This is a genomic window from Salipiger thiooxidans (assembly GCF_900102075.1).
In the GTDB taxonomy this organism is placed as follows: Bacteria; Pseudomonadota; Alphaproteobacteria; order Rhodobacterales; family Rhodobacteraceae; genus Salipiger; species Salipiger thiooxidans.
The window spans coordinates 1-55,527 of sequence record NZ_FNAV01000003.1; the positions used below are offsets into that span (position 1 = coordinate 1).

51 protein-coding genes and 1 pseudogene (1 of these 52 only partly in view) are annotated in these 55,527 nt (G+C 67.7%); 23 read left to right on the top strand and 29 right to left on the bottom strand.

All coding sequences use genetic code 11. From position 1 onward, the window contains the following. Nucleotides 1-369, top strand: a 369-nt coding sequence (locus tag BLQ77_RS29025; RefSeq protein ID WP_207545815.1) for a hypothetical protein, incomplete at its 5' end; no start/stop codon positions are given. A gap of 242 nt (nt 370-611) precedes the next feature. On the opposite strand, the gene msrQ is transcribed toward BLQ77_RS29025, so the two are convergent. The 3 genes from msrQ to BLQ77_RS04435 all read right to left on the bottom strand — a co-directional run bounded on the left by msrQ (nt 612) and on the right by BLQ77_RS04435 (nt 3,698). Continuing rightward, nucleotides 612-1,229, bottom strand: coding sequence for a protein-methionine-sulfoxide reductase heme-binding subunit MsrQ (gene msrQ / locus BLQ77_RS04425; protein WP_089955872.1), 618 nt, complete (start codon nt 1,227-1,229; stop codon nt 612-614). Continuing rightward, nucleotides 1,229-2,134, bottom strand: a complete 906-nt coding sequence (msrP, locus tag BLQ77_RS04430) for a protein-methionine-sulfoxide reductase catalytic subunit MsrP (protein ID WP_089955875.1) — start codon at nt 2,132-2,134, stop codon at nt 1,229-1,231. Before msrP ends, msrQ begins: the two co-directional genes overlap by 1 nt. Before the next feature lie 70 nt (nt 2,135-2,204). After that, nucleotides 2,205-3,698 (bottom strand): FMN-binding glutamate synthase family protein, encoded by a 1,494-nt coding sequence (locus BLQ77_RS04435; RefSeq protein ID WP_089955878.1) that lies wholly within the window; start codon nt 3,696-3,698, stop codon nt 2,205-2,207. Nucleotides 3,699-3,802: 104 nt separating this feature from the next. Here BLQ77_RS04435 and BLQ77_RS04440 point away from each other — a divergent pair, with 104 nt between their 5' ends. Then, on the top strand, nt 3,803-4,240 hold the full coding sequence (locus tag BLQ77_RS04440; RefSeq protein WP_089955880.1) for a DUF302 domain-containing protein: 438 nt from the start codon (nt 3,803-3,805) through the stop codon (nt 4,238-4,240). A gap of 141 nt (nt 4,241-4,381) precedes the next feature. On the opposite strand, the gene clpB is transcribed toward BLQ77_RS04440, so the two are convergent. Next, nucleotides 4,382-6,997 (bottom strand): ATP-dependent chaperone ClpB, encoded by a 2,616-nt coding sequence (gene clpB, locus BLQ77_RS04445; RefSeq protein WP_089955885.1) that lies wholly within the window; start codon nt 6,995-6,997, stop codon nt 4,382-4,384. Nucleotides 6,998-7,188: 191 nt separating this feature from the next. Between clpB and BLQ77_RS04450 the strand changes: the two genes are divergently transcribed. The 3 genes from BLQ77_RS04450 (at nt 7,189) to trpS (ending at nt 9,472) form a co-directional block, all read left to right on the top strand. Continuing rightward, the gene (locus tag BLQ77_RS04450) at nt 7,189-7,467 is read left to right on the top strand and encodes a hypothetical protein (protein WP_089955889.1); all 279 of its coding nucleotides are present in this window, start codon (nt 7,189-7,191) and stop codon (nt 7,465-7,467) included. A gap of 83 nt (nt 7,468-7,550) precedes the next feature. Next, the gene (gene pyrF / locus BLQ77_RS04455) at nt 7,551-8,270 is read left to right on the top strand and encodes an orotidine-5'-phosphate decarboxylase (RefSeq protein ID WP_089955893.1); all 720 of its coding nucleotides are present in this window, start codon (nt 7,551-7,553) and stop codon (nt 8,268-8,270) included. A gap of 200 nt (nt 8,271-8,470) precedes the next feature. Then, entirely contained in the window at nt 8,471-9,472 is a 1,002-nt protein-coding gene (gene trpS / locus BLQ77_RS04460; RefSeq protein WP_089955896.1) for a tryptophan--tRNA ligase, read from the top strand. A 48-nt stretch (nt 9,473-9,520) separates the two neighbouring features. On the opposite strand, the gene BLQ77_RS04465 is transcribed toward trpS, so the two are convergent. Both BLQ77_RS04465 and BLQ77_RS04470 read right to left on the bottom strand, forming a co-directional pair. Beyond that, nucleotides 9,521-9,787 carry an NfeD family protein gene (locus BLQ77_RS04465; RefSeq protein ID WP_089955900.1) on the bottom strand — a complete coding sequence of 89 codons (267 nt, stop codon included), beginning with the start codon at nt 9,785-9,787 and terminating at the stop codon, nt 9,521-9,523. Next, nucleotides 9,784-10,683, bottom strand: coding sequence for an SPFH domain-containing protein (locus BLQ77_RS04470; RefSeq protein ID WP_089955903.1), 900 nt, complete (start codon nt 10,681-10,683; stop codon nt 9,784-9,786). Before BLQ77_RS04470 ends, BLQ77_RS04465 begins: the two co-directional genes overlap by 4 nt. 119 nt (nt 10,684-10,802) lie before the next feature. Between BLQ77_RS04470 and BLQ77_RS04475 the strand changes: the two genes are divergently transcribed. Further along, complete coding sequence (locus BLQ77_RS04475) at nt 10,803-11,114, top strand: hypothetical protein (protein ID WP_089955905.1); 312 nt, start codon at nt 10,803-10,805, stop codon at nt 11,112-11,114. Between the two features lie 31 nt (nt 11,115-11,145). Here the strand turns inward: BLQ77_RS04475 and BLQ77_RS04480 are convergent, their stop codons facing one another. Next, entirely contained in the window at nt 11,146-11,538 is a 393-nt protein-coding gene (locus BLQ77_RS04480) for an NUDIX domain-containing protein (RefSeq protein WP_089955908.1), read from the bottom strand. A gap of 67 nt (nt 11,539-11,605) precedes the next feature. Here BLQ77_RS04480 and BLQ77_RS04485 point away from each other — a divergent pair, with 67 nt between their 5' ends. Further along, complete coding sequence (locus BLQ77_RS04485; protein ID WP_089955910.1) at nt 11,606-12,865, top strand: DNA polymerase IV; 1,260 nt, start codon at nt 11,606-11,608, stop codon at nt 12,863-12,865. Nucleotides 12,866-12,879: 14 nt separating this feature from the next. Here the strand turns inward: BLQ77_RS04485 and BLQ77_RS04490 are convergent, their stop codons facing one another. The 4 genes and pseudogenes from BLQ77_RS04490 to BLQ77_RS04505 all read right to left on the bottom strand — a co-directional run bounded on the left by BLQ77_RS04490 (nt 12,880) and on the right by BLQ77_RS04505 (nt 17,976). Further along, entirely contained in the window at nt 12,880-13,209 is a 330-nt protein-coding gene (locus BLQ77_RS04490; protein WP_008886704.1) for a DUF3775 domain-containing protein, read from the bottom strand. Between the two features lie 146 nt (nt 13,210-13,355). Then, nucleotides 13,356-14,486 carry a DNA recombination protein RmuC gene (locus BLQ77_RS04495; RefSeq protein WP_089955913.1) on the bottom strand — a complete coding sequence of 377 codons (1,131 nt, stop codon included), beginning with the start codon at nt 14,484-14,486 and terminating at the stop codon, nt 13,356-13,358. Beyond that, nucleotides 14,483-16,365, bottom strand: a pseudogene (mutL, locus tag BLQ77_RS04500) (DNA mismatch repair endonuclease MutL). The gene BLQ77_RS04495 and the pseudogene mutL overlap by 4 nt, the downstream one beginning before the upstream one ends. A gap of 384 nt (nt 16,366-16,749) precedes the next feature. Further along, entirely contained in the window at nt 16,750-17,976 is a 1,227-nt protein-coding gene (locus BLQ77_RS04505; RefSeq protein WP_089955916.1) for a urate hydroxylase PuuD, read from the bottom strand. Between the two features lie 276 nt (nt 17,977-18,252). Here BLQ77_RS04505 and BLQ77_RS04510 point away from each other — a divergent pair, with 276 nt between their 5' ends. Next, nucleotides 18,253-18,627, top strand: a complete 375-nt coding sequence (locus BLQ77_RS04510; RefSeq protein ID WP_089955918.1) for a rhodanese-like domain-containing protein — start codon at nt 18,253-18,255, stop codon at nt 18,625-18,627. A gap of 155 nt (nt 18,628-18,782) precedes the next feature. After that, nucleotides 18,783-19,442: a ZinT family metal-binding protein gene (locus BLQ77_RS04515; RefSeq protein ID WP_089955922.1), complete on the top strand. Its 660-nt coding sequence runs from the start codon at nt 18,783-18,785 to the stop codon at nt 19,440-19,442. Between the two features lie 42 nt (nt 19,443-19,484). Here the strand turns inward: BLQ77_RS04515 and BLQ77_RS04520 are convergent, their stop codons facing one another. Both BLQ77_RS04520 and BLQ77_RS04525 read right to left on the bottom strand, forming a co-directional pair. Next, complete coding sequence (locus BLQ77_RS04520; RefSeq protein WP_089955925.1) at nt 19,485-20,885, bottom strand: aspartate aminotransferase family protein; 1,401 nt, start codon at nt 20,883-20,885, stop codon at nt 19,485-19,487. Between the two features lie 135 nt (nt 20,886-21,020). After that, on the bottom strand, nt 21,021-21,683 hold the full coding sequence (locus BLQ77_RS04525) for a GntR family transcriptional regulator (RefSeq protein ID WP_089955929.1): 663 nt from the start codon (nt 21,681-21,683) through the stop codon (nt 21,021-21,023). Nucleotides 21,684-21,833: 150 nt separating this feature from the next. On the opposite strand from BLQ77_RS04525, the gene BLQ77_RS04530 reads away from it, so the two are divergent. The 5 genes from BLQ77_RS04530 to BLQ77_RS04550 all read left to right on the top strand — a co-directional run bounded on the left by BLQ77_RS04530 (nt 21,834) and on the right by BLQ77_RS04550 (nt 27,506). Beyond that, the gene (locus tag BLQ77_RS04530) at nt 21,834-22,919 is read left to right on the top strand and encodes a polyamine ABC transporter substrate-binding protein (protein WP_040384765.1); all 1,086 of its coding nucleotides are present in this window, start codon (nt 21,834-21,836) and stop codon (nt 22,917-22,919) included. 71 nt (nt 22,920-22,990) lie between these two features. Next, nucleotides 22,991-24,409 (top strand): ABC transporter ATP-binding protein, encoded by a 1,419-nt coding sequence (locus BLQ77_RS04535; RefSeq protein ID WP_089955933.1) that lies wholly within the window; start codon nt 22,991-22,993, stop codon nt 24,407-24,409. A gap of 4 nt (nt 24,410-24,413) precedes the next feature. Continuing rightward, nucleotides 24,414-25,307 carry an ABC transporter permease subunit gene (locus BLQ77_RS04540; RefSeq protein WP_089955936.1) on the top strand — a complete coding sequence of 298 codons (894 nt, stop codon included), beginning with the start codon at nt 24,414-24,416 and terminating at the stop codon, nt 25,305-25,307. 64 nt (nt 25,308-25,371) lie between these two features. Continuing rightward, nucleotides 25,372-26,190: an ABC transporter permease gene (locus BLQ77_RS04545; protein ID WP_008886758.1), complete on the top strand. Its 819-nt coding sequence runs from the start codon at nt 25,372-25,374 to the stop codon at nt 26,188-26,190. Continuing rightward, a complete protein-coding gene (locus BLQ77_RS04550) occupies nt 26,187-27,506 on the top strand; it encodes an NAD(P)/FAD-dependent oxidoreductase (protein ID WP_089955939.1) in 1,320 nt (439 codons plus the stop codon). Before BLQ77_RS04545 ends, BLQ77_RS04550 begins: the two co-directional genes overlap by 4 nt. 17 nt (nt 27,507-27,523) lie before the next feature. Here BLQ77_RS04550 and BLQ77_RS04555 read toward each other — a convergent pair whose 3' ends face one another. The 9 genes from BLQ77_RS04555 to BLQ77_RS04595 form a co-directional block, all read right to left on the bottom strand. After that, on the bottom strand, nt 27,524-29,011 hold the full coding sequence (locus BLQ77_RS04555) for an acyl-CoA dehydrogenase family protein (protein ID WP_089955943.1): 1,488 nt from the start codon (nt 29,009-29,011) through the stop codon (nt 27,524-27,526). A 16-nt stretch (nt 29,012-29,027) separates the two neighbouring features. Then, nucleotides 29,028-29,903 (bottom strand): amidohydrolase family protein, encoded by an 876-nt coding sequence (locus BLQ77_RS04560; RefSeq protein ID WP_089955947.1) that lies wholly within the window; start codon nt 29,901-29,903, stop codon nt 29,028-29,030. Nucleotides 29,904-29,915: 12 nt separating this feature from the next. Continuing rightward, complete coding sequence (locus tag BLQ77_RS04565) at nt 29,916-31,790, bottom strand: feruloyl-CoA synthase (RefSeq protein ID WP_089955950.1); 1,875 nt, start codon at nt 31,788-31,790, stop codon at nt 29,916-29,918. Between the two features lie 21 nt (nt 31,791-31,811). Beyond that, nucleotides 31,812-32,582 (bottom strand): crotonase/enoyl-CoA hydratase family protein, encoded by a 771-nt coding sequence (locus BLQ77_RS04570; protein WP_089955954.1) that lies wholly within the window; start codon nt 32,580-32,582, stop codon nt 31,812-31,814. An 8-nt stretch (nt 32,583-32,590) separates the two neighbouring features. Then, a complete protein-coding gene (locus BLQ77_RS04575; protein ID WP_089955958.1) occupies nt 32,591-33,355 on the bottom strand; it encodes an SDR family NAD(P)-dependent oxidoreductase in 765 nt (254 codons plus the stop codon). Nucleotides 33,356-33,370: 15 nt separating this feature from the next. Further along, nucleotides 33,371-34,651, bottom strand: a complete 1,281-nt coding sequence (locus tag BLQ77_RS04580; protein WP_089955962.1) for a TRAP transporter large permease — start codon at nt 34,649-34,651, stop codon at nt 33,371-33,373. Next, a complete protein-coding gene (locus BLQ77_RS04585) occupies nt 34,651-35,190 on the bottom strand; it encodes a TRAP transporter small permease (protein ID WP_089955965.1) in 540 nt (179 codons plus the stop codon). The genes BLQ77_RS04580 and BLQ77_RS04585 overlap by 1 nt, the downstream gene beginning before the upstream one ends. Nucleotides 35,191-35,259: 69 nt before the next feature. Beyond that, nucleotides 35,260-36,363: a C4-dicarboxylate TRAP transporter substrate-binding protein gene (locus BLQ77_RS04590; protein ID WP_089955969.1), complete on the bottom strand. Its 1,104-nt coding sequence runs from the start codon at nt 36,361-36,363 to the stop codon at nt 35,260-35,262. Between the two features lie 61 nt (nt 36,364-36,424). Continuing rightward, nucleotides 36,425-36,898: a MarR family winged helix-turn-helix transcriptional regulator gene (locus tag BLQ77_RS04595; RefSeq protein WP_089955972.1), complete on the bottom strand. Its 474-nt coding sequence runs from the start codon at nt 36,896-36,898 to the stop codon at nt 36,425-36,427. A 443-nt stretch (nt 36,899-37,341) separates the two neighbouring features. Here BLQ77_RS04595 and BLQ77_RS04600 point away from each other — a divergent pair, with 443 nt between their 5' ends. Genes BLQ77_RS04600 through BLQ77_RS04615 form a run of 4 tightly spaced genes read left to right on the top strand, consistent with a single transcriptional unit; the run spans nt 37,342 to nt 42,311 of the window. After that, nucleotides 37,342-37,734, top strand: a complete 393-nt coding sequence (locus BLQ77_RS04600; protein ID WP_110476878.1) for a thiosulfate oxidation carrier protein SoxY — start codon at nt 37,342-37,344, stop codon at nt 37,732-37,734. Between the two features lie 51 nt (nt 37,735-37,785). Then, entirely contained in the window at nt 37,786-39,084 is a 1,299-nt protein-coding gene (locus tag BLQ77_RS04605; protein ID WP_089955979.1) for a hypothetical protein, read from the top strand. A 25-nt stretch (nt 39,085-39,109) separates the two neighbouring features. After that, nucleotides 39,110-41,194, top strand: a complete 2,085-nt coding sequence (locus BLQ77_RS04610; RefSeq protein ID WP_089955982.1) for a LodA/GoxA family CTQ-dependent oxidase — start codon at nt 39,110-39,112, stop codon at nt 41,192-41,194. A 7-nt stretch (nt 41,195-41,201) separates the two neighbouring features. Further along, complete coding sequence (locus BLQ77_RS04615; protein ID WP_089955986.1) at nt 41,202-42,311, top strand: FAD-dependent monooxygenase; 1,110 nt, start codon at nt 41,202-41,204, stop codon at nt 42,309-42,311. 11 nt (nt 42,312-42,322) lie between these two features. On the opposite strand, the gene BLQ77_RS04620 is transcribed toward BLQ77_RS04615, so the two are convergent. The 3 genes from BLQ77_RS04620 to BLQ77_RS04630 are packed head-to-tail and all read right to left on the bottom strand — an operon-like array spanning nt 42,323 to nt 45,160. Then, nucleotides 42,323-43,606: a TRAP transporter large permease gene (locus BLQ77_RS04620; RefSeq protein ID WP_089955989.1), complete on the bottom strand. Its 1,284-nt coding sequence runs from the start codon at nt 43,604-43,606 to the stop codon at nt 42,323-42,325. Continuing rightward, nucleotides 43,603-44,100 (bottom strand): TRAP transporter small permease, encoded by a 498-nt coding sequence (locus BLQ77_RS04625; RefSeq protein ID WP_008887189.1) that lies wholly within the window; start codon nt 44,098-44,100, stop codon nt 43,603-43,605. Before BLQ77_RS04625 ends, BLQ77_RS04620 begins: the two co-directional genes overlap by 4 nt. Before the next feature lie 49 nt (nt 44,101-44,149). After that, entirely contained in the window at nt 44,150-45,160 is a 1,011-nt protein-coding gene (locus BLQ77_RS04630; protein ID WP_008887095.1) for a TRAP transporter substrate-binding protein, read from the bottom strand. Nucleotides 45,161-45,436: 276 nt separating this feature from the next. Between BLQ77_RS04630 and BLQ77_RS04635 the strand changes: the two genes are divergently transcribed. Together BLQ77_RS04635 and BLQ77_RS04640 are read left to right on the top strand one after the other, a co-directional pair. After that, nucleotides 45,437-45,799 (top strand): YbaN family protein, encoded by a 363-nt coding sequence (locus BLQ77_RS04635; RefSeq protein WP_089955994.1) that lies wholly within the window; start codon nt 45,437-45,439, stop codon nt 45,797-45,799. A 142-nt stretch (nt 45,800-45,941) separates the two neighbouring features. Further along, nucleotides 45,942-46,493: an HdeD family acid-resistance protein gene (locus BLQ77_RS04640; RefSeq protein ID WP_008887089.1), complete on the top strand. Its 552-nt coding sequence runs from the start codon at nt 45,942-45,944 to the stop codon at nt 46,491-46,493. A 7-nt stretch (nt 46,494-46,500) separates the two neighbouring features. Here BLQ77_RS04640 and BLQ77_RS04645 read toward each other — a convergent pair whose 3' ends face one another. From BLQ77_RS04645 to BLQ77_RS04655, 3 genes are all read right to left on the bottom strand, one after another. Continuing rightward, nucleotides 46,501-47,772 (bottom strand): O-antigen ligase family protein, encoded by a 1,272-nt coding sequence (locus BLQ77_RS04645; RefSeq protein WP_089955998.1) that lies wholly within the window; start codon nt 47,770-47,772, stop codon nt 46,501-46,503. 143 nt (nt 47,773-47,915) lie between these two features. Beyond that, nucleotides 47,916-49,352 (bottom strand): GumC family protein, encoded by a 1,437-nt coding sequence (locus BLQ77_RS04650; RefSeq protein WP_089955999.1) that lies wholly within the window; start codon nt 49,350-49,352, stop codon nt 47,916-47,918. 111 nt (nt 49,353-49,463) lie between these two features. After that, a complete protein-coding gene (locus tag BLQ77_RS04655) occupies nt 49,464-50,078 on the bottom strand; it encodes a response regulator transcription factor (RefSeq protein WP_089956002.1) in 615 nt (204 codons plus the stop codon). A gap of 264 nt (nt 50,079-50,342) precedes the next feature. Here BLQ77_RS04655 and BLQ77_RS04660 point away from each other — a divergent pair, with 264 nt between their 5' ends. The 3 genes from BLQ77_RS04660 to BLQ77_RS04670 all read left to right on the top strand — a co-directional run bounded on the left by BLQ77_RS04660 (nt 50,343) and on the right by BLQ77_RS04670 (nt 54,988). After that, nucleotides 50,343-51,725: a WecB/TagA/CpsF family glycosyltransferase gene (locus BLQ77_RS04660; protein ID WP_089956006.1), complete on the top strand. Its 1,383-nt coding sequence runs from the start codon at nt 50,343-50,345 to the stop codon at nt 51,723-51,725. A gap of 127 nt (nt 51,726-51,852) precedes the next feature. Beyond that, nucleotides 51,853-52,368 (top strand): putative pterin-binding protein, encoded by a 516-nt coding sequence (locus tag BLQ77_RS04665; RefSeq protein WP_089956009.1) that lies wholly within the window; start codon nt 51,853-51,855, stop codon nt 52,366-52,368. Between the two features lie 103 nt (nt 52,369-52,471). Next, nucleotides 52,472-54,988, top strand: coding sequence for an ATP-binding protein (locus BLQ77_RS04670; RefSeq protein ID WP_089956013.1), 2,517 nt, complete (start codon nt 52,472-52,474; stop codon nt 54,986-54,988). Nucleotides 54,989-55,199: 211 nt separating this feature from the next. Here BLQ77_RS04670 and BLQ77_RS04675 read toward each other — a convergent pair whose 3' ends face one another. Next, nucleotides 55,200-55,527: the 3' portion of a polysaccharide biosynthesis/export family protein gene (locus BLQ77_RS04675; protein WP_089956016.1), read on the bottom strand. 887 nt of this gene lie beyond the right edge of the window; the window shows 328 of its 1,215 coding nt (coding positions 888-1,215); the start codon falls outside the window, past its right edge — the gene reads right to left on this strand; it ends in the stop codon at nt 55,200-55,202.

Sequence of the window (55,527 nt, forward strand, 5' to 3'; positions counted from 1 at the left end):
AAACCGAAAGCCGTACAAACAGTGAAGCTGACACTGGATCATCGGGTTACCCCTACCAGCGCGATATACAGAGACTTGATCCATCGAATGAACCAGAGTCGCCCGCATATCTCTTCAGATATCATCAATGTCAAAGAGCGTGAGAGACAAAAACCAGACCAGTGCGCCCTATCTTCCGGCGCGCCCGCCTTTCCCTGCCTCTCGATGTTCCGTCCGCATCGTCTGCAACCGCGTCTCGTTTCCTCGCCGCCGCCGCTCCGTCCTGCGTCCCGTCAGCGCCTCAGCGCCGCCGGTGAGGGGCTATCTACGGATTACACCCGACACCCGCAAGCCCCCTTTCCCATTATTCGTCATCTTTTTTTCACCTGAGAGAATATTATTGTGATTTCAGCGGGTTAATTCATAAGGAAAACTGTGCATCCCCCTGATGCCGACCCGCTGCATGGCCCGGCGATCCTCGGACCGACCCCGGCTTCCACCACATCTTGCGTTACCCACAGCCTTATACCCAAGAGCGCCCACAGGTGGCCTGAGAATCCCAGAGCGTCAGGCGTTGCGACTCGCGAAGTGACTCGTTTTTCCCGCCCGCCAAGGCAGCCCCGCGCCCCGCGTCAGCCGCGCAGACGGCGGCGGGACATGGTCTCGAGCGCGGGAAGCCTCAGGGCCAGCAGCCCGAGCACCGCGATCAGGTAGGCCAGCGGCTCGATCTGGAAGCCCTTTGCCAGCATCACGAAGTGCAGCGCCCCCAAAAGGACCGCCGCATAGGTGAGCCGGTGCAACTGGCGCCAGCGGAGACCTCCAAGCCGGCGCACCGAGAGATTGTTGGACGTCAGTGCCAGCGGGATCAGCAGCGCGAAACCCGCCATCCCCACGGTGATATACGGGCGCTTCACGATGTCGGCCCAGATCTGCGCAGGGATCTGCACGTCGAGCACCAGCCACACCAGCAGGTGCAGCAATACGTAGAAAAACGCGATCAGCCCCACGGCACGACGGAAGCGCAGCAGATTCACCCCGGCGAAGCGCCGCAGCGGCGTGATGCAAAGCCCCACGACCAGAAGCTGCAGGGCGAATTCACCCAGCGCATGCTCAAGCGCCTTGATCGGCTCGACGCCCAAGCCCCCGGTCAGCCCTTGCCAGAGCCACCAGAGCGCCGGCAGCGGTGACAGTATATATAGGGTCCAGCTGGGGACGCGCCGGGTGGCGGCGTTGATCCGGTCGGCGATCATCAGAAATACGTCGAAAGGTCCATGCCGGCATAGAGCCCGGCCACCTCGTCGCCATAGCCGTTGAACGGCAGCGTGTCCTGCCGCGCGGCGAAGAGCCCTCCGCCGATGCGCCGCTCTGTGGCCTGGCTCCAGCGCGGATGGCTGACCTCGGGGTTCACGTTGGAATAGAAGCCGTACTCGCGGGCGTTGGCCTTGTTCCACGAGGTCGGCGGCTCGCTGTCGGTCAGGGTGATGCGCACCACCGACTTGATCGACTTGAACCCGTATTTCCACGGCACCACCAGCCGCAGCGGCGCGCCGTTCTGCTTGGGGATGTCCTTGCCGTAGATGCCCGTGGCCATGATCGTGAGCGGGTGCATCGCCTCATCGAGCCGCAGCCCTTCGACATAGGGCCAGTCGAGCACACGGTAGGCGGTGCCCGGCATCTCGTCGCGGTTCAGGACGGTCTCGAAACCGACATACTTGGCCGAGGACTGCACCCCGGCGAGCTCCAGCAGGTCGGCAAGCTCGAACCCGGTCCAAGGCACGACCATCGACCAGGCCTCGACACAGCGGAAGCGGTAGAGCCTTTCCTCGAGCGTCATCTTCGACAGGATGTCCTCGAAGGCGTAATCCCCGGGGCGGTCGACAAGACCGTCGATGCGCACGGTCCAGGGCGCGATGGTGAGCCGTTCGGCATAGCGGGCAGGATCGTCCTTGCCGGTGCCGAACTCATAGTAGTTGTTGTAGCTGGTGATCTCTTCCCAGCTGTTGGGTTCGAGATCCCCCTCGGCGGCGCGGGCGCCCCCGGCGATGCCCATGAGCCCGAGCCCCGCGGCCCCGCCCAGCAGCGCGCGGCGGTTCAGCCAGAGCGCCTCATCGGTCACGTCGCGGTCTTTCAGTGTGCCTGTCCAGCGCAGGGCCATGGCGTCCTCCTGTTGCGTCCCCCGCAGCAGAAGGTAGCCGACGCACCGGCGTGCTCAAACAAACAAAGACTCACTTTGCGGTGTCGGGGTTGTAACTTGGCCGGATCTTGTTGAACGGGATCGAACTGCCGTCCGCCTGCACGATGCGCACATGGCGGCGGCGCATCTGTCGGGGCTCGGAGACGCCGACAGAGTGTGCGATGGTCTCGACCTCCTTGATGATGCTCCTGGCGTAGTTGGCGACCTTCACGTACTTGTCCTCGACCACCAGCCCCTTCTGCAGGCGCGGGTCATGGGTGGTGATGCCGGTGGGACAGGTGTTGCGGTTGCACTTGAGCGCCTGGATGCAGCCGAGCGAGAACATGAAACCGCGCGCCGAGGTGACGAAGTCGGCGCCGAGGCAGATCGCCCAGGCCACGTCGGCCGGGTTCACCAGCTTGCCGCTGGCGATGATGCGGATGCGGTCCTTGAGCCCGTAGCGGTCGCGCAGGTCGACGATCCGGGGCAGCGCCTCGCGGATCGGCATGCCGACAAGGTCGATGAGCGGCATGGGGGCCGCGCCGGTGCCGCCCTCGCCGCCGTCGATGGTGATGAAGTCGGGCGCGCTTTCGGGGCCGCGCTCGATGATCAGCTTGAACAGGTTCTCCCACTCGTCGGACGAGCCGATCACCGTCTTGAAGCCCACAGGTTTGCCCGAGACCTCGCGGATGTGGCCGATCATGTCGAGCAGGTCGCCGAAATCGTCGATCTCGCGGTGGCGGTTGGGCGAGATGCCGGCCTGCCCGACCTTGAGGCCCCGGATCGCCGCGACCTCCTCGTTGACCTTCTCGCCGGGCAGGATGCCGCCCTTGCCGGGCTTGGCGCCCTGCGCGAGCTTGAGCTCGAACATCTTCACCTGCGGATCGGTGCCGACCTTCCGGAGCTTCTCGTCCGAGAGCCCGCCGGTCTCGTCACGCAGGCCGAACTTGGCGGTGCCGATCTGGAACACGAGATCGCAGTCGGCCACCTTGTGATAGGGCGAGAGCCCGCCCTCGCCGGTGTTGAGCCAGATCCCGGCCTTGGCGGCGCCGCGGCTCAGGGCCTCGACCGCGGGACGCGAGATCGCACCGTAGCTCATGCCCGAGATGTTGAAGATCGACCTGGCCACGTAGGGCACCCGCGCGTGCGGGCCGATCACCATGGGCTCGGTCGTGGCGAACTGGTCGTCGAGCGGCGGGAACACCGCGTTCACGAAGATCGGCGTGCCGGGGATGTTGAGGTTGCGGGTCGAGCCGAAGGCCACGGTGTTATCCTTGCCCTTGGTGGCGTGGTAGACCCACTCACGCTGCGCCCGGTTGAACGGCATCTCCTCGCGGTCCATGGCGAAGAAGTACTGCCGGAAGAACTCTCCCAGCTTGGTGAAGAGCCCGCGGAAGCGCCCGATCACCGGGTAGTTGCGCCGGATGGCATCGCCGGCCTGCGTCGAATCGACGACATAAAGCGCCGCCGTCAGCATCACGGCCGCGCCGATCACCGCGACAAAGAGCAACGCGAGGACCTGCAAAGCATACATTGCGGCGCCCATGACTTTCCCTCACATATTCATTGATTTGCATGACTGGCGGAATCTTAGTACTTCGGTATCGTGACAATCGTTGCCGGGAACGGCAACCATTGGGGAGGAGAGAGATGAAAAAACTGATTTCGGCGCTGGTCTTGGCCACGTCACCTGTCGCTGCGGAGGAGGCAGTGACCTATGACACGGACCAGAGCTTCGATGACGTGATCTTCGGGCTCGAAAACGCGATCCTCGGGGCCGGGCTGGTCGTCGACCACATCAGCCACACCGGAGAGATGCTCGAGCGCACCCGGCAGGACGTCGGCTCGGACGTGGTGCTGTTCGATCATGCGGATGTCTACAGCTTCTGCTCGGCACAGCTGTCGCGCGAGGTGATGGAGGCGGATCCGATGAACGTGATGTTCTGCCCATACAACGTCTTCGTCATCGTCCGGCACGACACGCCCGACGTGACCACGATCGGCTTCCGGCCGTTCCCAGAGGGCGAGATGCAGACCATCCAGTCGCTGCTCGACGGTATCGTGCGCGACGCCATCGGGCTGGACTGAGCGCGGCCCTCGCCGGGGTCCTTTCGCCCGGGCGCCGCGCACATGAAAAGGCCCGCCGGTGGGGCGGGCCTGTCGGTCTTGTGAGACGTCCTTGCGAGGGCGTCCTGTCGGGCCCCCGCTGGCGGGAGCCCGTGTCAGGCATCAGTGGACGACCGCATCGTCCGGCCGCGGCCGGCTCGAGGCGCCGACCCGCTCGCCGATCAGCAGGCCTTCCGAGCCTGCGGTGACCGGCACCGTGTCGCCGTCCCTGATGTCGCCGGCGAGGATCATCTCGGCCAGCGGATCCTGCAGCGCGCGCTGGATCACCCGCTTGAGCGGACGGGCCCCGAAGACCGGGTCGTAGCCGTCTTCCGCCAGCCACTTCTTGGCGCCCTCGTCGAGCTCCAGCGTGACCTTGCGGTTCGCCAGCCGCTTGAGCAGGCGGGCGAGCTGGATTTCGACGATGCCGTCCATGTCGCCGCGCTTGAGCCGGTCGAAGATGATCGTCTCGTCGAGCCGGTTGAGGAACTCGGGGCGGAAGTGCGCCCGCACCGCGTCCATCACGTCGCGCCGCGCCTGGCTGCTGTCGGCCCCCTCGGGAAGCTGCGACAGCGCCTGCGAGCCAAGGTTGGACGTCAGCACGATCAGCGTCTGCTTGAAGTCCACCGTGCGGCCCTGGCCGTCGGTCAGCACCCCGTCATCGAGCACCTGCAGGAGCACGTTGAACACGTCCGGGTGCGCCTTCTCGACCTCGTCGAACAGCACGACCTGGTAAGGCCGACGCCGCACCGCTTCGGTCAGCACACCGCCCTCGTCGTAGCCCACGTAGCCCGGAGGCGCACCGATGAGACGGGCCACCGAGTGTTTCTCCATGAACTCCGACATGTCGATGCGCACCATCGCGCTGTCGTCGTCGAACAGGAACTCGGCCACGGCCTTGGTCAGCTCGGTCTTGCCGACGCCGGTCGGTCCGAGGAACAGGAACGACCCCAGCGGACGGTTCTCGTCGTTGAGACCCGCACGGGCCCGCCGCACCGCATTGGCGACTGCCTTGACCGCCTGGTTCTGGCCGACGACCCGCTTGTGCAGCCCGTCCTCCATGCGCAGGAGCTTCTCGCGCTCGCCTTCCAGCATCTTGCTGGTCGGGATGCCGGTCCAGCGTTCGACCACCTCGGCGATCTGCTCGGGACGCACGGCCTCTTCGACCATGACGTCACCCTCGGCCGCCTCGGCCTCGGCCAGCTTCTTCTCGATCTCGGGGATCTTGCCGTATTGCAGCTCACCGGCCTTGGCGAAGTTGCCCTCGCGCTTGGCGATCTCGAGCTCGGCGCGCAGCCGGTCCAGCTGCTCCTTCAGATCCCGGGCCGAGGCCAGCTTGTCGCGCTCGGCCTGCCACTGGGCGGTCATCTCGGCGGATTTCTCCTCGAGATCGGCCAGTTCCTTTTCGAGCTTCTCGAGCCGGTCCTTCGACGCCGCGTCGTCCTCGAGCTTCAGCGCCTCGACCTCGATCTGCATCTGCAGGATGTTGCGGTCGAGCTGGTCGAGCTCTTCGGGCTTGCTGTCCACTTCCATCCGCAGCCGCGATGCCGCCTCGTCCATCAGGTCGATGGCCTTGTCCGGCAGGAAACGGTCGGTGATGTAGCGGTGGCTCAGCGTGGCGGCGGCGACAAGCGCAGAGTCCGAGATCCGCACGCCGTGGTGCAGCTCGTATTTCTCCTTGATGCCGCGCAGGATCGAGATGGTGTCCTCGACCGTCGGCTCCTGCACCATCACCGGCTGGAAGCGCCGGGCCAGCGCCGGGTCCTTCTCGACGTGCTTGCGGTACTCGTCGAGCGTGGTGGCGCCGACGCAGTGCAGCTCACCCCGTGCGAGCGCGGGTTTCAGCAGGTTCGACGCGTCCATGGCGCCGTCCGTCTTGCCCGCGCCGACCAGCGTGTGCATCTCGTCGATGAACAGGATGATCTCGCCCGCAGCTGACTCGATCTCCTTGAGGATAGACTTCAGCCGCTCCTCGAACTCGCCACGATATTTCGCACCGGCGATCAGCGCGCCCATGTCGAGCGCCATCAGCCGCTTGTTGCGCAGGCTCTCCGGCACGTCGCCGTCGATGATGCGCAGCGCGAGGCCCTCGGCAATCGCCGTTTTACCGACGCCGGGTTCCCCGATCAGCACCGGGTTGTTCTTGGTGCGGCGGCTCAGCACCTGCATAGAGCGACGGATTTCCTCGTCCCGGCCGATGATCGGGTCGATCCGGCCCTGCTCGGCGGCCTCGGTCAGGTCGCGGGCGTATTTCTTGAGGGCGTCATAACCCTCTTCCGCCGATGCACTGTCCGCGGTGCGGCCCTTGCGCAGGTCGTTGATCGCCTCGTTCAGGCGCTGCGGCGTCAGATTGCCGGCCTCGAGCGCCTCCTTGGCACCGGATTTCTCGATGGCGAGGGCGGTGAGGATGCGCTCGACGGGAACGAAGCTGTCGCCCGCCTTCTTCGCGATCTTCTCGGCCTCGTCGAGCACGCGCGCCGTTGCCGGGTCCAGATAGACCTGGCCTGCGTCGCCGCTCACCCGGGGGATCTTGCTCAGCTTCTGCTCGAGCACCTCGACCACGCGCGGCGGCTGACCGCCCGCACGGGTGATGAGATTGGACGCGAGCCCCTGCTCGTCATCCATCAGGGCCTTCAGCAGATGTTCCGGGACCAATCGCTGGTGGTTGTCCCGCATAGCGATGGTCTGTGCGGCCTGAATGAAACCACGCGACCGCTCCGTGAACTTCTCCAAGTTCATGGTGTCTCTCCTTCCATAAGCGCCCGCTGGGAAAATGTCGCGCCCGCCTGGGCGGCACGCGGCTGTCTCGGGCCTCGGATTACAGATGGTTGCCGTCGTGAAAGGCTTCAAGATCCGTGATGGCAGAATCCGCATCCATCATATCTTTACCCGTATCGCGGATAGTTTCACGGGAAACGGAGGCTGACGCGATGCACGTACGGAGAATCACCCTTGACGGCTTCGACGGGCCGGAACCCGAGCGGATGAAACCGGGAACGGTCTCGCTCGTCGCCGCAAACGGCCGGATCGAGATCGCGCTGCTGGCCCCGCCCCGGGTCTCGCCATGGCGCATCGCCCTGCCCCGGCGCATCCTCTCGCGGGCCATCGACCGGGTGATGCGGATGCCGGAATACCGCACCGGCCAGGAAGAGCTGTCTTTCGACGAAGGCGTGCTGACCGGCCTGCGCATGGGCAATCCGCCAGGCTAGCAGGCGCGCCCGCCCCCGCCGGGCTTGACGGCAGCGCCCCTGCGCCGCATGAGGGGACGATCCCAAGACAGCAGGAGCGCCCGATGACCGACGACCGCCTGATCGTTGCCCTAGACGTGCCGAACGCGCTGGAGGCGCTGAAGCTCACCGACCAGATCGGCGATGCCGTGTCCTTCTACAAGATCGGCCTCGGGATGCTGACCGGCGGCGGTCTGGCGCTCGCCAACGAGCTCAAGCAGGAGCACGGCAAGCGCATCTTCCTCGACATGAAGCTCTTCGACATCGGTCAGACGGTCGAGAACGCGGTACGCGGGCTGGCGCAGTTCGACCTCGACTTCCTCACGGTGCACGGTGACCCGCACGTGGTCCGCGCCGCCAAGGAAGGCGCCGCCGGCAAGGATCTCAAGATCCTCGCGGTGACTATCCTGACCTCGCTCGACCGCGCCGACCTCGATGCCAGCATGATCCAGACGGGCGAGGTGGCGGACCTGGTGGTCGAGCGTGCCGCCCGCGCCTTCGAGGCCGGGGCCGACGGCATCATCGCCTCGCCGAACGAGGCCGCGCGCATCCGCGCCCTGCCCGAAGCCGAGGGCCGGCTCATCGTGACCCCCGGCGTGCGCCCCGCGGGCAGCGCCGACGACGACCAGAAGCGCATTGCGACGCCCGCCAACGCCGTCGCCGCCGGGGCCGACCACATCGTGGTGGGCCGTCCGGTCTGGCGCTCGGAAAGCCCGCGCGACGCGGCGCTCTCGATCCAGCGAGAGCTGGCCTCGCCGCAGGCTCAGCGCCCGAACCGGGGCTGATCGCCGCTTGCGCGCGGGCCCCGTTCGGTCTACCGAACCCGCATGACCCGCGCGACGACCCATATCCGCTTCTGGTGGCAGCCCTCCTGACAGGGCGGCCAGCGCGATCATGCACGACACAGGGCCGCCGCATCCGGGCGGCCTTTTTCATATCCCCTCCCCCGATGCGGCGTCCCGTTCCCCCACAACGGAGACCCAACATGTCCAGACCCGTCATCCTCACCGGCGACCGCACCACCGGCCCGCTGCACATCGGCCATTACGCCGGTTCCCTGAAGAACCGGCTGGCGTTGCAGGACAGCCACCGGCAGTTCCTGCTGCTTGCCGACACCCAGGCGCTGACCGACAACGCCGACGACATCGGCAAGGTGCGCCGCAACGTGCTTGAGGTGGCCTTCGACTATCTCGCGGTGGGCATCGACCCGGCGAAGACCACGATCTGCCTGCAATCGCATCTGCCCGCGCTGGCCGAACTGTCGATGCTCTATCTCAACTTCGTCACCGTCGCCCGGCTCGAGCGCAACCCGACCATCAAGGACGAGATCCGCGCCCGCGGCTTCGGGCGCGACATCCCGGCGGGCTTCCTCTGCTACCCGGCCGCGCAGGCCGCCGACATCACCGCCTTCAAGGCCACCGTCGTGCCGGTGGGCGAGGATCAGGCGCCGCTGATCGAGCAATGCAACGAGATCGTCCGCCGCATCAACGCCAGCGCCGGGCGCGAGGTGCTGCCCGAGGCGCAGGCGCTGATCCCCGAGGCCGGCCGCCTCCCGGGCATCGACGGCAGGGCCAAGATGAGCAAGTCAGGCGGCAACGCCATCGCGCTCTCTGCCGGGCCGGACGAGATTCGCGCCGCCGTGCGCGCCATGTTCACCGACCCCGACCACCTGCGGATCGAGGATCCGGGCCGCATCGAGGGCAACGTGGTCTTCACCTATCTCGACGCCTTCGACCCGGACCGCGAGGAGGTGGCGCGGCTCAAGGACCACTACAGGCGCGGCGGGCTCGGCGATTCCGTGGTGAAACGCCGGCTCGAGGAAATCCTGCAGGAACTTCTCGCCCCGATCCGCACCCGGCGGGCAGACTACGCCGCCGACCCGGGCGAGGTGCTGCGCATCGTCGCCGAGGGCACCGGCGCGGCGCGGGATCTCACCGATGCCACGAAACAGGAGGTGATGGAGGCGCTGGGGCTGTTCCGGCTCTGACCCGCCCCCGGAACGACGGCCTGCCCCGAGGCGACCCGGGCGGGCCGCTCAGTCCTCGTTGATGTCGCGATCCCAGAGCTTGACCTGCCCCTTGCGGACACCGACGAGCTGGCGCAGCACGATCCACGCCACCAGCGACACCATCGCGAAGACCAGCAACAGCCACGGCCAGGCCACGGCGTAGCCCGCCAGCAGCCAGAGCCCGACCGCCGCCGCGCCCACCGCGAAGCCGAGGAAGATGAACCCCGGCGCCAGCATCTCGAGAACCAGAAGCAGCACCGCCGCCGCCATCCAGGCCCACCAGAGGTAGATCATTCGCTGCGCCCCTTCAGCATGCCGAACGCGTTGCGGAACGCGTCGAGCGCATCGGCCGGGACCACGATGGTCTGCTTGCCCTCGCCCTTGCCGAGCGCGGTCAGCGCCTCCACCTGCTTCAGCGCGACCTGATACTGCGCCGCCGACAGGCCGTGATCGGCGATGGCCTTTGCAACCACCTGCGTGGCATAGGCCTCGGCGTCTGCGGCAATGCGGCGGGCCTTGGCAACCTGCTCGGCGGCGTAGAGCTCGGCATCGGCGGCCAGTTCGACCGCGCGCTTCTTGCCCTCGGCCTCGGTGACCTGCGCCCGGCGCGCGCGCTCGGCGTTGAGCTGCTGCAGCATCGCGTCGCGCGTCGCCTGGTCGAGGTTCACGTCGAGGATCTCGGCCCTCGTCACCTCGATACCCCAGTCGTCGACCTGCTCCTCGACATTGCCCTTGATCGTCGCGATCAGCGCCGCGCGGTTGGACTGCACCTCGTCGAGTTCCATCTTGCCGATCTCGGCGCGCACGATGCCGGTGACCGTGGTGGCGATGGCCGCGTCGACATCGCGGATGCGGTAGACGGTCTTCTCGGGTTCGAGGATGCGGTAGAACACCGAGGTCTCGACCTCTACGAGAACGTTATCCGCCGTGATGGCATCCTGGCTGGCGTTGGGCAGCTGGCGTTCGAGGATCGACACCTTGTGGCGGACCCGGTCGAGGAAGGGGACGATGAAGTTGATCCCCGGTCCAAGCACCGCACGCAATCGCCCAAAGCGCTCGACCACATGTTTTTCTGACTGCGGAACGATGCGGACGCCCAGCAGGATCGCCAGGATGATGAAGCCCGCCAGCAACAGGACGACGAGATTTCCGCCCTGTAGGACCCCGCTCAGAATGTCTTCGATACTCATCAAATTCGCCTCATTATTCGGCGGCAGTATGCCGACCGTCACAGGGTCGCGAAAGCGGTTTCCGGAACCCTTGCGCGGTTTTCGGCGTTCTCGAAGCGTAACAGGCAGGAGACTTTCCGATGATACAGAGCCATGCTCAGATCGGCAATCTGACCTACAATGCCGGTGAAGAGTGCTACGAGGCGCTCGTGACCTTCCACACGGATGAAGGCCGGCTGCGGGTTGCCAGCAGCTTTCATAGCCCGCTCGACGCAAGCGAAGAGCGGGTCCGCCGCGGCCTTCTGGCCAACGCGATGAAGACGAGAAATTCCTCCGAGGGGCTGCGCGCCCGGCTCATGCCGCGCGCCGCGCAGGGACCCTTCCGCGAACCGCCCGCGCGCTCGCACCCCTACGATTCCTTCGCGTGGCTGCGCTGGATGCGGGCGGCCTGACACGGCGGCCCGCCAGCGCGGGCCCTGCGTCTCAGTCGCGGCCCTCGAGATAGGCGGTCAGAAGCGCGCGGAAATGCGGAATCGCGTCCTCGCGCGCGGCGTATTCCTCGGGCGGCATGAGCTGCCAGCCATAACCCTCGTCACCGAACCGGATGTCACGTGCGCGGTCGGCGGGCAGATGCGCCGCGAAGAACACCGCGTAGCCGTGCTGGTGCCCCCATTCGAGCAGCTCCTCGCTCAGCTCGAGCCCCACTTCCTCGCGGGTTTCGCGCAGCGCGCAATCCTCGGGGCGCTCGTCGCCCTCGCGGCCGCCGCCCGGAAAGTCGAGATACCCCGGCCACGGAATCCCCTCGGTATGATCCCGCCGGATCACCAGAAGATCGCCGCCCAGAAAGAGCATCACCTTCGCACCTTCGAAGCTCATGACATGGCCCCGGCCACCGTTTCCCACTATATTGGACAGGTAGACATTCGCCCGGGAATTACCACCCATGCCCGCGCTCTGCCGCGACTGCCTGACCGAATTCGACGACGGGACGCGCTGCCCGTCGTGCGGGCGCCCGAGAGTGGTGCGCCATGACGAGCTGTGGACGCTCGGCATCGCGCACATGGATTGCGACGCCTTCTACGCCAGCGTCGAAAAGCGCGAGAACCCCGAGCTTGCCGACAAGCCGGTCATCATCGGAGGCGGCAAGCGCGGCGTGGTCTCGACCGCCTGCTACGTGGCGCGGATCCGCGGCGTGCGCTCGGCCATGCCGATGTTCCAGGCGCTGAAGCTCTGCCCCGACGCGGTGGTGCTGAAGCCGCGCATGTCGCTCTACGCCGAGGTCTCGCGCCAGATCCGCGGCTTCATGGAAGAGCTCACTCCCGCCATCGAGCCGCTGTCGCTGGACGAGGCCTTTCTCGACCTCACCGGCACCGCGCGGCTGCACGGGGCGCCGCCGGCCGTGGTGCTGGCGCGGCTGGTGAGGCGGATGAAGGCCGAGCTTGGCGTCACCGGCTCCATCGGGCTCTCGCACAACAAGTTCCTCGCCAAGATAGCCTCTGACCTCGACAAGCCACACGGCTTCTCGGTGATCGGCAAGGCCGAGACGCAGGACTTCTTGCGGCCACGACCCGTGCGGATGATCTGGGGCGTGGGCCAGGCCGGGCAGGAAGCGCTCGACCGCGCCGGCATCCGCACCTTCGAGGACCTGCTGCGCTGGGACCGCGAGGCGCTGGCGGCGCGCTTCGGCAGCATGGGCGACCGGCTGTGGCACCTTGCCCGTGGCGAGGATCACCGGCGGGTGACCCGCGACGCGCCGGTAAAGTCGATCTCGAACGAGACGACTTTCAGCGAGGACACCGCCGATCCGGACATCCTCGACGGCCACCTCTGGCGCATGTGCGAAAAGGTCGCCGACCGTGCCAAGGCCAAAGGGCTGGCCGGACAGGTCGTGGTGCTGAAGCTCAAGCGGGCAAATTTCCAGCTGATCACCCGGCGCCACGCGCTGGGACATGGCGACGCGACGCAGATGGCGGACCGCATCTACCGCGAGGCCCGGGCGCTCTTCGACCAGGTCGGCGCGCGCGGGCCCTATCGGTTGCTGGGGGCGGGAATCTCGCAACTGGTGCCGGCGGCGCAGGCCGACCGGCTGGGCGACCTGCTCGACCCTCAGGCGGAGCGGCGCGCCGGGGCCGAACGCGCCACGGATGCGATCCGCGCAAGGTTCGGCGACGACGCGATCATGAAGGGCCGCGCCCTGCGCTGACCCGCGGAACGCTCTCAGGCGCCGCGGCGCAGAAGCTGGTCTTCCTCGTCCGAGGGATCGTAGCCAAGCGCTTCGAGCCCGGCCTCGAGGTGGTCGGCCACGTGCGGCGTGCCGATCAGGTAATCGGCGGTCGGGGTCGAGGCCTCGGACATGGCCGTCGCGAAGGCTTCCTGCCATTCGTCGGCTTCAAAGGCGTCGCGGCCGATCCACATGATCGCCACCAGCGCGCCCTGCTCCTCCTCCGTCATGTGCTCGATGACACCGCGCAATTCACCTTCGCCGCGGTCCATCTCGCGCGCCAGCAGGATGACATGGGCGACCTTCCTGACACTGATCTCTTCCATTTTCCCCGTCTCCTTGATCGTGGCGATCCACTTAGGACACGTCCGCCACGTCCCGTCATTGATCCTGCTCAAGAGTACGGCAGGTTCGGGCGTCTGGCAAAACTTCTCGCACGCGGCTCAAACATGGGCCGCGCGCCGGCCGGGTGTCAGGAGTTGCGCGGCAGCGGCACGATGGTGTCGTCGCGCCCGTCCTCGAAATCGAAGGCATCGAGACGCCGCGCCCGCAGCCCCGCCTTCTCGGCGCTGATGCGGATCTCGGCGACGTCGCGCGCCGCCTGTCCGAAATGCCGGTCGAGGTTCTCGACCCGGGCTCCGAGCCGTTCCACATCTGCGTGCAGCAGCGCCAGCTCGCGCCGGATCGCGCCCGCCTGCTCGCGCATCCGCGCGTCCTTGAGGATCGCCCGAAGGGTGTTGAGCGTCGCCATGCAGGTGGTCGGCGAGACGATCCAGACCCGCAGGTTGAAGCCCTCGCGCACCACCTCGGGGTGATTGGCGTGCAGCTCGGCATAGACCGCCTCGGAGGGCAGGAACATCAGCGCGGAATCCGCCGTCTCGCCCTCGATGATGTAGCGCGAGGCGATGTCGCGCAGGTGCTTGCGCACCGACAGCCGGAAGGCCTGCGCGGCGCGGGTGCGGCTGTCGCCCTGCTCGGCCCGCTGCAGCGCCTCGTAGGCCTCGAGCGGAAACTTGGCGTCGATGACGATGGGCCCCGGCGGCTCGGGCATGTGGATGAGGCAGTCGGCGCGGCGGCCGTTCGACAGCGTCGCCTGCATGGTGAAGCTGTCCGGGGGCAGCGCCTTGCCGACGATGTCGTTGAGCTGGATCTCTCCGAAGGCGCCGCGGGTCTGCTTGTTCGACAGGATGTCCTGCAGCGACAGCACGTCGCCCGAGAGCCGCGAGATGTTCTCCTGCGCGCGGTCGATGACCTTCAGCCGTTCCTGCAGCTCGCCCAGCGAATGCGCGGTGCGGCGGGCAGTGCCGTGCAGGCTTTCGGACATGCGGCCCTGCACCTCCGCCAGACGGCGCTCCATCAGCTCGAGCATCGCGGTCTGGCTCTGGGTCTGCGCCTCGGTGACGTGGTGCAGCCCCCCGGCGAGCCGCTCCTGCCCCTCGCCCAGCGCCTCGACCCGGCGCGAGAGCTGCATCAGCGGCTGCGCCATGCGCCCGGCGCGGTTGGCGGCACGGATCGCCAGCAGCATAACCAGCAGCAGCACCCCCAGCACCGCCGCCAGCAGCAGCCGCGGGTCGTTCAGAACTGGCGTAAGGGTCTCGGTCATGTGCGCCCGAACAGCCGCTCGATGTCCGAGAGCTTGAGCTCTACATAGGTGGGGCGGCCGTGGTTGCACTGGCCGGAATGCGGCGTGGCCTCCATCTCGCGCAGCAGCGCGTTCATCTCCTCGGCGCGCATCCGGCGGCCCGAGCGGATCGACCCGTGGCAGGCGACGCGGCTGAGGATGGCCTCGATCTTCTCCTGCACGAGCTGGCTCGAGCCGTAGTCCGCGAGCTCGTCGAGAATGTCGTTGAGCAGCGCCTTGGCGTTGACCTCGCCGAGGATCGCGGGCGTCTCGCGCACCGCGACGGCGCCGCCGCCGAAGGGCTCGACGGTCAGCCCCATGCGTGACAGCTCGTCGGCGACGGACAGAAGCCGCGACAGGTCATCGGCCGAGAACTCGACGATCTCGGGGATCAGCAGCGCCTGCGCCGGGACGCCGCGCTCGGCCATCTGGCGCTTGAGCTTCTCGTAGACCAGCCGCTCATGCGCGGCGTGCTGGTCGACGATGACCACGCCGTCTGCGGTCTGCGCGATGATGTAATTCTCGTGCACCTGCCCGCGCGCGGCCCCGAGCGGCAGCGCTTCGGCGGGCTGCTCGGGCTCTTCGACCACATCGACCCGGCCGGAGTAATCGCGCGAGAACTCGGCAAAGCCCGACGTCGGCTGCGGCGCGGATGGCGTATAGGGCTGAGGCGCCGGGGCCTGCGCCCGCCAGGCGCTGGAGAGCGCCCCCTGCGACGGGCGGTCCATCTGGTAGACCCGCGGCGCGGCGGCGGGCTGCGGCTCGGGCCGCATCGCGCCGAGCGTGGCGCCCGCGACGGTGGTCGAGGCACGGTGCCCGGCCTCGGCCAGCGCGTGGCGCAGCGCCGAGACGATGAGCCCTCGCACGATGCCGGGGTCTCGGAAGCGCACCTCGGATTTCGCCGGGTGCACGTTCACGTCGACCTTGTGCGGGTCGCAATCGACGAAGAGCGCCACCGCCGGGTGCCGCTCGCGGCTGAGGAAATCCGCGTAGGCGCCGCGCAGCGCGCCGTGCAGCAGCCGGTCCTGCACCGGGCGGCCGTTGACGAAGAGATGCTGCGCCACCGAGGAGCCGCGCGAATAGGTCGGCAGCGCCGCGAGCCCGGTCAGCCGGAAGCCCTCGCGCTCGGCGTCGATGGAAAGCGCGTTGTCGGTGAACTCGGCGCCCATCACCTGCCCCATCCGCCCGCGCAGCGCGTCGAAGAGATCGCCCGAACAGGGGTCGGCGCGGAAGGTGACGCGGTCCTTGCCGTCGCTCACGTCGCGCAGGGTGAAGCCTACCGAGGGCTCGGCCATGGCAAGCCTCTTGATGACCTCGGAGATCGACTGCATTTCGGCCCGGTCGGTGCGCAGGAACTTGAGCCGCGCCGGCGTCGCGTAGAAGAGATCGCGCAGGGTCACCACGGTGCCGCCGTTCAGCGCGCAGGGCTTCACGCCGCCGGTCTGCCCGCCCGCGACCGAGATCTCGGCGCCCTCCTCGCCCGCGGCCCGGCTCTGGATGGTCAGCCGCCCGACCGCGCCCAGCGAGGGCAGCGCCTCGCCCCGGAAGCCGAAGCTGTGAATGTCGAGCAGGTCGCTGCCGTCGATCTTCGAGGTGGCGTGCGCGACAGCGCCAGCGGCAGCTCGCCGGCGCTCATGCCGCAGCCGTCGTCCGTGACCCGGATCAGGGTCTTGCCGCCGTCCGCGATCTCGATCGCGACTCGGCGCGCGCCCGCGTCGATGGCGTTCTCGACCAGCTCCTTGACCGCCGAGGCCGGCCGTTCGACGACCTCGCCCGCCGCGATACGGTTGATCGCGGACTCATCAAGCTGCCGGATGACGGGACGGGATTCAGGGCTGATATTGGGGGCGTGGGTGTTCATCCCACTATACCTAGCAGCCGATCCGCGATTCTGAAACGGGGGAATGCGGCCTCCGCGGCGGGGCCCGTTGCCCATAGAACCAAAGTATCGGTCGGAGCGTTAACGAAACAATGTTACCCTGTCGCCGAGGGTGGTCGCAGTATTGCTGCATCCGTCACTCGAGCAAAAAAACGCCAAATTACTGGAGAAACAAGATGCCCGTTACACGCTTCGCATACGAGACAATCGCCGCATTCTACGGCGAGAGCTTTGCTCAGACCTGGTTCCGCCCGGTGTCCGCCGTTTTCAAGAACAGCTGACGCGCTGCGCTTCACGACCTGAAAGACCCAAGGATCACCCGCCGCCGACTGCCGCGGATGACCGCACAGAGGGCTTTGAAACGCCCTAGCCTTCCGTCGCCGCCCTGAACCAGCGACGAATGACGTCACGCTCGGAGTCTTCCATGAAGGACAGGTTCGCGGGCGGCATGGCCCGGCTCAAACCGGCCTGCAGATATATGGACTTCGCGTTCTCGGCGATGCCCTTCGCACTGTCGAGATGGACACCCTTTGGTGCCCAGTAGAGGCCCTCCCACCCCGGCTCGGCGCTGTGACACATCGAACAGCGGCCCAGAATGATGTCCTGCACCTCGGCAAACCCCTCCGCCTCGGCATAGCGCTGCGATGGCCCCTCGGCCTGTGCGTCCCAGTCACTTTCGCCCGGCAGCGACAGCGTCGAGAGCCACATGATCGCGAGGAATAGCAGCGCCGTCACCAGCCACGTCCAGTAGGGCAAGCCCTTGCGCGCGTGCATGGTGTTGAAGAAGTGCCGGATGGTGACCCCCATCAGGAAGACGAGGCTCGCGATGATCCAGTTGTACTCGCTCGCAAAGGCCAGCGGGTAGTGGTTGGACAGCATCAGGAACAGCACCGGCAGGGTGAGGTAGTTGTTGTGGGTGCTGCGCTGCTTGGCGATCTTGCCGTATTTCGGATCCGGGATGCGGCCGTTCTTGAGATCCTCCACCACGATGCGCTGGTTTGGCATGATGATGAAGAACACGTTCGCCGTCATGATCGACGCGGTGAAGGCGCCCAGATGCAGCAGCGCCGCGCGGCCCGAGAACACCTGCGTGTAACCCCAGGCCATCGCCACCAGCACCACGAATAGAAACAGCATCAGGCGGTTGTTGTCGTCGCCGAACGTCGACTTGCAGAGGACGTCATAGGCCAGCCAGCCGACGCTCAGCGACAGCAGCGAGATCAGGATCGCGCCCCAGATCGGCAGGTCCATGACCCGCGGGTCGACGAGGTAGAACTCGGCCCCGAGGTAGTAGACCAGCACCAGCATGGCAAAGCCCGAGAGCCAGGTGACGTAGCTCTCCCACTTGAACCACACGAGGTCCTCCGGCATCCGCTCGGGCGCCACGAGGTATTTCTGGATGTGGTAGAAGCCGCCGCCGTGGACCTGCCACTCCTCGCCATCCGCCCCGGAGGCAAGGTTGCGGTCGCGGTGCAGGCCGAGATCGAGCGCGATGAAATAGAACGAGGATCCGATCCAGGCGATGCCCGTGACAACGTGCAGCCAGCGCACGGCGAACTCGACCCACGCTTCCATCGCGATGAAATCCACCATGTCCCGTCTCCGTTGTCTCGTTCTTTTCGTGCTGCATGCCGCGCAAACGGCCATGGCCTTTCCCTTTTTAGAGACCCCGGTTTGACGCCGAACGCATCCCGAAAAGCGTGCCCACGCTCGGGGAGAAGGCATTCCCCCGTGCCATTGCCCGTCCCGTGATCATTTCCCGCCAGACGCGAACCGCCCGCGCCGTCTCGTCGCATCGCCCTTGAAGGAGGGCCGGATACATCCAATTTGTGGAATGAATATCCCGCAACCGCCGAAAGGACCCGCGCGATGAAAACCGAACAGGTCGGAGACGCCCTTCTCGAGACATGGACCGTGGACGAGGTCGCCGCCGCGTTCAACCGCAACGAGATCATTCTGATCGACGTGCGTACGCCCCAGGAGTTCATGTTCGAGCATATCGAGGGCGCACTCCTGATGCCGATGGCCTTCTTCAACCCCGACAAGCTGCCCGGACAGAGCGAGAAGCGCATCGTCTTTCACTGCGGCTCGGGCGTCCGGTCCGAGCGCGTGGCCCGCAGGGCGATCGACGCGGGCCTTGCCCGGATCGCCCATATGGAAGGCGGGTTCGGTGCGTGGAAGGGCGCCAAGAAGCCCTACATCGGCACCAACATGGCGACCGGCGCACCACATCTGGTGAGCTGACGCGCGTTTTCTTGAGTGACGCCATGACGATGGAGGATGGGGCGCCCTGGACGGGCGCCCTTTCCTTTTATTGCGGGATTGCCAGGGGGCGGGGTGGCGGGTATCGGGTGAATGTTACGATATAACATACGGAATCAATCCCGGAAGGATCCTCCATGTCCAAACCCCTTCTCGCCCTCGCCCTCGGCGCCTCGCTGCTGGGCCTGCCCGCCGCCGCGGAATCCCACGATCACGCTCATGACCACGCGGACGCGCAGAGCCACGAACACGCTCATGGGGATGACGACATCTACCGCGGCTATTTCGACGACGCGCAGATCGCCAACCGCGCGCTGTCGGACTGGGAGGGCGACTGGCAGTCGGTCTACCCGCTGCTGGGCGACGGCACGCTCGACCCGGTCATGCAGCACAAGGCCGAGCACGGCGACAAGAGCGCCGAGGAGTACCGCGCCTATTACGAGACCGGCTACGCCACTGACGTCGACCGCATCCTGATCGAGGGCAACGAGGTGACCTTCTTCGGGCCGGAGGGGTCGGTTTCGGGGAGCTACGCGGATGACGGCTACGAGGTGCTGACCTACGCCAAGGGCAACCGCGGTGTGCGGTTCATCTTCCGCAAGGACGCGGGCGACGCGGCCGCGCCCGCCTACATCCAGTTCAGCGACCATATCATCGCGCCGCAGAAAGCCGGGCACTACCACCTCTACTGGGGCGAGGACCGCGCGGCACTGCTGGAGGAGGTGACCAACTGGCCGACCTACTATCCCGCGTCGCTGACCGGGAACGAGGTCGCCGCCGAGATGATGGCCCACTAAGTCCAGAGCGCGGCGCCCTTGCCGGGCGCCGCGCAATCCGGGTCAGGAGCGGCTGGCTGCGACCATCAGCCCCTCGGCCTTGAGCCGGGCGTGGCATTCGTCGAGCGATTTCCAGGCGCGCGCGATCAGCACGTCGATCTCTTCCCGGGTCAGAACCAGCGGCGGCGAGATGATCATGCGGTCGCCGACGTGGCGCATCACTAGGTTGTTGGCGAAGCAGCGCTCGCGGCAGATGTAGCCCACGGTGCCCGCCTCCGAGGCAAAGGCCGCACGGCTGGCCTTGTCCGGGGTCAGCGCGATGGAGCCCATGAAGCCCACGATCTTGGCCTCGCCCACCAGCGGATGCTCGGTCAGGCTCTCGAACTTCTGCTTGAGATAGGGGCCGGTCTCTTCGCGGACCTTCTCGACGATGCCTTCCTCGTCGAGGATGCGCAGGTTCTCTAGCGCCACGGCGCAGGCCACCGGGTGACCCGAATAGGTGTAGCCGTGGTTGAACTCGGTGCCCGAGATCACCTCTGCCACCTCGTCGGACAGCACCGAGCCGCCGATCGGCTGGTAGCCCGAGGACAGGCCCTTGGCGATGGTCATGATGTCCGGCGTGATCCCCATGGTCTGCGAGCCGAACCAGTTGCCGGTCCGGCCGAAGCCGCAGATCACCTCATCGGCGATCAGCAGGATGCCGTATTTCTTCACGATGCGCTCAATCTCGGGCCAGTAGGTCTCGGGCGGGATGATCACGCCGCCGGCGCCCTGCACCGGCTCGGCGATGAAGGCCGCGACCTTCTCGGGGCCGATCTCCTCGATGGCGGCCTCGAGCTGGCGCGCGCGCTCCAGCCCGAACTCCTCGGGGCTCATGTCGCCGCCCTCGGCCCACCAGTTGGGCTGGTCGATGTGGTGCACGCCCGGCACCACGCCGCCCTGCCCGTGCATGCCCTTCATGCCGCCGAGCGACATCGAGCCCAGCGACGAGCCGTGGTAGGCGTTCCAGCGCGAGATGATGACCTGACGCTCGGGCTGGCCCTTCTCGGCCCAGTAGGTGCGCACGAGGCGGATGTTGGTGTCGTTGGCCTCGGACCCGGACGAGGCATAGAACACGTGGTTCAGGTTGCCCGGCGCAAGCTCGGCGATGCGGGCCGAGAGCTGGATCGCCGGGACGTGAGTCGTCTGGAAGAACGTGTTGTAATAGGGCAGCTCCTCCATCTGGCGCGAGGCCGCCGCGGCAAGCTCCTTGCGGCCGTAGCCGATGTTCACGCACCAGAGCCCCGCCATGCCGTCGAGGATGCGCTCGCCCTCGCTGTCGGTGAGCCACGAGCCCTCGGCACGGGTGATCACCCGCGCGCCCTTCTTGGCCAGATCGGCCCCGGTGGTGAACGGGTGCACGTGGTGAGCGGCGTCGAGCGCCTGCAATTCGGCGGTCGGGGTGTTGGTGGAAATGAGCGTCATGGCCGCGTCTCCTGAATCGTCGAGGGGTTTGCGCGGCAGAATATGATCAAATTATTTGCTGTCAATCGAATCGCTCACTCACGGCCCGGTCGCCGCGTCGGGGCGGACGTTACGGCAGCGCGCCGGAGGCGATCGTCACACCGCCCGCAGCGCCGCCGAGATCTGGTCCATGCCCTGACGGACGTCCTGCTCCATGGCCTTTGCCGCGGCGTCGGCATCGCCGGCCTCGAGCGCCGACAGGATCGCCTTGTGCTGGTCCGGCAGGTTGCGCGTGCCGAACTGGCCGCAGACCACCCGCAGCGACGGCCCGAAGCGCAGCCACAGCCCCTCGACGAGGTCGGTGAGAATCGGCGCCGCGGCCACCGCGTTCAGTTCGGCGTGAAACTGGTGATTCTCCACGAGGTAGCCGTGCACGTCGCCCTTGGAGATGGCCGCGTCGAGCCGCGTGTCGGTCTCGCGCAGCCGCTGCACCTCGCCGCCCTGACAACGCAATGCCGCCCTGCGGGCAAGCTGCGGCTCGAGCGCCACGCGGGCCAGCGTCAGCTCCTCGACCGAGGCCACGCCGAGCACCGGCACGATGATCCGGCGATTGCCCTGAAACACCAGCGCGCCCTCGGCGATGAGCCGGCGTAACGCCTCGCGTACAGGGGTCATTCCGACCTCGAGCCGTTCGACCAGACCCTGGATCGTGACCGGCTGTCCCGGCTCCAGCTCGCCGAACAGAATCATGTCCCGCAACTGGCGGTAGACGACCTCGTGGGTCGGCAGTCCCGCACCGTCTGCTCGCATGTTCACCATCTGCCTCCCGTTTGACCAAACCGCCCGCGAACCCATCTTGCACGCTCAGGCGGGCCATGAAAACATCTCGCATGTTGCCATGCGCCGCAACATTTGATCAAATCCAAAGGCCACGGGGCGACAAGACCCCCTGTCCAACGGGAGCACATGATGAAGAAACCCCTTCTGAGTTTCACCGCGATCCTCGCACTGTCGGCCGGAATGGCCCAGGCCGAGGAAGTCCGCGTCTACAACTGGTCCGACTACATCGACGAGAGCCTGCTGGCCAAGTTCGAGGAAGAAACCGGGATCGACCTGATCTACGACGTGTTCGACAGCAACGAGGTCCTCGAGACCAAGATGCTCGCGGGCGGCTCGGGCTACGACGTCGTGGTGCCGACCGGCACCTTCCTGCAGCGTCAGATCATGGCCGGCGCCTTCCAGCCGCTCGACAAGTCGAAGCTGCCGAACATCGAGAACATGTGGGACGTGATCTCGGAGCGGACCTCGAAATACGACCCCGGCAACGAATACGCCATCAACTACATGTGGGGCACCACCGGGCTTGGCGTGAACGAGGCCAAGGTCAAGGAAGTGCTCGGCGAAGACGCGCCCGTGACCTCGTGGGATCTCGTGTTCAAGGCCGAGAACATGGAAAAGCTCGCCTCCTGCGGCGTGATGTTCCTCGACGCGCCGTCCGAGATGATCCCGGCCGCGCTGAACTACATCGGCGAGGATCCCGACAGCCATGACCCCGAGGTCATCGCCAAGGCCGAGGCGGTCTACGACCCGATCCGCCCCTACATCCAGAAGTTCAACAGCTCGGAGTACATCAACGCGCTGGCCAATGGCGACATCTGCGTCGCGGTCGGCTGGTCCGGAGACATCCTGCAGGCCCGCGACCGTGCGGCCGAGGCCGACAACGGTGTCGAGATCTCCTACTACGCCCCCGACGAGGGCGCGCAGATGTGGTTCGACATGATGGCCATCCCGGTCGACGCGCCGAACCCGGACGCCGCCCACAAGTTCCTGAACTTCATCATGGACGCCGAGAACATGGCGGCGGCATCGAACTACGTCTACTACGCCAACGGCAACCTCGCCTCGCAGGAATTCCTCGCCGAGGACGTGATCGGCGATCCGGCGATCTATCCGACGCCCGAGGCGATGGAGAACACCTTCACCACGACTCCGTGGGATCCGAAGGTCCAGCGCGAGGTCACCCGCCTCTGGACCAAGATCAAGTCCGGCACCTGAGCCGCGACCCGATGACAGCCCGCGCCGGAGATCCGGCGCGGGCGTTTTGACCTGACAGGATCCGATCCCGCATGGCCCAGACCGTCTTTGCCCCATGGACGGACACCGATCAGAAACCACTGATCGAGTTCCGCAACGTGACCAAGAGTTTCGGCGACTTCACCGCCATCGACAATCTGTCGCTCAAGATCTACGAGCGCGAGTTCTTCGCCCTCCTCGGCCCGTCCGGATGCGGCAAGACCACGATGATGCGGATGCTCGCCGGGTTCGAGTCGGTGACCAGCGGGAGCATCCTGCTCGGCGGCCAGGACATCTCGGACGTGCCCCCGAACAAGCGCCCGGTGAACATGATGTTCCAAAGCTACGCGCTGTTCCCGCACCTGTCCGTCTGGGACAACATCGCCTTCGGGCTCCGGCGCGAGAGCCGCGACAAGGCCTTCGTCGAGGAGCGCGTCGAGGAGATGCTGCGCCTGACCCGGCTCAGCAAGTTCGCCCGCCGCAAGCCACACCAGATCTCCGGCGGCCAGCGCCAGCGCGTGGCACTGGCCCGCTCGCTCGCCAAGGCGCCGAAGCTCTTGCTGCTCGACGAGCCGCTCGGCGCGCTCGACCGCAAGCTCCGCGAGGAGACGCAGTTCGAGCTCATGGACATCCAGGAAAAGACCGGCACCACCTTCGTGATCGTGACCCACGACCAGGAAGAGGCGATGACCGTCGCCTCCCGCATCGCGGTGATGGACGAGGGCCGCCTCGTGCAGGTCGACACCCCCGACGTGATCTACGAGGCGCCGAACTCGGTCTACGTGGCGGATTTCATCGGCGACGTGAACCTGATCGAGGGCAAGGCTCGCGTGCGCCCGGACGAGCCCGCACCTGCCCCGGCGCCCGAGGCCCCCGCCGTCGACGAGACCCCGGCGCCCGCGCCGCAGCCGGCCGAGCCCGCGACGCCGGTGGTGACCGACGCCCGCCTGCCCGCCCCCAACGCCCGCGGCGAATGGCTCTACCAGAAGGTCTTCGCCCGCCTCCTCGGCCACCGCGAGAGCGCGCCGCGCCAGCTGCCGCCGCCGAGCCCGGAAGAGCTCGCAGCCGCGCACAAGGCGCCGCCACCGCCTCCGCCCCCTGCCCCGGTCGCGCCGGCGGAACCCGCCATCAAGCCCGGCGGCATCTTCATCGACTGGGCCGAGGGCCAGCCGCCGATCATCGCCGCCAACGGCGATCCGGACACCGACGGCAAGCCGGTCACGCTGTCGATCCGGCCCGAGAAGGTCACCATCGACCTCGACAAGCCCCAGCGCCCCAACGTGCTGCCGGGCAAGGTCATCGACATCGCCTATCTCGGCAACATCTCGACCTACCACGTCGAGCTGCGCAGCGGGCTGATGATCAAGGCGCAGATGGTCAACGCCCGCCGCCTTTCGAACCGGCACATCACCTGGGAGGACGAGGTCTGGATCGGTTTCACGGAAACCGCCGGCGTCGTGCTCGAGGAGTAGCCCGATGCGTCGCGCGTTCCTCATCGCCGTTCCCTACATCTGGCTGCTGCTCCTCTTCCTCGTCCCGTTCCTGATCGTGCTCAAGATCTCGCTGTCGGACGTGGCACTGGCGCGCCCGCCCTACATGCCGCAGCTCGACCTCTCGACCGGCTGGGACGGGATCAAGGCCTTCTTCTCGGAGCTCGACTTCGAGAACTTCGTCTTCCTGACCACCGACAGCCTCTACTGGAAGTCTTACCTCAGCTCGGTGAAGATCGCGGGACTGTCGACGCTCATCACCCTCTGCGTCGGCTACCCGCTGGCCTACGGCATGGCCCGCGCGCCCGACGAGTGGCGCCCGACGCTGCTGATGCTGGTCATCCTGCCGTTCTGGACCTCGTTCCTGATCCGCGTCTACTCGTGGATGGGCATCCTCTCGACCGAGGGCGTGCTCAACAGTTTCCTGCTCTGGACCGGGATCATCGACGAGCCGCTGATGATCATGAACACCCCCAGGGCGGTCTATGTCGGCATCGTCTACACGTACCTGCCCTTCATGGTGCTGCCGATCTACTCGGCGCTCGAGAAGATGGACGAGAGCCTGATCGAGGCGGCAGAGGACCTCGGCTGCTCGAAACTCGCCGCCTTCTGGCTGGTGACCTGGCCGCTGTCGAAGAACGGCATCATTGCCGGCTGCTTCCTCGTCTTCATCCCGGCACTGGGCGAGTTCGTCATCCCCTCGCTGCTCGGCGGGTCCGAGACGCTGATGATCGGCAAGGTGCTCTGGGAAGAGTTCTTCAACAACCGCGATTGGCCGGTGGCCTCGGCGGTGGCGGTGATCCTGCTGCTGATCCTGATCATCCCGATCGTGCTCTTCCAGCGCAACGAACAGAAAGCCCGAGAGGCCGAGGGCCAATGACCATGCGCAGCTTCCCCCTTCCCAATGCCCTCGCCCGCGCCGCCACCGGAACGGGAGCACGCCGATGAGACGCTTCTCCTGGTTCAACGCCACCTCGCTGACGATCGGCTTCGCCTTCCTCTACCTGCCCATGGTCCTGCTGGTGATCTACAGCTTCAACGAAAGCCGTCTGGTCACCGTCTGGGCGGGCTTCTCGACCAAGTGGTACGGCGAACTCCTGCGCGACGAGGCCTTCCTCGACGCCGCATGGGTCACGCTCAAGGTGGGCGTCTTCTCGTCGACGCTCGCAACGCTGCTCGGCACCATGGCGGCCTACGTGCTGGTGCGCGCGGGCCGGTTTCACGGCCGCACCCTGTTCTCGGGGATGATCTACGCGCCGCTGGTCATGCCAGAGGTCATCACCGGCCTGTCGCTGCTGCTGCTCTTCATCGGCATCGGGCTTGACCGGGGCGTGTTCACCATCGTGCTCGCCCACACCACCTTCTCGATGTGCTACGTCTCTGTGGTGGTGTCGTCGCGGCTCACCAGCTTCGACCGCTCGCTGGAGGAGGCCGCGCTCGACCTCGGCTGCTCGCCCTTCGAGGCGTTCCGGCTGGTCACCCTGCCGATCATCGCACCGGCGGTGATCTCGGGCTGGCTGCTTGCGTTCACCCTGTCGCTCGACGACCTCGTGATCGCCAGCTTCACCACCGGCCCATCGGCCACGACCCTGCCGATCAAGATCTTCTCGGCGGTGCGGCTCGGGGTGAGCCCGCAGATCAACGCGCTGTCGACGATCCTCATCGGCATCGTCACCGTGGGCGTCATCACCGCCTCGGTCATCACCAAGCGCGCGGCAGTGGCGCAGGCCCGCGACGAACAGGCGGCTGCCCGAACCGAATGAAACGCATCTACGAAGCGCCGGCCTACGGGCCGCAGGGCGCCTGCTGGTGGGCCAATACGGTGCCGCCCGACGACTGGCCGGCCCTGCCCGGAGACCGCAGCACCGAGGTCGCCGTCATCGGCGGCGGCTACACCGGCCTATCGGCCGCGCTGCACCTCGCGCAGGAGGGCACGGGCGTCACCGTGCTCGAGGCCGAGCACGCAGGTTACGGCGCCTCGGGCCGCAACGGCGGGTTCTGCTGTCTCGGCGGGTCCAAGGCGACCAGCGGCCAGCTGCGACGCCAGTATGGCCCGGAAGGGCTGATGGCGTGGCGCGCCACCGAGAAGGCGGCCATCGAGACCGTGGCCGGACTTATCGCCGATCACGGGATCGAGGCCGACACCCATTCCGAGGGCGAGACGCTGATCGCCCACAGCGCGCGCGCCTTCGGCAAGCTGAAGGCGGGGCTCGACGAGATCGAATCCGAATACGGCGTGACCCCGCGCCTGCTCGAGATGGAGGAGATGGCAGCCGAGGGGCTCGGCGGGCCGTTCTTCGGCGCCGTCACCATTCCTGTGGGCTTTGCCCTGAACCCGCGCAAGTACCACGCCGGGCTCGCCCGCGCGGCCCGCGCCGCCGGGGCCACCCTGCACGGCCACAGCCCGGTCACGGCGCTGCGGCGGGACGGCAAGTGGATGCTCTCGACGCCGCACGGCACGCTCACCGCCGACCGGGTGATCCTTGCCACCAACGGCTATTCCTCCGAGGATGTGCCCGACTGGCTGCGCGCCCGCTACCTGCCGGTGCAGTCGAGCGTGATCGTCACCGAGCCGCTCACCGAGGCGCAGCGGGCGGCGCAGGGCTGGACATCGTATCAGATGGCCTACGACACCCGCGTCCTGCTGCACTACTTCCGCCTGATGCCCGACAACCGCTTCCTGTTCGGGATGCGCGGCGGGCTAACCGCAACGCCGCGGGCGCAGGCCTCGATCTCACGCAAGATCCGAGGCGATTTCGCCGAGATGTTCCCGGGCTGGCGCGATGTCCGGCTGAGCCACGAATGGGCGGGGCTGGTCTGTATCATGGCAAGTCTCACGCCCTTTGCCGGGCCAGTGCCCGACCAGCCGGGGCTGTTCGCGGGGATGGGCTACCACGGCAACGGAGTCGCCATGGCAAGCCACACCGGCATGCTGCTTGCCGACCTCGTGCGGGACCGGGCGCCGCGCGCGCTTCTGCCCGAGGCGATGAGCACACCGCCCCGGCGCTTCCCGCTGGACCGCCACCGCCGCGCCATGCTGGCGCCGGCCTATGCGGCGGCCTCGCTGCTCGACCTCTGAGGCCCTGACGGCGGGGCTCAGCCCCGCGCCAGCCTCACCCGGATCGCATCGGCCAACAGCGCGCCGGTCGCGACCGCGAAGTCATGCGCCAGCACCCGCACGTCCGCGAGGCCCGCCAGTTCGCGCGCCCGCGCCTGCCACGCCGCGCTGCGCTCGGCCAGGGCCATGTCCTCCGGTGCCAGCCGGGCGATCAGCGCCGCGAAGGCCTCGATCGCCGCGCCCTCGGCAAAGCGGACCCCGCGCGAGGCAAGGGTCTGGCAATGGATGCCGTTGGCGCCCTCGTAGATCGTGGTGATCCGCGCATCCCGCCAGATCTGTGCCACGCCGTATTCCTCGAGATAGCCATAGCCGCCAAGGATCTGGATCCCCAGATCCGCCGCCCGCAGCCCTGCCTCGGTGCACCAGATCTTGCAGAGCGGCGTCAGGAACTCGACCAGCGCCGGGGCGTCGCCGCGTTCGAGCTCGCCCAGCGCGATGTGGCACATGGCGCGCGCCACGCGGGCGGCGTCCTGCTGCTCGGCCAGCATCCGCTGCACGTCCGGGTGATCGGCGAGCATCGCGTCGGACCCGTCGGGCTGGCGCCCCTGCCGACGCTCGGCGGCATAGGCCGCGGCGATGGCATGGGCCCGCGCCGCGTGGGCCACGCCCTGCAGCGACACGTCGAGCCGCGCGTGGTTCATCATGGTGAACATCGCCGCAAGCCCACGCCCCTCGGCGCCCACCAGCTCGGCGCTGGCACCGTCGAACTCCATCTGGCAGGTGGGCGAGGCGTGCAGGCCGAGCTTCTCCTCGATCCGGGTGACGGTGATGGCGTTGCGCACCCCGTCGCGCTCCGAGGGGCAGAGGAACAGCGACAGCCCCTTCACCCCGTCCTCGGGCGCCCCGGTGCGCGCCAGCACTAGATGCAGGATGCCCTCGGACAGGTCCTGGTCACCGCCCGAGATGAAGATCTTCTGCCCCTCGATGCGCCAGCTCTCGCCGTCGCGCACCGCCCGGCAGCGGATCCGCGACAGGTCCGAGCCCGCCCCCGCCTCGGTCAGGCACATGGTGGAAAGCCACGCCCCCGAGGCAAGCTTCGGGATGTAGGCCTCCTGCTGCGCCGGGGTGCCGTGCACCAGCAGCGTCGAGACCGCGCCCGGCACGAGGTTGGTCACCATCTGCAGCGAATGGTTGGCGCCCGAGAAGATCTCGGACACCGCCGCCGCGGTCAGGTGGTCGAGCTCCTGACCGCCGAAAGCCTCGGGCGCCGTGAGCCCCTGCCAGCCGCTCTCGGCCAGTTCGGCATAGGCGGCACCGAAGCCCTCGGGCATCCGCACCCGCCCGTTTTCGAGCCGGCAGCCCTCGCGGTCGCCTGGCCCATTGAGCGGCGCCAGCACGCCCTCGGCGAAGGCGGCGAAATGGCCCGCCACCTCCTGCGAAAGCTCGGGGTCCCATCCGGGCACCTCGCCGGCAAAGGTCCGGAGGCTGTGGAAGATGTCGTCGAGCGGGGCTTGAAAGGGGATCATCGCGCGGCGCCTCCGGTCAGCTCTCGATGCCCAGGAGGCGCATCGCGTTGTCCTTGAGGATGAGCGGCCGCACCTCGTCGCGGAACTCGGCCTTGTCGAAGGCGTCGAGCCACTTCTCGGGCGCGATCATCGGCCAGTCGGACCCGAAGAGCATCTTTTTCTTCAGGATCGTGTTGGCGTATTGCACGAGGATCTTGGGGAAGTACTTGGGCGACCAGCCGCTGAGGTCGATGTAGACGTTGGGCTTGTGCTGCGCGACCGAGAGCGCCTCTTCCTGCCATGGGAAGGACGGATGCGCGAGGATGATCGGCATGTCGGGGAAATCCACTGCCAGATCGTCCATGAACATCGGGTTCGAATACTTCAGCCGCATGCCGTTGCCGCCGCGCATCCCCGAGCCAACGCCGGTCTGCCCGGTGTGGAAGAGCGCCGGCACCCCGGCCTCGGCGATGGCCTCGTAAAGCGGGTAGGCCATGCGGTCGTTGGGGTAGAACCCCTGCATGGTCGGGTGGAACTTGAACCCCTTGATGCCGTGGTTCTGCACGAGGTCGCGGGCCTCGCGCGCACCGAGCCTGCCCTTCGCCGGGTCGATCGAGGCGAAGGGGATCAGGATGTCGCTGTTCTTGGCGCAGGCGTCGGCGACCTCGTAGTTGTCGTAGCGCCGGTAGCCGGTCTCGCGCTCGCTATCGACCGGGAAGATCACCGCGGCGATGTTCTTCTCGCGGTAATGCGCGGCGGTGACGTCGATGGTCGGCGGATGCGACCACGGCGCGCCGAAGTACTTGGCCATGGTGGACTGCAGCTCGTCGTAGCCGTCATCGGCGTGACAGCCGCACGCCTCCTCGGCATGGGTGTGGAAGTCGATCGCGCGGATCTTGGCGAAGTCGATCATCTGGTGTCCTCCTCAGACGCGGATCAGCGCCGGATCTTCGTTGTCGTAGAGCCGCTCGAGAAGCTCCGCCCGGCGGGTCAGGATCTTCTTGATGTTGAGCGAGCCCTTGTCGGTGATCTCGTGGTGTTCGAGCGACGGCGGCTCGGCCAGCACCATGGCGCGGGTGATGCGCTTGGCCGAGCCCGTCACATGCGCGTTCATCTCGCGCAGGCGCAGTTCGACCCGCGTCATCAGCGCGGTGTCGGTGACGGCGCCCTGCGTGACCTCGCCCGACGCGGCGGCCCCGGGCACGGGGAAGATGAAGAGCCCCACCTCGCCCCGGTCATGGCCGCAGATCACCACGTCCTGCGCCAGCCCGGCGAGCTCCTTGAGCGCGGTCATGCGCAGGTTGCCCGCCTGCACCCAGGTCCCGGTGTCGAGCTTGAAGTCCTCGGACACGCGGCCGTCGAACACCAGTCCACGGTCGGCATCGTCCGGATCGACGAAGCGCACCGCATCGCCGGTGATGAAGAACCCCTCGTCGTCGAAGGCCTCGGCGGTCCTGGCGGGGTCGTTGAAGTAGCCGGTCATCACGTTCGGCCCCTTGACGCGCACCTCGCAGCGCATGTCCTCGTCGGGGATAAGCTTCACCTCGACGCCGGGCAGCGGCACGCCGATCACGCCCGAGCGGCCGATGGGCTCGTGCACCATGAGGCAGGCGGGGGCGGTCTCGGTGAGGCCCCAGCTCGAGATCATCATCGGCAGACCGCCGCGGGCGTCGATACAGAACTGCTCGAGCGCCTCCCACACGTCCTGCGGCAGCGAGGCGCCGGCGTAGAACAGCAGCTGCAGGTCCTTGCACAGATGCGCCTGCGTGGCGGGGTCGTCCTTGATGGCGTCGACCAGCATGTTCCAGCCCACGGGCACGTTGAAGGCCAGCGTGCCGGGCCGGTCGGTGCGGTTTTTGAGCGTGGTGGCAAAGCCCCTGCCGGTGGGCTTGCCGCTGTCGATGGTCAGGGTGCCGCCATGGGCCAGCATCATGTTGACGTTGTGCGAGCCGCCGAAGACGTGGTTCCACGGCAGCCAGTCAGTGATGCGCGGCGCATGATCCATGAGGAAGGGAAGCGCCACCTGCATCTGCACCTGGTTCACGCACATCATCCGGTGCGTGGTCAGCACGCCCTTGGGATCCGAGCTCGAGCCGGAGGTGAAGAGGATCTTGGCCAGCGTGTCCGGGCCGACCGTGGCATGGACGGCATCCAGATCGGGGCGCTCCTCGGCATGGACCAGCTCGGAAAGCCGCGTCACCGGACGCCCGGCCTCGCCGCGCGCGGCGACCACCTCGACATCGGCGAGCTGCGGCAGGGCCAGCGCCGAGGCGTAGCGGGTGGCGTCATCGACGAAGGCGAGCTTGGGCTTCACCTTGTCGAGCACGAAGATCAGCCGGCCATGAGCCTCGGGGATCAGCGAATACTGCTCGGCCAGCGGCACCACCGGCACGCCGATGTACTGCGCCGCGAGCGAGACCAGCAGGTGGTCGAGCCCGTTGCCCGAGAGCATGGCGATGGTGTCGCCCTCGCCCAGCCCCCGTGCCAGCAGCGCCGAGGCGATGGCGCGGACCTGCTGCAGCAGCTCGAGATAGGTGACGTTGCGCCAGCCCGGCCCCTCGACAGGCCGCTCCGAGACGGCGACGCGGTAGGGCGCCTTCTCGGCCCATTCGTGCAGCCAGACGCCGGTGTTGGCGACCGCCTCGGGCAGGTCGTAGCCCGAGCGCAGCAGGATGGTGCCGTCGGCGCGGTCCTCGCGAACCACCTTGTGCGGCACGTAGCGGGTCAGCGTGTGACGGCGGGCCCAGTCGGCCCGGGCGGTCGGGTCCTTGGGCGCGCGTTCGATGATCTGGGTGTTCATGGCTCCTCCCTCCCTGCGATCTCAGCGGAACACGGGGCTGCGCTTTTCGAGGAAGGCGCGCAGGCCCTCCTCGGCGTCGGGCGTGGTCTGGACGAGCGCCGCGGCGAGGCTCTCGGTGAAGAGCCCGTCCGAGCGGGACATGTCGCCGATGCGGGTCAGCGCGTTGATCATGAAGTAGTTGGACATGGGCGCGTTGGCGGCGATCCTGGAGGCAAGCTTGCGCGCCATCGGCAGCGCCTCGCCCTCGCCCACGCTGTAATGCGCGAGCCCGAGGCGCAGGCCCTCCTCGGCGTCATACTTGCGCCCGGTGAGCATCATCTCGACCATCCGGTCCGGCCCGAGGATGCGGCCCACCCGGACCGTCGCCCCGCCGCCCACGAAGATGCCGCGGCGGCCTTCGGGAAGCTGGAAGATCACCGATGGCTCGGCGATGCGCACGTGGGTGGCGGTCGCCATCTCGAGCCCCCCGCCGATCACCGCGCCGGTCATGGCGCTGATGGTCACGACGCCGCCGAACTGGATCATGTCCATGACGCGGTGCCAGTTGCGCGAGTGGTAGACCCCCTCCTCGGCGCTGCGCGACACGTGCTCGGCGAGGTCGAGCCCCGAGCAGAAGTGCCCGCCGCGACCGTGCAGGATCACCACGCGGACGTCCTTGGGAAGCGAAGAATAGAACTGCTCGATCTCGGCCATGAGACCGTCGGACATGGCGTTGCGCTTGTCCTCTCGGACCAGCTCGAGCTCGGCGATCTGCTCGTCGTAGCGGGCCTCGGTGTAGGTGCCTTTCAACATGTCAGTCCTCATTTCGGCGCAAGGCGAACGGCGCTGTCGAGGCGGATCACCTCACCGTTCAGCAGGGGGTTTTCGACGATCTGCTGCACCAGCAGGGCGAATTCATCGGGCTTGCCCATGCGCGAGGGGAAGGGCAGCCCGGCCTCGAGCGCGGTCCGCGCCTCGGGCGGGAGACCGGCGCTCATGGCGGTCTCGAAGAGCCCTGGCGCGATGGTCATGACGCGGATCCCGAAGCGGGCGAGCTCGCGCGCGGCGGGCAGCGTCAGCGAGGCGATGCCGCCCTTGGACGCGGCATAGGCCGCCTGCCCGATCTGGCCGTCCTGGTAAGCGACCGAGGCGGTGTTCACGATCAGCCCGCGCGCCCCGTCCGCATCCAGCGGCTCGGCGGCGGACATCAGCCTGGCGGCGTGGCTGAGCACGATGTAGCTGCCCAGCAGGTTGACCCGGAGCGTGCGCTCGAAGGCCTCGATGGGCAGCACCCCGTCGCGGGGCAGGATGCGCCCCGCGGTGCCGATGCCGGCGCAGTTGACCACGATGCGCGGGGTCCCGAGCTTCGACGCGACCTCGGCGAAGGCGGCCTCGACGGCGGCGTTGTCGGAAACGTCGACCGCAATCGCCAGCCCGCCGATCTCGTCCGCGACGCGCTCCGCCGCCTCGGCGCCGCGGTCCACCACCGCAACCCTGGCGCCAGCCGCTGCCAGCCGCCGGGCGGTGGCCTCGCCGAGGCCGCTGCCGGCGCCGGTGACCAGCGCGATCTGTCCGGAAATCTCCATGATCCGTTCCTTTCCCTAGATCAGGCCGCGCAGGGCGAGCATGCCGCCCACCAGCGCCAGATCGGCGATGATGAAGGGCACGATGCCGGCGAAGACCTGTTCCAGCCGCACGTAGTCCCGGGCGACCGAATGTATGACGAAGACGTTGAGCCCCACCGGCGGCGTGATCATCCCGATCTCGAGCAGCTTGGCGACGAGCAGGCCGAACCACAGCTTGTCGACGCCGTGCTGGGCGAGGATCGGCAGGAACAGCGGCAGGGTCAGCAGCAGCGCCCCGATCGGCTCGAGGAACATGCCCAGCACGAGGTAGATCAGCACGATCACCAGCAGCAGCGCGAAGGTCCCGAGCCCGAGGCTTTCCACGAAACCGCCCATCTGCATCGACAGGCCCGACATGGCCACGAGGCGGGTGAAGAGGTTGGCGCCGATGGCGATGATGAAGAGCGCGCCCGACGAGAGCAGCGTGTCGACGAGGCTCTCCTTGAAGTCGGCCCAGCTCAGCGAGCGGCGCAGCACGCCGATGAGCAGCGCCGCGAAGCTGCCGAAGGCGCCGGCCTCGGTGGCGGTGAAGAAGCCCGAGAACAGCCCGCCGAAGACCGCCGCGATGAGCAGCAGCACCGGCCAGATCTCGGCGGTCTTCCTCCAGCGGTCGCCCATGGTGTAGGGCTCGGCCGGCGGCAGGGCTGCGGGGTTGCGCCACCACACCACCAGCACCGCGCCGATGTAGAAGATAAGCGAGGCGAGGCCGACGAAGAGCCCGCCGAGGAACAGGTCGTTGATCGAGACCTGCGCCTGGATGCCGAAGAGGATCAGGATGATCGACGGCGGGATCAGCGCCCCGATGGTGCCGCCCGCGGCGACCGAGCCGGTGGCGATGCGCAGGTCGTAGCCCTGCCGCGCCATCTCGGGCACCGCGATGCGGCCGATAGCGGCGGAACAGGCCACCGACGAGCCCGACACCGCGGCGAAGCCCGAGGCCCCCGCCAGCGAGGCGATGGCGAGCCCGCCGGGCAGCCAGCCCCACCACACCCGCGCGGCCTCGAACAGGCCCCGGGTCAGCCCCGAGTGATAGGCGATGTAGCCCATCAGCAGGAACATCGGGATCGACGACAGCGTCCAGCTGGCCGAGGTGGTGTAGGGAATGGTCGAGAGCATCGAGAAGGCCGGGCGGAAGCCGGCGACGGCCCAGATGCCGACGAAGGACACGCCGATCAGCGCGGCGGCGATCGGGACGCGCAGCATGATCAGCCCGAGCAGCGCGGCAAGGGACAGGATGCCGATGGTGACGGGATCCATCACGCGTTCTCCTTGAGGGATTCGAGTTCTTCGAGCGGGTCGTGCTGGGTGCCCGCGAAACGCCCGGTGAAGAGTTCGATCAGGCGGATGACGTTGACCAGCAGCGCGAGGCCGAAGGACACCGGCAGGATCCAGTAGCTGGGCCATGTCGGGAAGCGCATGGTGCCGGCCTCGACGTAGACGCGGCGGGCGGTCTTGCTCACTGCCTCCACGGCGGAGCCCCAGAGCAGCACGGCCAGCACCGCGCCGAAGACCGTGAGCCCGAGCAGCAGCACCGCGCGCAGCGGCCAGCCGGTGAGCTTCTCGGTGAACACCGTCGCCTCGATGTGGCGGCGCTTGAGCTCGGTCATCGCCAACGGCAGCACGCTCACCGCGACCATGTAATACTTGCCGACAAGATCGGCAGTGGCGGGGAAGCCGGCGCCGAGGAAGGCGCGCATGAAGACGTCGATCACGACCTGCAGCATCATCGCCAGCAGCACGACGCCACCCAATACCATACTGATCCGCGCCACGGCGGTTTCGATCGGTTTCAGCATCCGATGCTCCGGGAAATTGCGGGGTGAAGCGGGTGAGCGCCCCGGGTTGGCGGGGCGCCCGGCGGTGACTCAGCCGCCGTAGGTCGCGAAATCGACCTGCGACCAGATCTCCTGCGCGCGCAGCTCGCCCAGGGCCTCGGGCGTCATGTCGGGGGTGACGAGCCCTTCCCATTTCTCGATCAGCGCCTTGTAGCGGTCGATCTTGGACTGGGCATCGGACACGCCGCGCTCTTCGAGGATCTTGGCGGCGTTGGCGAGGCGCTCTTCGTTGAACGCGGCCTTGGCATCGACGAGGCTCTGGTCAGGCTCGATGAACTCGACGAGCTTCTGTTCGCGCACTTCGGCGATCTGGGCGTCAAAGCCCGCGAGGCCCGCGGCCAGACCGTATTGCGAGGCAGTGGCCAGCGCCTTGCGGTCGGCGGTGTCCATGCGGTCCCAGAGCATCTTGCCGGCGGTGGCAACGGCCGCGCCGTTGAACACGCCCTGCTCGATCTCGGTGACGTAGCCCACCACGTCGCCAAGGCGGTTTGCGATGATCTCGTGCGGCGAGCTGAAGGTGGCGTCGATCACGCCCTGGCTCAGCGACTCGAAGAGTTCGCTCGAGGGCATCTGCACGGGCGCGCCGCCGGTGCTTTCGATGAAGGCCGCGTAGAACGGCGAGCCGCTGCGGATCTTCAGGCCCTTCATGTCGTCGAGGGTGCGCACCGGCCTGGTCGACAGCAGGTCGTAGAGCGGCGTGGTATCGGAGCCGAGATAGACCTGCCCGTTGCGGGTGAACTCGGCCTGGCAGGGCTCGCAGGTGACGATGTACTCGGTCACCGCCGACGAGACGACCTTGGCGCTGGAGCCCAGCATCGACAGCTCGGAGACCAGCACGCTGTCCGGGTACTCGGCGACGAAATAGGGCATCAGCAGTGGGCCGAATTCGGTCACGCCGTCACGCAGGCTGGTGGACATCTCGTTCGGCGCGACCAGCCCCGAGGGCGTGTCCATGCCGGTCCAGCGCCCGTCGGTCAGCTCTTCGAGCTTGGCGAAGATCGTCGGGTAGACGTCGGTGGCGATGGCGTGGCTCGGGCCGAAGCCGCTGGTGGCGCGGATGGTGTCCGCCTGGGCCGTCAGCGCGACGGCGGAAATCGAGCATGCGAGCAGGCTCGCGGCAAAGCGCGTTTTCATGGGTCTCCTCCCTGTGTTGCGTCACGCCCGTCCGAACCCGGACGGACCGCGACCCTCCTTATCACGTCCGCTGGTCCTCGAGCCGTTCCAGAACGGCCATGAGGCGGGTGCGATCCTCCTTGTCGAGACAGCCGACGATCGTGTCCTCGGCCTGCCTTATCTTGTCGGCCGCCCGGTCGCGCAGACGGCGGCCGCGCAGCGTGGCGGTCAGCGCATAGCGCCGACGGTCCGTGGGAACCTTCTTGCGGGCGATGAAGCCGGACTGCTCGAGCTCGTCGATGATCACGACCAGGTTCGAACGCTCCATCTGCAAGGCCGCCGCGAGTTCGGTCTGAACGATTCCGGGATTGTCGGTGATGATCGACAGGCAGGAGAAGCTGACCACCCTGAGGCCGTCCTCCGCGAGCACCTGCTGTGCCACCGGCTGGATCTGCATGTAGGCGCGCTTCAGGCGGTAGCCGATCAGGTCACCAAGCACCGTGTCCTCCACATTCTGGCCCACACGGTCGTCCGGACTTTTATCGAGTTGCGGCATGCGGTCCCTCCTCTGCGATAATTGGTATTCGGTATAATTGTTATGGTCAATAAGTATTTTCAGGAGCGTAATTTCGGAACGTTTTCCGAGAGCAATTCCGAGGAAAATTCTGAATTAAGATACTGAAAGATAAATATATTATAAAAAGCTCAACGGAGAGCCTCTCCGCCCCTTCCCAAGCATCCGTCCGGCGAAGCGTCAACTTTTCCACCCGTTTTCCGCCGCGCCCGACGCCTCGATTCCACCTTGGAACGCCCCGGACTCAGCTGCTCTGCACCGCACCCAAATGCTGCATCTGCGAGAGCCCGCCCTCGGGGCCCAGTGCCCCCACTCGCCAAAACCGCCCGCAATTTACCTTGCGTAAACAAGCATGAAATGACAACCTTAGGGAGAAACTGGATCCACGCGATCCACGGTGTCAGGACGAGTCGGGGGAGAGGATCATGCGCAGCACAGCAGCAGTGACACTGGACCGGAGGGGCTTTCTTGTCGCCACCGTCCTTGCCGGCACCGCCGGCGCCGTGCCGTTTCTCGCGGCCGAGCCCGAGCCGATACGGCTGACGCTGACCACCGAGACAGGCGGCACCGGCCTGCGCTACCGCGTCCTGCTCGAGAACCCCGCCAGCGCGCCGGCGCCGGTGCGGTCGGTGCAGGTCTTCGCGCTCGGCGAACGCCAGCCGCTGCTGGCCAGCTTCGACATCGATCCGGACGCACCCCGCGCCGAGATGAGCGGCCCGCTCGACCTCGGCCGCGAACAGAACGTCATGGCGCTGGTCCGTCTCGACGACGGCACCATGCTCCATGCCCGCAGCCACGTCTCCGCCGCCAGCGGCTGAGGCGCAGCCACGAAGAAGAGAGTCCGGACTCGATCCGGGGGGAGGGACCAGATGACATTTCGTACCGGCGGCCTCGCCGCCATCCTGCTTGCGGGTTTTCTCGGTGTGCCCGCCGCCCAGGCGCAACAGGGCACCGATTGCAGCGCCCCCACGGACTGGTTTCCCCACGCGCAGACACCGCCGCCGGACGACAACGCGGATTTCAACAGCAACTGCGCGTTCCACCTGTGGTCGTGGCAGGCCTTCCTGTTCCTCACCCAGAACGACGACGACGGCATGCCGCGCTTCCTGAGCCTGATCCCGGCACAGGACGTGGTGGACGGCGTCCCCGACACCGAGCCCAACGAGGTGATGCTGCGGCCCCGCGCCCGCAAGAGCGACATGGGCGAGACCTTCGACGAGGTCGGACAGGCGGGCTCGCTGGGGCTGCTCGTCGATCAGAACGGCCGGGCGGTCTATTACTCGATGTACGTGAACCAGACCTACTACGATTTCGTGGTCACCCAGAACCAGTACAACGTCCCCGCCAACCTGCTCGCCGCCCCCGCCGACCAGAACTACCCGATCGGATCGGTGACGCTGAAGGCCGCGTGGAAGATCATGGGCGCCGACGAGGACGCGTCGGGCTTCTTCACCATGCCCGCCACCATCGAGACGCTCAGCGCCGACGCCGCGGGCAACGTCATCGCCGACCCCGGCCAGACCGAGGAGGTCACCGTAGCACTGGTGGGCCTGCACGTGGTCGGCATCGTCAAGGGCCACCCCGAGGCGATCTGGGCCACCTTCGAGCACCGCAACAACGCGCCGCAGTTCTCGCTGGGCCAGCTCATCGACGACCCGGTGAGCAGCCAGGATTTCACCTTCTACGCAGCCAGCACCACCGCCGGTGAGTGCAACCAGAACAACGCCGCCTTCCTGACCCTGACCGATCCCGCCGCCCAGACCCTGTCGCCGGTCACGCAGGTCTGCCGGCAGTATCCCTTCGGCGGCGGCTCGACCCAGAATTCCGCCAACATCGGCAGCCTCAACAGCACCGTGCATGCCGGGCTCGAGGCGGACTCGGTCTGGCGCAACTACATGGAAACCGGTGCGATCTGGTTCAGCCAGGTCGACGCCCTCGAGCCCAACATGGCGATGGACGGCAGCATCATCACCGGCTCGGTGAAGCTGTCCAACTCGGTGATCGAGACCTTCACCCAGAAGGTGCGCTCCGAGGACCAGTGCTTCTCGTGCCACCGCACCGACATGGTCTTCCCGCCCGACGCCGTGGACCAGCCGCTGCCGGGCAAGAACCTCAACATCAGCCACATCCTTCTGAACGCCTACGTCCAGAACCTCGAAGCCAAGTGACCGGACACGCAAGGAGAGACATGCCATGACATTTCGCATTCATCCGGCCATCGGCATCGCGCGCGTCGGCAACAGCCTCGAGTACTACATCGGCCCCGAGACCATGGCCGGCATGCCGCAGGAGGGCACCGACCTCAACGGCGGCCTGCCGATCCGGCCCGACACCGACGGAGAGACCATCACCAGCGCCGACGTGCGCGACGGCGCCGGGGCGCTCAAGCGGCAGGCCGCGCGGTTCACCGTCTTCGAATACGACGACGCCCCGCTCGGCAGCTTCCCCTCGGGCGACGGCACGCCGGTGGGCATCGGCACGGTGCTGTCGGACGGGCGCACGGTGACCGACATCATCTGGACGGTGCACCTTGCCAACAAGAAGGCCAACTGCTGGCTCGAGGTCGACGAGGAGGGCATCGCCTCCTACACCGGCGGCGGCCTGCCCCCGCTCCGCAACCCGGGCTTCGGCGGCGCCGACGACCCCTCGGCGCCGGAGCGGCTGGCGAAGCTGGTGATCGACGCCGGCCCCCGCACCGTCCAGGGCACCGGCGCAAGCGTCGAGTTCGACACCGCGACCCCGGCCTCGGCCTATGTCGGCGGCGCGGTGACCGAGCTGCCGGACTATCCCAAGCAGTTCCCCGACACCGCGACCTTTCCCGACCTCGTCTGCCCCTCTGGCGAGGCGATCACCACGCTGGGCGGACTGCGCACCGACAGCAAGGGGCGGCTCGAGGTTCTGGGCGGCCACGGGCTGGCCTGCGGCTTCGGCGCCAACGCCCTGCCGCTGATGCACGACGTGAACAACGACGGCTGGCTAGACGACACCTCGGACGGGCCGGTGACCGCGGTGCTGGTGCTCGACGACGGCAGCGAGGTGCCGCTCGAGGGCAGCGCCTGGGCAGTCGCGACGGACCCGGGCTATGCGCCGCAGACGCTCAACATCGTCTCGCTCTGGGACGACATCTACAACACCTGGATCGAGCATTTCGACGTCAACCCGGGCATCTACGCCAACGGCGCCTACCTGCCCGACTACCAGCCGGATTTCTACGAGGACATCTTCCCGGTCTTCCGCGCCGCCTCGCTGCAGATGTGGAACACCAACCTGCCGGACTCGGCCATCGCCGCGCATGACAGCATCGACAACATCACGCCCGAGGACGACCCCGGCAACCGGCTCTACGTCAAGGCGCTGATCCGCAACCCCAACCCCGATCCCGACGGCAGCAACGACTTCGCCACCGGCTCGCCGCTGATGCCACTGTCGCTGGGGGACGCGGGCAAGGCCTTCCTGACGCTGTCGACCAGCCAGTATTTCTTCGTCATGCAGTGGTTCGACAAGAAGTTCACCGCCACCCCGCCGGTGCCGCTGGGACCGGGCGAACGGCTGGACAAGGTGGTGCTGGCGAACTGCCTCGGCGGGCGCTTCAGCCCGGGCATCGACCTCACCTTCATCGTGCGCGACACCGAGCTCTACAACAGCGACTGGACCAACCCGGCCATCGGCCCGTTCCGCATCGCCATGGCGCCGCTGGATTACGGCAGCGCGCAGGCGGGGACGCCCTTCCTCGGGGTCGGCTACACCCCCACGCGGCCGGGACAGGCGGGGGTCGAGCCTGGCGACATCTGCAAGTTCATGGCCATCCCCTGGCACACGGATTACAACTCTTGCGCTACCCACCTGCCCGAGCCCAACCCCGGAGGCGACGTCAACAGCCGCAAGGACCCGCACGTGTTCGAGGGCATCAACACCACGCTCTTCTGGTCCTGGCCCGCGCAGCGGCCGGTGGCGGTCTACACCTTCGACGACCTCGCCGCGAACGGCGGCGCCCTGCCCCGGCAGAAGTTCTCGGTGCGCGGCGAAGGCACCAAGGCGCAGCCCTCGCCCGCGGGGCCCGGCCCCTTCCCGGCGCAGAACGTCGGGCGCTTCCAGGACCGCGAGAACATCCTGCTGAACTGGCAGAAGATCGGCGTCGTCATGCAGGGACCGGCGATCGAGGGCTACGATCCTTCCTATCCCACCAACTACTACCTCGAGGTGGCGAGCCTCTTCGAGGACGATGCCGACCCGGTGATCCCGTGGCCGAACACCATCTCCGACAACCCCTCGGGCTGATCGCCGCATGATCGCAGACACCACGTTCGAAAGCTGCGACGTCGCGGTGCTGGGCGGTGGCCCGGCGGGCGCCGCCTGCGCCATCGCGCTGGCACGGGCCGGGGTCGGGCGCGTGGTGCTTTGCGAGTCCGAGGAGGTGCGCCCCTTCCGGCTGGGCGAGACCATCCCGCCGGACAGCCGTGCCCTCCTCGACCGGCTGGGCGTGCTGGATGCGTTCCTGGCCGACGACCACATGGCCTGCCACGGCAGCTGCTCGAGCTGGGGCAGCGACGGGCTGGGCTACAACGACTTCATGCTGCGCCCCTACGGCCACGGCTGGCACATCGACCGGCCCCGTTTCGAGGAGCTGCTGCTGGAAAACGCTGCGCAGGCGGGCGCCGAGCTCTGGCTCGGGGCGCAGTTCGCGGGAACCGAGCGCATCGACGGCGGCCACCGGCTGGCGTTCCGCGGTGCGCCGACGCTAGAGGCGCGCTTCGTGGTCGATGCCACAGGCTGCAGCGCCGCCTTCGCCCGCAGGCAGGAGGCGCAGCGCACCGGGCTCGACACGCTGCACTGCATCGCCGCGCGCTTCCGCAAAGCCGCCCCAGGCCTGTCGCGGCTGACATGGCTCGAGGCGGTGCCCGAGGGCTGGTGGTACGCGAGCCGACTGCCCTCGGACCGGCTGCTGGTGCTTTTCGCCTCCGACGCGGACGTCGTGCGCGACCATGGTTTCTCGGATCCCGAGACGTGGCTGGCGGCACTGCGGCGCACCCGGCACATTCGCGCCCTGCTCGAGCATGTCTCGGACGCGCACGAACGGCCCCGGGCCGGGGCAGCGCCGTCCTTCTGCCTCGACCGGGTGGCGGGGGATGACTGGGCGGCGCTCGGCGACGCGGCCTCGGCCTGCGATCCGGTCACCGCGCGCGGGCTCTGGAAGGCACTCTCGGGGGCGCTGGTGCTGGCCGACGCGGTGCAGGCGGCGCTCGCCGGCGACACCGCGCCGCTCGACGCCTATGCCGGCGCCGTGCGGCAGGACTTCACGACCTACCTCGCCATGCGCCGGGATCTCTACGGACTCGAGACGCGCTGGCCCGACGCGCCCTTCTGGGCGCGGCGCCACGCCAGCGTCACCGCCTGAGCCCTGGGCGCTCAGCCGAAGATCAGACGCGGCACGAAGAGCGAGATCTGCGGGATGTAGGTGATGATCAGCAACACGATCAGGTTCACCACCACGAAGGGCCAGACGCCCTTGATGATCTCGGTCACCGGCTTGTCGAGCGTCGAGCTCGCCACGAAGATGTCGAGCCCGAAGGGCGGGGTGATCATACCGAGACAGACGTTCAGCGTCGCGATCATGCCGAAATGCACCGGGTCGATGCCGAAGCTCTGCGCCACCGGGAAGAGCGGCGGCACGAGGATCAGCAGCGTCGAGTTCGGGTCGATGAACATGCCCGCCACGAAGAAGCAGAGGTTCACCACGATAAGGAAGGTGATCCGCCCGGCCTCGGCGGTCTCCATCATCGAGATGATCCCGGCGGGGATCTGCGCCAGCGTCACGAAGAAGCTGATGAGCCCGCCCACCGCCAGAAGAACGAAGATGATCGCGGTGTTGATCGCGCTCTCCTCGGTGATCTGCACGAGTCCCTTCAGATCGAGGCTCCGCAGCACCACCATTTCGACGAGGATGGCGTAGACCACGCTCACCGCCGCGGCTTCGGTCGGGGTGATGACACCCGAATAGATGCCGCCAAGGATGATGACCGGCATCCCGAGCGCCCATTTTGCCCGCCAGATGGCATGGAACCGGGCGCCCCACGGCAGGCGCGGGTCCGCGGTTACGCCGCTGCGCAGCGCCTGGATATGCACGAAGATCGCGAAGGCTGCCGCCAGCACCACGCCAACCGCGAGCCCGCCTGCGAAAAGTTGCGAGATCGAGGTGCCGGTGATCCAGCCGTAGACGATCAGCGTGATCGAGGGCGGGATCAGCAGCGCCGTCTCGGCCGAGGCCACCAGCAGTCCGAGGCTGAACTTCTCGGAGAACCCCGCGCGGCGCATCTCGGGGTAGACCATGCGCCCCATGGCGGCGACCGTGGCGGGCGCCGAGCCCGAGACCGAGCCGAAGGCCATCGAGCCGCCGACCACCACGTGACCCATGCCGCCGCGGGTGTGCCCGAGCAGCGCCTTGACCACGCCGATGAGCTGGCGCGCGATCTGCCCCGAGCCCATGAGGTTGGCGGCGAAGATGAAGAACGGGATGGCCAGCAGCGTGGAATGGTCGATGCCTCCCACGATCTTCTGCACCACCGCCGCGTCAGGCAACTGAGGCCAGAACGCCTGCTTGTAGGCCAGCGCCGGCAGGCCCAGCACCAGCAGCATCTCGAAGCCGAGCGCCAGCAGCGCCACCGCCAACAGCAGGATCAGCGCGAGCATCATGCCTGCTCCTCCTGCGCGGAGAAGCGGTCGATGACGCCAAAGAGGCTCAGCGCGTAGCGCAGCGCCAGCAGCAGGAAGCCCGCCACCGGCGCCATGTAGATCACCCCCATCGGCACGCCGAGCGTGGGCGAGCTCTGCCCCGATCGCAGCACGAACTGCACCAGCCCCACCGCCAGCCAAGCGACGTAGAGACAGAAGCCGATGCCCGCGATGTCGATGAGCCGCTGCACCGCCTTCAGCGCCGCCGGCGGCAGCCGGTCGCGGAGCGTGGTGATGCCCACATGCTTGCCCCGTTCCAGCGCCAGTCCCAGCGCGAGGAAGACGAGGAACAGGTTCATGATCCGCACCGCCTCCTCGATCCAGGCGAAGCGGCTGGCGAAGCTGCCGCCAATCTCGCGGGTGATCACCGAGCCGGTGTAGAGCGTCACCATCGACAGGAAGAGCGCGACCAGGACGGTGCGTTCGACCGTCCGGAGCAGGCGGAGGGCTTTCATCGGGGCTCCTTGATGCAGGCGGCCCCGTGTCGCCGGGGCCGCCCTGACCTTAGTTCAGGCTCTCATAGGCCTGCGTATAGGTGTCGAGCAAGGCCTGCCCGGCGTCGCCGGTCTTGGCGACATAGGCGGCGGAGGCGGGCTCGAACATCACCTCGCGGAAGTTCGCCCGCTCGGCCTCGTCGGCGATCCGCACGTCGGTGCCCGACTCCTTGATGGCGGCGAGCGCGTCTTCGACGGCGGCGGCCTTGTGCGCGGTCAGCTCGGGGATGACCTCGGCAAAGGCGTCACGGATGATGGTGCGGTAGTCCTCGGGCAGGCTTTCCCAGAACATCGGGTTGAACAGCACCACGTCCTCCATCGCGCCGTGATCGGAGACGACGAGGTAGTCCTGCACCTCGTAGAACTTCATGGCGCGGATGGTGTCGAGCGGGTTCTCCTCGCCGTCCACGACGCCGGTCTGCAGCGCGGTGTAGAGCTCGCCGAAGGGCAGCGCGATGGCCGAGGCGCCAAGCGCGTTGAACTGCTCGATGAGGATCGAGCTGTCCATCACCCGGAACTTCTGGCCCGAGAAGGCCGAGATGTCGTCGAGCGGCTTGGACGAGGTGAACTGCTTGGTGCCGTTGGGCCAGAGGTCGATGGCGACCAGACCCTTGTCCGAGAAGCTGTCGAGCAGCGCCTCGCCGAAGGGCCCGTCGCGCAGCTCGGCGGCGGCGGCGGTGTCCTCGGGGACGAGGTAGGGAATGTCGAGGATCGACACCAGCGGGTTGAAGCCGCCGAGGAAGGCCGCTGGCGACACCGTCGCCTCGAGCGTGCCGAGCTGGACGCCCTCGGTCATCTGGCGCTGGTTGCCGAGCTGGCCCTGCGGGAAGAGCTGGAACTCGACGGCGCCCCCGGTGCGCTCCTTGACCAGCTCCGCCACCTTCTCGAGGTGGACGTGACGGCTTTGCTGGGTGCTTTCTAAGTGGCCGATCTTGGCCACGAAGTCCTGCGCGAAGGCCGGGGTGGCGAGACCGATCGCCAGCGTGGCGAGGATCGGATGAAGGAAGGACGCGGTCCGCATCGGGATGTCTCCGTAAAGTCGCAAATTCCTGGTGGTGCGCCGCAGTTTCACACCCCGCCCCATCGGGGCAAGCGCCATGCGTCAGATTTATGACACGCCGCGCTTTTGCCGCCGCACCCATGGGGGCACGCTGAAAATTTGCACAGGCGCCGCCGGGCGCGCAAGTCCGCTGCACGGGCGGCCCGCGTCAGATCGCCCTTGGCCAGCCGCGCGCCGGGCGCCATATCTGCAGGAGGGCGGCGCATCGGGCCGCCGCTTCTGGGACGGAACGGGCAGGTGCGGGCACTCTGGATCATGCTGGGCGTTACAAGCCTCGGGCTCGGGATCATCGGGATCGTGCTGCCGATCCTGCCGACCACGCCCTTCGTGCTGCTCTCGGCCTTCGCCTTCAGCCGCAGCTCGCCCCGGCTGCACGCGGCGCTGCTCGCGCACCGCACCTTCGGCCCGCTGATCCTGCGATGGCAGACCGAGCGCGCGATCCCGCGCCGCGCCAAGATCATGGCGGTCACCATGATGACGCTGGTCTTCCTCGGCAGCCTGCTGGCCGGCGTCTCCGAGCGGGTGCTGCTGATCCAGGGCATCGCCATGGGCGGCGCGGCGATCTTCGTGCTGACCCGGAACCGCCCCTCGGACGAGTGAGCCGCCACCATGGCCCGCGGGTCGCGCCACGGCCGCAGATCAGGCGAATGGGCTTGACGCGACCCAAGCCATGCGAATTGATGCCCCCAGGCCAGAGGCGCCGCCGTCCGGGCGCGCCGGCGGAGAAGCGAGGAGAACCACCATGAAGATGTGGGTGAAATGGCTCATTCTGGGCATCCTGTCGATCCTGTTCGGCCTGTTCGTGCTTGCGAACCCGGTCGCCGCCTCGATCGCCGTCACCACGCTCGCCGGCATCCTCTTCGCGGTCGCCGGCGGCTTCCAGATCTTCGCGGGGTTCGGCGAGGGCAGCACCTCGAACAAGGTCATGAGCTTCGGGCTCGGCCTGCTGCTGCTGCTGCTCGGGATCTCGCTGATGTTCCGCCCGCTCGAGGGCGTGGTGTCGCTGACGATGATCGTCACCATCCTCTTCGCCGCCAACGGCGTCACCCGGCTGATCACCGCCTTCCGGATGCGCCAGACCCCGTTCTTCTGGGCGATGCTGCTCTCGGGCGCGCTGTCGGTGCTGCTCGCAGGCTACATCATTGCCAACTTCTTCGAGGTCGCGCCCAGCCTTCTCGGGATCCTTCTGGGCATCGAGCTGATGTTCAACGGCATCGGGCTGGTGATCCTCGCCTTCTTCCTGCGCACCCACGCGGAAGAGATCAGGCAGGCGCTCAAGGACCTCGAGAAGTAAGCCGCCCTCAGGCCGCCACCGCCCGCACGGGCCCGGCCACCGGCGCGCGGCGAGCCTCTGCAAGCTCGCGCGCATGGATGCCCAGCAACACCAGCGCCGGCCACAGGAGATAGGCCTCGATCTCGAGGTTCTCGCCGAAGGTCAGCAGCACGATCACCATGCAGAGCCCCAGCGGCAGGCGCCCGCGCGGCCCCATGGCGGCATCGCGCAGCGCCAGCGACGTCTGCCAGATCAGCGGCACGGCAAAGGCCAGCAGCCCCACAAGCCCCTTCACGAAGAGCAGCCCGAACCACGTGTGGTGGCTGCCGATGGGCATGTACTCGACGATGTGCGGGCCCGGCTGCACGGTTCCGTGGCCGAACCAGACCGCCTCCTCGCGCCAACGTTCCTCGGCGATGCGCTGCAGGGTCTCGCGCACCCGGGTGCTGTCGGCGCGGGCGCCCTTGAAGGCGTCGACCCCGTTCGAGATGGTCCGCGCCAGCCACGTGCCGGTGATCGCCAGCGAGGCGGTCAGCCCCGCCGCCGCAGCCCAGGCCCAGCTGCGCAGCACCAGCGGCATCATGCGCGGCCCCATGGTGCAGGCCACCAGCCCGACGAGCCCCATGCGCGACTTCGACGCCAGGATCATCAGCACCCCCGCCGCGATCCCCGCCGCGCGCCAGCGCTTGTCGGTGTCCTCGAGCGCGAACAGCACCGTAGACACCCCGAGCAGCGCGGCAAAGGGCGACCAAGGCGCATAGAACTGCCAGCGCGGCGTCCACGAGGCCGGGTCGAAGGTGAAGAAGTAGACCGAGAAATACTCGGGCCCCGGGCCGCCGATGGCCTTGAGCGGCGAGGTCCAGATGCGCTCGGGCAGCCCGAGATGAGGGGCGGCCAGCAGCACCGGCGCGAGGCAGAGGGTCACCAGCCCAAGCCGGCACTGGGCGCGGACGAGGATCTCGCGCCGGATCGGCAGCACCGCCCCGATCAGCGGGAAGAGCGCCAGCAGCGCCCATCCCTTGGCCCAGCCGATCGAGGACTTGATGGTCTGCTTCATGCCCAGCGACCAGTCGAGATGTCCGACCCAGAGCGCCACCAGCATGACCAGCATGCCGACGCCCCAGCCCCAGATCACCGGCGGCACCGGGCCGGTGGCACGCAGGTCCTCGCGGATCGCGGGCCCGAGGTAGAGCGACAGCCCCGCCAGCATCGCCAGCGTCCAGGCCAGCACCGGCCCCACCACGTAAAGCGCCCCGATGCCATAGAGCGGCCAGGTCCAGGTGATGGTCTTCCAGATCATCGCCTCGGCCGGGTTCCGGGGGGCAATGACCGCTGCGGAGCGGGGCGCCGCGATGACGGCCTCCGAAGGGTCTTGCGGGCAAATCACGGCCCCGGCAGGACCACGGGGAGCGATCACCGCATCCGGGGAGTTGCGACCGGCGCTCACTGCCCCTGCCCCTTGACCGACAGCAGCCCACGGATCAGCGCGCCGCGGATCCAGGCGAGGCAGAGCGAGAAGAACAGCAGCATGCAGGCGGCGACACCCGCGGCCAGCGCCAGCTTGCGGTTGGGCGACGACGGCCGGTCGGGCAGCGTCGGGTCCTCGAGCACCTGCACCAGCGGGTACGAGGCATATATGTCGGTCTTGCTCGACTGGGTGCGGGCGATGGCCGAGGCAAAGACCGCCTCCGCCACGCTGAAGTCGCGCTGCAGGTCCTCGAGCTGCGCCGCCAGCGGGGCCAGCGCATCGAGCCGGGCGCTCTCGGTCCGGCGCAGGGTCTGCAGTTCGGAAAGCTCCGCCGCGATGCCCGCGCGCTCGGCGTCCTGCCGGACGAGCTCGGTCAGCAGCGTCGCGCGGCCACCGTCGATGGCGCGTTCGAGCCGCAGCCCCTGCCCGGTCAGCTCCACGGCGCGGGCCTCGGCCTTGCTGCTCGCGGCGTCGAGCGTGGCGGCGGCCTTGACCACCTCGGGGTGCTGGCGCCCATAGCGCGACCGCACGTCGGCCAGCTCCGCCGAAGCCTCGGCGATAGCATCGAGCAGCGCGAGATAGGTGCTGTCGCCATTGAGCCGCAGGATGGTCGAGGCCTCGGTAGGACCGGTGTCGAGCTGCAGCTCGAGCCGGCGCACCGCCGCCTCCTTGCTCTTGTGCTCGGTGGAGAGCGTCTCGATCTCGGCCTTGAGGTCGTCGAGTTCCTGCACCTGCCGCCGGTACTGCTCGGCCGAGTGGAGCCCGCTCTCGGCCTGCAGCCCGGCGATGTCCGAGCGGGTCGCGGCGACCGAGTTCTGGTATTCCTCCATGGCGGCGAGCCCGCCGTTCTGGCGGCTGTCGAGCTCGTCGCCGCGCAGACGGTCGATCTCGGTGAAGAAGGCATCCATCAGGGCGCCGTTGCGGGCCTGCGCCTCCTCGGGCGAGGGGCCGACCATCTCGATATGGATGAACGCGGTCTGGTCGACGAGACGCACCCGAGGCTCGCCGAAACCGCGCGGATCGACGCCGAGCCGACCGGCCGCGTCTCGGATCACCCGGTCGGCGGCGAGCAGGCGCTTGTAGGTCTCGGTGGGCGAGATCGAGTTGCTGGCGAAGGCCGAGTTCGAATAGCTCGACGCCTGCCCGATGTCGGCGAGGTTGACCGAGGCCGACGCCCCCGAGCCAGGCAGGATCAGCGACATCTGGCTGCTGTAGCGCAGCGGCGCGGATTTCAGATAGCCGGTGATCGGCGCCCAGATCGCGGCCGATCCCAGCGCGAAGATCCACAGGTACCGCGGCAGACGGCTGAGATCGAGCGAGGCGCCCCCCATGAGGAGGCGCCGGAATGTAAACCGGCGAAGGAATCGCGGCTTGCGGGCGGGCGTGTCGAGCGAGGCATCCTGCGAGGTCATGGGCAAACTCCTTTGCCCAAGCTTCTACCTCAGCGTGTACCGTTCCGGGGGTGCGCGGCGGGAGACGCGCGGCGGGCGGATGTCCCGCCGCCTATCCGTCCGGACAGGGTCTCAGAACAGCCCTTCGTCGCGCGCGACGATGGCGGCCTGGGTCCGGTTGTTGACCTCGAGCTTGCGGTAGAGCGTCTTCATGTGCAGCTTGATCGTCGGCTCCGTCAGGTCGAGATCGCGGGCGATCTCCTTGTTCGACTTGCCCTCGGAGAGCCCACGCAGCACCTCGAGCTCACGCTTGGTGAGCCGTTCGGCCAGCGGGTGCTTCTCTTCCTCCTCGGCCGCGGTCATGAAGGCGATCGGGGCGTATTGCTCGCCCATCGCCATGAAACGCACCGCATTCACCAACGACTTCGCGGGCAGCGTCTTGGGCACGAAGCCGGCGGCGCCAAGCGCAAGCGCCTGTTCGGCGACATCCTTGGTGGCCTCGCCCGAGATCAGGGCGACGCGCTGGCCACCCTTCATCTCCAGCGCCTCGCGCAGGCTGTCGAGCCCGCGCATGCCCGGCATCTTGTAGTCGAGCAGCACGAGATTGTAGGCCTCGTCGTTGCGGATGCGCTCGCAGGCTTCCTCGAAACTCGACGCGGGCGTGGTTTCGATCCCGTCCTCGGCGCCGAGGAAGGCGATCAGCGTGTCCCTGAGCAGATCGTGGTCGTCTGCAATCAGCACTCTCATACCCATTTCACGTACCATCCTCTGTCCCGATCCGCGCAACCTACACGCGCACGGCCTCCCGGTTAAGCGATATTTAACCGTTTTCCTGTTTGCGAGGATAGATGACATATCCAACCGGGTAGGTCCACTCGCGGAGACGTCATGGCGGGCGCGTTCGAAAGCCTGTTAAAACGTTTGCTCCACGCCGCTGACCTGTTGCGAAATTGCCCGGAATCGCTGCGCCACCGCATGAACGTGAGGACTTCAGAACGGAGGAGACACGTCATGCGGATGATCCCGCCCCCTGCCTTTTCGACCGAACTCGCCACCCCGGCGCACGGCCTTCCCATGACCCGCGTGCTTGGCCAGCCAATCGTGGATGCCACCACCGACGACTGCGTCACCGCCCTGCTGGACGGCCGCGAGCGCACGGTGTTCTTCCTCAACGCCCATTGCGCCAACCTGCGGGCCCGCGACCGGGGCTATGCCGCCGCGCTGGCCCGGGCCGACGTGGTGCTGCCCGACGGGATCGGCGTCGAGCTGGCCGCCCGGATGACCGGCGACCGGCTGACCGAGAACCTCAACGGCACCGACTTCACCCCCGAGCTGCTGCGCGCCGCCGCCCGGCAGGGCCTGTCGGTCTTCCTCTTCGGCGCCCGTCCCGGCACCGCCGAGGCCGCCGCCGAACGACTGATGGCCGACATTCCCGGGCTGCGGATCGCCGGCACCCGCGACGGCTACGCGGGATCCGCAGATCCGGAGCGCGCGGTGCAGGAGATCAACGCCTCGGGCGCCGACATCCTGCTGGTCGCCATGGGCGTGCCGATGCAGGAGCTCTGGATTGACCGCCACCGCCCCGACCTCGCGCCGCGGCTGGTGCTAGGTGTCGGCGCGCTGTTCGACTTCCTCGCCGGCAACGTGCGCCGCGCGCCCGCCCCCGTCCGCAAGGCGCGGCTGGAATGGGCCTGGCGCCTCGCGCTCGAGCCGCGCCGGCTGGCGAGCCGCTACCTGCTCGGCAACGGCACCTTCCTGATGCGCGCGGCGGCCCACGCCCTGCGCATGGCGGGGCGCGACGCCATCGCCAAGCGCGCGCTCGACCTGACCGCGAGCGCTGCGCTGATCCTCTGCCTGGCGCCGGCGCTCTTGCTGGTAGCGGCGGTGATCCGGCTCGACAGCCGCGGCCCGGTGCTGTTCCGCCAGACCCGCATCGGCCGCAACGGCCGGGCCTTCACCATCTTCAAGTTCCGCACCATGCACACCGACGCCGCCGAGCGGCTGGCCGAGATCCGCGCGCTCTCGGACCGCGCGGGCATCTGCTTCAAGTCCCGCCACGACCCGCGCGTTACCCGCGTCGGCCGGCTGCTGCGGCGCTTCTCTGTCGACGAGCTGCCGCAGGTCTTCAACGTGCTCTTCGGCACCATGTCCCTGGTCGGCCCCCGGCCCGCGCTGCCCACGGAGGTCGCGGCCTACCCCGCCCGCGCGCTCGAGCGGCTGGCCGCGAAGCCGGGAATCACCGGGCTCTGGCAGGTCTCGGGCCGGGCCGACATCGGCTTCGACAAGATGGTCGACATGGACATCGCATATGTTCGTTCTCGAGGCATACTTCTGGACGTGATGCTTCTTCTCCTCACCGCCCGCGCTGTCGCTTCCGGACGCGGAGCCTATTGAAACCCCTACAGAATATGCCTTCGGGCGTCGGTCACCTATCCGTTCGGGTAGGTCTTCAATCCCGATCCGTGGATGAACCTGACCGGCGATGGTGGCAGAATTGCGGAAGATCCAAACAGGTGCGACCATGATTCATTCCTCCTTCAGACTACTGACCGCCGCGGCGCTCACCGCGCTGGCCATGGCGTCCAGCGTCAAGGCCGAAGAACTGCCCGCGCCGGAAGGCACTGTCCTGCTCACCATCAGCGGTGACATCGAGAACACCAACGGCGACGGCATCGCGGAATTCGACATCGACATGCTGCGGGCCATCGGCGAAACCGAGATCACGACCGAGACGATCTGGACCCCCGGGACGAAGGTTTTCAAGGGCGTGCCGCTCAGCACGCTGCTTGAATATGTCGGCGCCGACGGCGAGAACATCGACGCGACAGCCATCAACGACTATTCCATTACCATCCCGATGTCCGACGCGGTGCCGACCGGCCCGATCATCGCCTACGAGATGGACGGAGAGTTGATGTCGCGTCGTGACAAGGGCCCGCTTTGGGTGATCTACCCGTTCTCGTCCTCCAGCGAGTACCGGACCGAGGTCATCTATTCGCGGAGCATCTGGCAGCTCGATCGTCTCGCGATCAAGTGAATAAAGGCGCCCCTCGCGGGCCGAAGTGGGGGGCACCGTGGCGCTCACTGACAGAATTCGTCGTGGCGGCAAGGCCGTACTAGGGGCTTTCGCAGGCCTCAGTGTGCTTGCGATCCTCTTCATGTCCTTCGAGATCGTCGATGAGCTGCGCTTCCTGAGCTCGGCCAACTCGGACAACGTCCACTGGACGCTGTCCCAGGCCGAGGTCGAATTCCTCGAATTCCAGAATGCCGTCGACCGGGCCCGGATGGCCGACGACCCGCCGCCGAACCTCGATGAGGTCATCATCGAGTTCGACGTCTTCTACAGCCGCCTGGCAACGCTCGGCACCGGCCTGCTCTACTCGCCCCTGCGCGAGTGGTCGCAGTTCCGCACCCCGCTGCTCGACGCCCGCGAGCGGCTCGAGAACATGATCCCCCTGATCGACGGCCCCCGCACCGAGCTTGCGGCGGCGCTTCCGGACATGGCCACCGAGCTGACCGAGATCCGCCCGCTGATCCGCAAGATGGCGACCACCGGGCTCGAGTTCTTCGCCTTCGAATCCGACGCCAGCCGCACCTCTGTCGCCGTCACCCTGTCCCGCGTCGCGCTGCTGACCATCGGCCTGCTGATGGCGCTCGCGGCGCTGCTCTTCCACGCCCGCCGCGTCACCCGGAAGAGCCAGGACCGCGAGCGTGAGCTCGCCGCCTCGAACGCGCGGCTCCACACCATCGTCGGCACCTCGCTCGACGGCGTCATCGTGAGCGACCTCGACGGCAAGATCATCGATTTCAGCCCCTCGGCCGAGAAGATCTTCCAGCGCAGCGCGGAGGACGTGAAGGGCAAGCGCCTCGGCGAGATCATCGTCCCGGAATACCGCCGCGCCGAGCACGAGGAAAACCTCCGCCGCCTGCGCGAGACCGGCAACCACGAGATGCTGCGCAAGGGCCGCCTCAAGCTCGATTCGCTGCGCGCCGACGGCGAGATCTTCCCGACCGAATACTCCGTCGCCAAGGCCAGCGCCGGCGACGAGGACCTGCTGGTGGTCTTCCTCCGCGACATCTCGCACCGCGTCGCCGCCGAGAACGAGTTGGTTCAGGCTCGCGACCGTGCACTCGCTGGCGAAAAGGCCAAGGCCGAGTTCCTCGCGATGATGACTCACGAGATCCGGACGCCGCTGAACGGCGTACTGGGCAACCTGTCGCTGCTCGAGGACACCAAGCTCAGCCTGCCGCAGAGCCGCTACGTGCGGAACATGAAGATCTCGGGCGAGCTGCTGATGCGCCACGTCAACGACGTGCTCGACATCGCGCGCTTCGAGTCGGGCGCCGACACCGCGCAGGAGCAGGCGGTCCACATCGGCCACATGATCCAGGACATCGTCGACTCGCAGGTCAGCAACGCGCAGTCCCGCGGCAACGTGCTGCAATGGGGCTGGACCGGCGAGCCCGCCGGCTGGCTGCGGCTCGACGCCTCGCGCCTGCAGCAGGTGCTGCTGAACCTGATCGGCAACGCCATCAAGTTCACCCGCGACGGCCGCGTCACCATCGAAGCCGAGCTGCAACGCGAGGGCGGCGGGCTCGCGCTCGAGCTGCGCGTCATCGACACCGGCGCCGGCATCCCCGAGGCAGACCAGAAGCGCATCTTCGAGGATTTCCAGACGGTCGAGCGGGCCGTGGGCGAAAGCATCGGCGGCACCGGGCTGGGTCTTGGCATCGTGCGCCGCTTCGTGCGCGCCATGAAGGGCGAGATCGGCGTCGAGAGCGATCCGGGCGAAGGCAGCGTCTTCTGGCTGCGCCTGCCGGTGACCGCCGCGGACGACATGCGCCCCGCGCTCGCCTCCGAGATCGAGCCCGAGGCCGCAGACGACCGCCAGCTCGACATCCTGCTGGCCGAGGACAATGACATCAACCTCGAACTCGCCCGCGAGGTGCTCGAACGCATGGGCCAGACCGTGACCACCGCGCGCAACGGCCAGCAGGCGGTCGACGCCGCAGCAAAGCGGCACTTCGACCTGATCCTGATGGACATCCGCATGCCGGTGCTCGACGGGCTCGCCGCCACGCGCGAGATCCGAGCCGGCGACGGCCCCTGCCGCGAGACGCCGATCGTCGCCTTCTCGGCCAACGTGCTGCCCGAGGCCCGCGACCGCTTCGCCGCCGCCGGGATGAGCGACTTCCTCGGCAAGCCACTGCAGACCACAGAGCTGCGGCAGGTAATCGCGCGGCTCAGCAAGAAGCACCGCGCCATGGCACCCGCTGCCGAACCGGTTCCTGCACCGGCCCCTGCCCCGGATCCCGTGGCGGTGCAGCCGACGCCCGCGCCTGCCCCGACACCTGCCCCGCAGGCCGCGGCCGAGCATGACCGCGACAGCGTGATCGCCCTGCTCGGACGCCGTCACCTCGAGGAAACCGAAGAGCTCTTCGACTGGCTCGCCGCTTGCCCCGACGATCTCGGCGCCGTCGCCGACCGCGCCCACAAGATCGCCGGCAGCGCCGCGGCCTTCGGGCAGCAGCGCCTGCGCGACGCACTGGTGGCGCTCGAGAAGGCCGCCGAGACCGGCGACCCCGACGCCGTGGCGCCCGCGATCTCGCGCGCCCGCGCCGCGTGGGAAACCGCGCCCGCCCCCTGCGTGGGCTGACCGGCGCGTCGTCTGCCTGGGCGGAGCGCTGCGGGTCTCACGCTTCGAACGGCGCGGGTCGACTGCGCGGGCTCACCGGCGCGCCTTCTCCACGACGGCCGAGCACCGCACGGTTGCTGCGACGGCTGACCACCCTCCTTTGCGTGCTTCGAGCACGGCGCGTCCTGATGCGGACTGAGCGCCCCCTTCGTAGGACGAGCGCCGCACGGCGCTATGGAATCACCGGCACCACCGAACCCAGCACGCCAGCCACCTCGGAGAGGTTGGTGATGCTGCTGTCGTAACAGGCGATGGCGTCGCCCGGCAGCAGGTAGGGGTCGAAATCGTCACGGTCGGCGCGGCGGAGCTGGTCCTCGATGCTGCGCTCGATCACCGTCGAGACCCCGGTCACCGGGTCCCGCGTCAGCAGCACCGCCGAGCGGTAGGCGCTGGTCGCCCGCGCCCCGCCGACGCAGTTGGTGTCCACCACCGCCTGCATGAATCGCGTGCCCCATGGCATCTCGCGCACCTCGCGGCCGATGGCCGAGATCGCGTTGCCC

What these genes read in the sequence shown, in the direction of transcription:
- msrQ (WP_089955872.1), bottom strand. Translation starts at nt 1,229, where the DNA reads ATGATCGCCGACCGGATCAACGCCGCCACCCGGCGCGTCCCCAGCTGG.
- msrP (WP_089955875.1), bottom strand. Translation starts at nt 2,134, where the DNA reads ATGGCCCTGCGCTGGACAGGCACACTGAAAGACCGCGACGTGACCGAT.
- BLQ77_RS04435 (WP_089955878.1), bottom strand. Translation starts at nt 3,698, where the DNA reads ATGGGCGCCGCAATGTATGCTTTGCAGGTCCTCGCGTTGCTCTTTGTC.
- BLQ77_RS04440 (WP_089955880.1), top strand. Translation starts at nt 3,803, where the DNA reads ATGAAAAAACTGATTTCGGCGCTGGTCTTGGCCACGTCACCTGTCGCT.
- clpB (WP_089955885.1), bottom strand. Translation starts at nt 6,997, where the DNA reads ATGAACTTGGAGAAGTTCACGGAGCGGTCGCGTGGTTTCATTCAGGCC.
- BLQ77_RS04450 (WP_089955889.1), top strand. Translation starts at nt 7,189, where the DNA reads ATGCACGTACGGAGAATCACCCTTGACGGCTTCGACGGGCCGGAACCC.
- pyrF (WP_089955893.1), top strand. Translation starts at nt 7,551, where the DNA reads ATGACCGACGACCGCCTGATCGTTGCCCTAGACGTGCCGAACGCGCTG.
- trpS (WP_089955896.1), top strand. Translation starts at nt 8,471, where the DNA reads ATGTCCAGACCCGTCATCCTCACCGGCGACCGCACCACCGGCCCGCTG.
- BLQ77_RS04465 (WP_089955900.1), bottom strand. Translation starts at nt 9,787, where the DNA reads ATGATCTACCTCTGGTGGGCCTGGATGGCGGCGGCGGTGCTGCTTCTG.
- BLQ77_RS04470 (WP_089955903.1), bottom strand. Translation starts at nt 10,683, where the DNA reads ATGAGTATCGAAGACATTCTGAGCGGGGTCCTACAGGGCGGAAATCTC.
- BLQ77_RS04475 (WP_089955905.1), top strand. Translation starts at nt 10,803, where the DNA reads ATGATACAGAGCCATGCTCAGATCGGCAATCTGACCTACAATGCCGGT.
- BLQ77_RS04480 (WP_089955908.1), bottom strand. Translation starts at nt 11,538, where the DNA reads ATGAGCTTCGAAGGTGCGAAGGTGATGCTCTTTCTGGGCGGCGATCTT.
- BLQ77_RS04485 (WP_089955910.1), top strand. Translation starts at nt 11,606, where the DNA reads ATGCCCGCGCTCTGCCGCGACTGCCTGACCGAATTCGACGACGGGACG.
- BLQ77_RS04490 (WP_008886704.1), bottom strand. Translation starts at nt 13,209, where the DNA reads ATGGAAGAGATCAGTGTCAGGAAGGTCGCCCATGTCATCCTGCTGGCG.
- BLQ77_RS04495 (WP_089955913.1), bottom strand. Translation starts at nt 14,486, where the DNA reads ATGACCGAGACCCTTACGCCAGTTCTGAACGACCCGCGGCTGCTGCTG.
- BLQ77_RS04505 (WP_089955916.1), bottom strand. Translation starts at nt 17,976, where the DNA reads ATGGTGGATTTCATCGCGATGGAAGCGTGGGTCGAGTTCGCCGTGCGC.
- BLQ77_RS04510 (WP_089955918.1), top strand. Translation starts at nt 18,253, where the DNA reads ATGAAAACCGAACAGGTCGGAGACGCCCTTCTCGAGACATGGACCGTG.
- BLQ77_RS04515 (WP_089955922.1), top strand. Translation starts at nt 18,783, where the DNA reads ATGTCCAAACCCCTTCTCGCCCTCGCCCTCGGCGCCTCGCTGCTGGGC.
- BLQ77_RS04520 (WP_089955925.1), bottom strand. Translation starts at nt 20,885, where the DNA reads ATGACGCTCATTTCCACCAACACCCCGACCGCCGAATTGCAGGCGCTC.
- BLQ77_RS04525 (WP_089955929.1), bottom strand. Translation starts at nt 21,683, where the DNA reads ATGGTGAACATGCGAGCAGACGGTGCGGGACTGCCGACCCACGAGGTC.
- BLQ77_RS04530 (WP_040384765.1), top strand. Translation starts at nt 21,834, where the DNA reads ATGAAGAAACCCCTTCTGAGTTTCACCGCGATCCTCGCACTGTCGGCC.
- BLQ77_RS04535 (WP_089955933.1), top strand. Translation starts at nt 22,991, where the DNA reads ATGGCCCAGACCGTCTTTGCCCCATGGACGGACACCGATCAGAAACCA.
- BLQ77_RS04540 (WP_089955936.1), top strand. Translation starts at nt 24,414, where the DNA reads ATGCGTCGCGCGTTCCTCATCGCCGTTCCCTACATCTGGCTGCTGCTC.
- BLQ77_RS04545 (WP_008886758.1), top strand. Translation starts at nt 25,372, where the DNA reads ATGAGACGCTTCTCCTGGTTCAACGCCACCTCGCTGACGATCGGCTTC.
- BLQ77_RS04550 (WP_089955939.1), top strand. Translation starts at nt 26,187, where the DNA reads ATGAAACGCATCTACGAAGCGCCGGCCTACGGGCCGCAGGGCGCCTGC.
- BLQ77_RS04555 (WP_089955943.1), bottom strand. Translation starts at nt 29,011, where the DNA reads ATGATCCCCTTTCAAGCCCCGCTCGACGACATCTTCCACAGCCTCCGG.
- BLQ77_RS04560 (WP_089955947.1), bottom strand. Translation starts at nt 29,903, where the DNA reads ATGATCGACTTCGCCAAGATCCGCGCGATCGACTTCCACACCCATGCC.
- BLQ77_RS04565 (WP_089955950.1), bottom strand. Translation starts at nt 31,790, where the DNA reads ATGAACACCCAGATCATCGAACGCGCGCCCAAGGACCCGACCGCCCGG.
- BLQ77_RS04570 (WP_089955954.1), bottom strand. Translation starts at nt 32,582, where the DNA reads ATGTTGAAAGGCACCTACACCGAGGCCCGCTACGACGAGCAGATCGCC.
- BLQ77_RS04575 (WP_089955958.1), bottom strand. Translation starts at nt 33,355, where the DNA reads ATGGAGATTTCCGGACAGATCGCGCTGGTCACCGGCGCCGGCAGCGGC.
- BLQ77_RS04580 (WP_089955962.1), bottom strand. Translation starts at nt 34,651, where the DNA reads ATGGATCCCGTCACCATCGGCATCCTGTCCCTTGCCGCGCTGCTCGGG.
- BLQ77_RS04585 (WP_089955965.1), bottom strand. Translation starts at nt 35,190, where the DNA reads ATGCTGAAACCGATCGAAACCGCCGTGGCGCGGATCAGTATGGTATTG.
- BLQ77_RS04590 (WP_089955969.1), bottom strand. Translation starts at nt 36,363, where the DNA reads ATGAAAACGCGCTTTGCCGCGAGCCTGCTCGCATGCTCGATTTCCGCC.
- BLQ77_RS04595 (WP_089955972.1), bottom strand. Translation starts at nt 36,898, where the DNA reads ATGCCGCAACTCGATAAAAGTCCGGACGACCGTGTGGGCCAGAATGTG.
- BLQ77_RS04600 (WP_110476878.1), top strand. Translation starts at nt 37,342, where the DNA reads ATGCGCAGCACAGCAGCAGTGACACTGGACCGGAGGGGCTTTCTTGTC.
- BLQ77_RS04605 (WP_089955979.1), top strand. Translation starts at nt 37,786, where the DNA reads ATGACATTTCGTACCGGCGGCCTCGCCGCCATCCTGCTTGCGGGTTTT.
- BLQ77_RS04610 (WP_089955982.1), top strand. Translation starts at nt 39,110, where the DNA reads ATGACATTTCGCATTCATCCGGCCATCGGCATCGCGCGCGTCGGCAAC.
- BLQ77_RS04615 (WP_089955986.1), top strand. Translation starts at nt 41,202, where the DNA reads ATGATCGCAGACACCACGTTCGAAAGCTGCGACGTCGCGGTGCTGGGC.
- BLQ77_RS04620 (WP_089955989.1), bottom strand. Translation starts at nt 43,606, where the DNA reads ATGATGCTCGCGCTGATCCTGCTGTTGGCGGTGGCGCTGCTGGCGCTC.
- BLQ77_RS04625 (WP_008887189.1), bottom strand. Translation starts at nt 44,100, where the DNA reads ATGAAAGCCCTCCGCCTGCTCCGGACGGTCGAACGCACCGTCCTGGTC.
- BLQ77_RS04630 (WP_008887095.1), bottom strand. Translation starts at nt 45,160, where the DNA reads ATGCGGACCGCGTCCTTCCTTCATCCGATCCTCGCCACGCTGGCGATC.
- BLQ77_RS04640 (WP_008887089.1), top strand. Translation starts at nt 45,942, where the DNA reads ATGAAGATGTGGGTGAAATGGCTCATTCTGGGCATCCTGTCGATCCTG.
- BLQ77_RS04645 (WP_089955998.1), bottom strand. Translation starts at nt 47,772, where the DNA reads ATGATCTGGAAGACCATCACCTGGACCTGGCCGCTCTATGGCATCGGG.
- BLQ77_RS04650 (WP_089955999.1), bottom strand. Translation starts at nt 49,352, where the DNA reads ATGACCTCGCAGGATGCCTCGCTCGACACGCCCGCCCGCAAGCCGCGA.
- BLQ77_RS04655 (WP_089956002.1), bottom strand. Translation starts at nt 50,078, where the DNA reads ATGAGAGTGCTGATTGCAGACGACCACGATCTGCTCAGGGACACGCTG.
- BLQ77_RS04660 (WP_089956006.1), top strand. Translation starts at nt 50,343, where the DNA reads ATGCGGATGATCCCGCCCCCTGCCTTTTCGACCGAACTCGCCACCCCG.
- BLQ77_RS04665 (WP_089956009.1), top strand. Translation starts at nt 51,853, where the DNA reads ATGATTCATTCCTCCTTCAGACTACTGACCGCCGCGGCGCTCACCGCG.